Here is a 55,371-nt window from a genome sequence, read left to right as displayed (position 1 = left end):
GGTGCCGCTGCGTGTCCAGGCCGCGGTGACGAACTCGAATTTGCCGTACTCCTCATAGACCCGGGGCAACTGCTCCGCCAGGCTCGGGCTGCGCGCCATGCCGTAGGTGCCATGGTGGTTGGCCACCGCCAGCGCGACCTGCTTGAGGTTGTCCTCAAAAACTTCTCCCATCTCGTGCGTCAACGTCCAGTAGGCACTGCCTATCAGCAAGCTCGCGCCTACCACCAGCGCACCCATGGCCCAGACCAGGACGCGGCGCTGGATGGATTGAACCGGTCGGGTCATCATGGCGCCACCACCTTGTACCCGACACCGCGCACATTGCGGATGGTGTCGGCGCCGAGTTTGCGGCGCAGTTTGTGCAGGTAGACCTCGACCGCGTTGCTGCCGATTTCCTCGGCCCAGCCGTAGATGGAGTCTTCCAGCTGGGCCCGCGACAACACGGCGCCGGGGCGCTGCATCAGGGTCTCCAGCAGCGCGAATTCGCGGGCGGACAGGTTCACGTTTTCACCTTTCAGGCTGACTTGTTTGCGGACAGGGTCGAGTATCAGCTCGCCGCATTGCAGCAGCGGGGAGCCGCCGCCGGCATGGCGGCGCAGCAGCGCACGTATGCGCGCGATCAGTTCGTCCAGGTCGAAGGGCTTGAGCACGTAGTCGTCGGCGCCCGCATTGAGCCCGGCGATGCGGTCGGACACGGCGTCGCGCGCCGTCACGACCAACACCGGCACGGCGTTGCCGCGCGTGCGCAGGCCCTTGAGCACCGCCATGCCGTCCTGGCCCGGCAGGCCGAGGTCCAGCACGGCCAGGTCGTAAACCCCGTTGGCCAGCGCGCGCTCGGCCGCGTGGCCCTCCATGACCCAGTCCACACTGAACCCGGCGTCGGCCAGGCCCTGGCGCATGGCCCGGCCAATCATGGTGTCGTCTTCCACCAGCAGCAGCCTCATGGCGTCGCCCCCTGTTTCTGCATGACAAAGGCCAGCAACTGGGTGACCAGGTCGGGTTGCTGCTGCAGGCGCTGCCGGGCCGCGCGGGCGCAGCCGGTCCACAGCGGCAGCTCGGGTTCCGGCAATTGGCCCTGCAGGCCGTTCCACACTTCATGAAAACGCCGCAGCGAGGGCGGCGCCTGCAGCATGTCGAGAAAGGCTTGCAGCTTGGCCTGGTGGGCCTGGTCGGCCTGGGGATAAATCTGCCAGACAAAGGCCTGGCCGGCCCAGAGCGCGCGCACCACCGAATCTTCGCCGCGTACAAAGTTCAGGTCACAGGCCCAGAGCAGGTGATCGAAGTCGTCCTGGCGCAGCCAGGGCAGGTATGAAATTGATAGCGGCTCGCGCCCGTCCTTGTTGGGCTGTGGCCACTTTTTATCTTGAACGGCGGCCTGCACGGCGGCTGTGGCGCGGCCCGCGGTCACGAGCAGGTGCACCGGCGTGGCGGTCGTGCCCGCCTGCACCAGGTGGTCCAGCAGCTGCGCCAGGGCAGGGGGCTCATAACAAAACAGCGACACCAGCACCTCGCCGTTCCACGCCATGCCGCGCCCGGCCAGCCAGGCTTTGCGGTCAAAGGCCGCCTGGCGCGCCGCCAGCGCGGACTCGCGCAGCAGCCCACCGGTGGCGGCGCTGAAACCGGGGTAGAAAAACCATTTGGTCCAGCCGGCGGCCGGGCCGCGCTGCACCGGTGAGGGCAGGGCATGGCAGCGCTCCACCCAGGGCTCGGCGGACAGGTATTCGAGGTTGATCCATACAGGTTTCAGGCCTGTAGCCCTTTCCCTGTCTGCGCAGGCAGCTATGAATTCAGGAGCTATTTCGCAGCCGAAGGCCTCCACCAGCACCTCGCAGGGGGCGGCTTCCAGGCGCAGGATGTTCATGCCCAGCGGTTCCAGCCAGGGCAGGACGGTGACGCCGTCGCAGCCTTCGGGTGCCATCCAGTGCAGGGCGGATGCATCGTCCACCCACAGCCGCACGCGCTGCCCGCGCGCCGCAAGTTGCGCGCAGAGCCGCCAGCAGACGCCGATGTCACCGTGGTTGTCGATGACTTTGCAAAAAATGTCCCATTGCGGGCGATGATCCATATCGGGATTGTCCACAATACGGGGGCTGCCAGCCAGAAATGCCGATACTTCTTCCGCATGACGGCCCACGCCGGCCAAACACGCGCACCCACCACCATGACCCCATCGCACGAATTTGATCCCCAGCTGCTCAGTGAAGTGGCGGCGCTGCCGGCCATGCCCGGCGTCTACCGCTACTTCGATGCGGAGGGTGCGGTGCTGTATGTCGGCAAGGCGCGCGACCTGAAGAAACGGGTCTCCACCTACTTCCAGAAAAACCACGGCGGCACGCGTATCGGCCACATGGTGACCAAGATCGTCCGCATGGAAACCACCGTGGTGCGCTCCGAAGCCGAGGCGCTGCTGCTTGAAAACAACCTGATCAAGACGCTGAACCCGAAGTACAACATCCTGTTCCGCGACGACAAGAGTTACCCCTACCTCAAGCTCGCGTCGCACGACTTTCCGCGCGTGGCCTACTACCGCGGCGCGGTGGAGAAGAAACACCGCTACTTCGGGCCTTACCCCAGCGCCTGGGCGGTCAAGGAAACCATTTTGCTGCTGCAGAAGGTATTCAAGCTGCGCACCTGCGAAGACACGGTGTTCAACAACCGAACCCGGCCCTGCCTGCTGTACCAGATCAAGCGCTGCTCCGCACCCTGCGTGGGCCACGTATCGCCCGAGCAGTACGCGCTGGACGTGGCCAACGCCGAGCGTTTCCTGCAGGGCCAGGCCGGGGACATCCTGACCGAGCTGGAAAAGCAGATGCGGAGCCGCGCCGAAAAGCTGGAGTTCGAGCAGGCGGCCGAACTGCGCAACCAGATCTCGGCTCTGTCCAAGGTGCTGCACCAGCAGTCCATGGAAATCGGTGGCGACAAGGACGTGGACATCCTGGCGGTCAAGGTGCTGGGCGGCAAGGCCTGTGTGAACCTGGCCATGGTGCGCGGCGGCCGTCACCTCGGCGACCGGCCGTATTTCCCCACCCATGTCGAACACGCGGCCGACCTGGCCGGGCTCGAGGAGGACGATGTGGACGGCGGCGCGGCAGGCGGTGAGGGCGCTCAGGGCGTCTTGCCCGGCAAGGTCAAAAAACTCGAAGCCCTGGTGCTGGAAGCCTTCATCGCCCAGCACTATGTGGACGTGCCGGTGCCGCCGGTGCTGGTTTGCAGCGAACCGGTGGACAAGGAACTGATCGCCGCGCTGATCATGCAGACCGGCAACAAGGTCACGGCCATCCACCAGCCGCGCGAGCAGCGCCGCATCTGGCTCGAGATGGCGCAGACCAATGCCGACCTGCAACTGGCCCGGCTGCTGGCCGAGCAGGGCTCGCAGCAGGCGCGCACGCGCGCGCTGGCCGAGGCGCTGGACCTGCCGCTCGACAAGCTCGATGTGCTGCGCATCGAGTGTTTCGACATTTCGCACACGGCCGGTGAATCGACCCAGGCATCGTGTGTGGTGTTCCATGGCCACAAGATGCAAAGTGCCGAATACCGCCGCTACAACATCGAGGGCATCACGCCGGGCGACGACTACGCCGCCATGCGCCAGGTGCTGATGCGCCGCTACAGCAAGCTCGCCGAAGCGGCGCGCAACAACACGGCCCGGCTGCCGGACCTGGTGCTGATCGACGGCGGCAAGGGCCAGGTGTCGATGGCGCGCGAGGTGTTTGAGGAGCTTGGCCTGGACCTCGGGCTGATCGCCGGCGTCGAGAAAGGCGAGGGGCGCAAGGTTGGGCTCGAGGAGCTGGTTTTTGCCGACGGCCGCGAGAAGGTCTATCTGGGTCGCGACTCGGCGGCACTGATGCTGATTGCCCAGATCCGCGACGAGGCCCATCGTTTTGCCATCACCGGCATGCGCGCCAGACGCGCCAAGGTGCGCGTGGGTGCCAGCCGCCTCGAAGACATCGCCGGCATTGGCCCCAAAAAGCGCGCCAACCTGCTGCAGCGTTTCGGCGGCATACGCGGCGTGAGTTCGGCCAGCGCCGAGGACATTGCCACGGTGGAGGGCATTTCCCGCGAGCTCGCCGAAGAAATCTACCGCGCGCTGCACTGAACCCGGATCGTGGCCTGAGACGTATTTGCGCCACGAAGCGGTGTGAAAGTGGGGCAAAGCGGCGGTATTTGCCGGGTGCTGATGGCCCGCCCGTTCGGTCCGGCGCCGCGCATGTCAAAATCAGGCCATGTTTCTGACCATACCCACCGTGATGACCTGGACGCGCATCGTGGCGATTCCGCTGATCGTGGGCATTTTCTATCTCGACATGACGCCGGCCAGCCAGAACCTGATTGCCACCGTCATGTTCGTGGTGTTTGCGGCCACCGACTGGCTCGACGGTTTTCTGGCACGCAAACTCAACCAGACCTCGTCCTTTGGCGCCTTTCTCGATCCGGTGGCCGACAAATTCCTCGTGTGTGCCGCATTGCTGGTGCTGGTGCATCTGCGGCGTGCCGATGTGTTTGTGGCGCTCATCATCATCGGGCGCGAGATCGCCATTTCCGCCCTGCGCGAATGGATGGCACTGATAGGCGCGACCAAAAGCGTGGCGGTGCACATGCTCGGCAAGATCAAGACCACGGTGCAGATGATCGCGATTCCCTTCCTGCTGTTTGACGGCATCCTGTTCGGCGTCATCAACACCAACGTCTGGGGCACCTGGCTGATCTGGCTGTCCGCCATCCTGACGGTCTGGTCCATGGCCTACTACCTGAAAAAAGCCATTCCCGAAATCCGCGCGCGCGCCAAATGAGTTCGCCCGGCTCGAACAGCGCCTTGATCCGGGCCATGCCGGCCGTGTTTGTGCTGATCTGGAGCACCGGCTTCATCGTCGCCAAATACGGCCTGCCTTATGCGCCGCCCCTGACCTTTCTGGCCATCCGTTACGTGTTGTCGCTGGCCTGCTTCCTGGTCTGGATCGCCATCGCCCGTGTGGCCTGGCCCGGCAGCCGCTCGCAGTGGCTGCATCTCGGTGTCACCGGCATCCTGATTCATGCAGGTTACCTCGGCGGTGTCTGGTCGGCCGTCAAGGGCGGCATGGGTTCGGGCCTGTCGGCACTGATCGTCGGCCTGCAGCCGGTGTTGACGGCGGTGTGGGTCTCGCGCATGGGCGATGCCAGCCAGAGCGGCAACCGTGTCAGCGCCCGCCAGTGGCTGGGCCTGGTGCTCGGGCTGGCCGGTCTGCTGCTGGTGGTCTCGCGCAAGTTTGGCGCGGGCAACGAGGCCACCACCTACACCCTGGCTTGCGCTGTTTTTGCGCTGCTCAGCATCACCATCGGCACGCTGTACCAGAAGCGTTTTGTCCAGGCGGCCGATGTGCGCAGCGCCAACGCCATCCAGCTCGGCGCGGCGCTGCTGGTGACACTGCCTTTCGCCTGGTTCGAGGCAGAGCCTGTGCGCTTGACCTCGGAGTTCATGGGGGCGCTGGCCTGGTCGGTGCTTGCGCTCACGCTGGGCGGCAGCTCGCTGCTCTACATGCTGATCCAGCGCGGCGCGGCCACGGCCGTGACCAGCCTGCTGTACCTGGTGCCGCCCACCACCGCGCTGATGGCCTGGTTGCTGTTCGGCGAGTCCATCACCGTGGTCACGGTGCTGGGGACGGCGCTGACGGCGCTCGGGGTCTGGCTGGTGGTGCGCAACGGGACCCGGGCCGCCTGAGAGGCTGAGAGTTTTCAGGCGGGCAGGCGCCAGGGCTCGTGCCGGAATTTTTCCGCCAGGAAGTCAATCAGCAAACGCACCCGCTTCGGTGTCTGCGGGCGGAAGGGCGCCAGCCACTGAATGTCGGCGTCCAGCATCGCGAACTGCGGCAACAGCCGTACCAGCTTGCCCGAGTCGAGCTGGGCCTGCACGTCCCACAGGCTGCGGAGCATCACGCCGCGCCCCTGCAAACACCAGTCGCGCACCAGCTCGCCCGAGTTGGAGGACAAGGTACCCTGCACGCGAACCCGCTGATCGGCGGGGGCCTGCGCTGCAGCACCGGATTTTTTGCGTGAGCCGCGCACGGCCTGCAGGTGCCAGATGTCGAACTGACGATCGTTCTCGCGCGCGATCAGGCAGTTGTGCTGCGCCAGTTCCGCCGGCGTGGCGGGTTTGCCGTGCTGGCGGACATAGGCCGGGGCGGCCACGACCACGCGCTGGTTGCTGGCCAGCTTGCGTGCCGTCCACTCGCTCGCGCGTTGCGGCCGGGGTGACCAGAGCCAGACGGCACCGTCAAAACCTTGGGCGGCCAGGTCGGGCAGTTGTTCATAAAGCTGCAGCTGGATCTGGATGGCCGGGTGCCTGGCCTGGAATTCGGCCAGCACCGGCCCCAGCCAGATGCGGCCGAAGCCGAAGGTCGCCGCCAGGCGGATCAGCCCCGAGGCTTCCGACTTGCGTTCCTGCAGGGACTGCTCCAGCGCATCGAACTGGTCCAGCATCAGGCGCGCACGTTCGCAGAGCAACTCGCCTTCGAGGGTGGGGGCCACCCGGCGAGTGGTGCGCTGAAACAGCAGCAGGCCGAGCTCGGCCTCCAGTTGGGCCAGGCGTTTGGTCACGGCGGAGGGCGCCATCTGCAGCGCCTCGGCTGTGGCCACGAGGCTGCCGTGCTGTTGAATCGCCACCACCAGGGCCAGGTCGGCACGTTCCATAATTTCCATTTTGAGAATAATCAATTCTTGGATTATTTCTTGATTCAAGGTGGTCTGGCAATCACAATCGCTGCATGTTTGAAGCATTCGAGACCTTCGAAACCAGCCGCGGGGCGGTCGCCCTGCATGGCCGCAAGGGCGGGCTGGGCGCGCCGCTGTTGCTGCTGCATGGCCACCCGCAAACCCACGTGATGTGGCACGCGGTGGCCCCCGCGCTGGCCAGGCACTTCACCGTGGTCATGATGGACCTGCGCGGTTATGGCGATTCCGGCCGGCCCGCAGCGGATCCCGGGCACCTGGCTTATTCGAAGCGCGAAATGGCGCGGGACGCGCTGGCGGTGATGCAGCACCACGGGTTCGACACTTTCCAGGTGCTGGCCCACGACCGCGGTGCGCGCGTGGCGCACCGGCTGGCCGCCGACCACCCCGCGGCCGTGCAGCGCCTGATGCTGCTCGACATCGCGCCCACGCTGGCCATGTACGAGAACACCTCGGATGCGTTTGCGCGCGCCTACTGGCACTGGTTCTTCCTGATCCAGCCGCCGCCCCTGCCCGAAGCCCTGATTGAATCCGGCCCGGTGCGTTACCTGCGCAGCGTGATGGGCAAGCGCCATGCCGGCCTGGCCGCTTTTGCGCCGGCCGCGCTGGCCGAGTACGAGCGCTGCATCCAGATTCCCGGCACGGCCGAGAGCATTTGCGCGGACTACCGCGCGTCTGCCACGGTGGATCTGGCCCATGACCGTGCCGATGTGGCCGCGGCAAAGCGGCTGACGCAGCCGCTGCATGTCCTCTGGGGCGAGCATGGCGCGGTGGGCCAGTGTTTCGACGTGATGCGCCTCTGGCGCGATCGCGCCGCTGACGTCTCGGGCCTGAGCCTGCCCTGTGGGCATTACATTGCGGAAGAGGCGCCGGCATTGCTGCTGGCGCAAGCCCAGAATTTTTTCAAACCCTGAACTCCAAGGAAAACAAACATGAGCAAGACCACCGGAAAGAAAAGAATTGCAGTCATCGCCGGCGACGGCATTGGCAAGGAAGTGATGCCTGAAGGCATTCGCGTGATGGAGGCGGCTGCGGTCAAGTTCGGCATAGCCCTGCAGTTTGATCATTTCGATTTTTCGAGCTGGGACTACTTCGAGAAACACGGCAAGATGCTGCCCGACGACTGGAAAGACCAGATCGGCGGACATGATGCGATTTATTTCGGCGCGGTGGGCTGGCCCGACAAGATTGCCGACCACGTGTCCCTGTGGGGATCGCTGCTGCTGTTTCGCCGCGAGTTCGATCAGTACATCAACCTGCGGCCCGCGCGCCTGATGCCCGGCATCATCGCTCCCGTCGTGCGGCGCGATGGCTCGGCCCGCGCGCCCGGTGAAATTGATTTTTACATCGTGCGTGAAAACACCGAAGGCGAGTACTCGAGCATTGGCGGCAAGGCTTTTCCCGGAACGGACCGCGAGTTTGTGCTGCAGGAGTCGGTGTTCACGCGCATCGGCGTGGACCGCGTGCTCAAGTTCGCCTTCGAACTGGCGCAATCGCGTCCGAAGAAACACCTGACCAGCGCGACCAAGTCCAACGGCATCTCCATTTCCATGCCTTACTGGGATGAACGTGTCGTCGAAATGGCCAAGGGGTATCCGGGCATCAAGCTCGACAAGTTCCACATCGACATCCTGACGGCGCATTTTGTCCAGCGTCCTGATTTCTTTGATGTGGTGGTTGCCAGCAATCTGTTCGGCGACATCCTGAGCGATCTCGGCCCTGCGTGCACCGGCACCATCGGCATCGCCCCCAGCGCCAACCTCAATCCCGAGCGGAAGTTTCCTTCGCTGTTCGAACCGGTGCATGGCTCGGCGCCGGACATTGCGGGCCGTGCCATCGCAAACCCGATCGGGCAGATCTGGTGCGGTGCCATGATGCTGGAGTTCCTGGGGCACAAGGATGCGCATGATGCGGTGCTTGCCGCGATTGAAAAAGTCCTGGCTCCCCACAGTGGTGCGCCGCGCACGCCCGACCTGGGAGGCACGGCCAGCACGGCCGATGTGGGCAAGGCCATTGCGGCGGCGCTGGCTTGAAGCGCGCGGTGCAGTCTGCGGCAGACTGCCCCTCAAATGCAGGGTGTGCTTACGAATAGGGCATGAAAGCGTGAAAAATAAGGCTAGAATCCGCCACCGCACGTTGTAAAAATCTGATGTTGTATTGACACGATGGGAGTCCATGGCTCTAATTGGAATCAGCAGACGATCTGCACATGCCGCCTCCCGCTGCCATCTTTGTGACAGGTGTCCAGGGGAGATATCCAAGAGACAACCAGATTAACTTTCAACAACGAGGGGCTCCTTGTGAACAAGACTGAACTGATCGAGCACATTGCCAAGAACGCTGACATTTCCAAAGCTGCCGCCACGCGCGCGCTGGAGTCAACCATTGGCGCTGTCAAATCAACCCTGAAAAAAGGAGGCTCCGTGTCTCTGGTGGGTTTTGGCACTTTCGCAGTGGGCAAACGTGCTGCCCGCACCGGCCGCAACCCGCGTACCGGGGATGCGATTAAAATCAAGGCAGCCAAGGTGCCCAAGTTCCGTCCTGGCAAAGCGCTCAAGGACGCTCTGAACTGATGGGCATGAAGTAAAAGTTGAGGTGGGGTGCTTAGCTCAGTTGGTAGAGCAGCGCCCTTACACGGCGTAGGTCGGCGGTTCGAGCCCGTCAGCACCCACCACCGACTGGACAAAAAGGCGAACAGATGTTCGCCTTTTTTATTGATGGCTTGACGCAAGTTTTAAATGGCCGATTGACAGCCGCACAGGAAATTCGAGATGTTTGATTTCATTCGCAAGCACACCAAGGTCACGATGGCATTGCTGTTTTTGCTGATTGTTCCGTCCTTCATATTGGTCGGCATGAACAACAACGGTCCCACCGCTGGCGCTGGCGGCGTTGTTGCCGTCGTCGATGGCAAGGACATCACGCAGCCCGAATGGGATGCGGCGCACCAGAACGAAGTGAGCCGCCTCAGCGCATCGATGCCGACGCTCGATGTCAAGCTGCTGGACTCGCCCGAAGCGCGTTACGGCACGCTGGAACGCCTGGTGCGCGATCGCGTGCTGGCGGCCGCGGCGGCGAAGAGCGGCCTGGTGGTTGCGGACCAGAAATTGCAGAGGCTGTATGCCGAGGACAAGGCCATCGCCGCCTTCAGGCTGCCGGACGGGAAGTTTGACCGCGCGGGCTTCATCGCACAAACGGGCATGGCGCCGGAGCAGTACGAAGCGGGCCTGCGCGCCGACCTGGCCTCGCGGCAGGTCATGCTGGGTGTCTCCGGCACGGGCTTTGCCTCGAAGGCCGTGGCGGACGTTTCACTCAACGCTTTTTTCGAGAAGCGCGAGGCGCAGGTGGCACGTTTCAACACGGCCGACTATGCGGCCAAGGTGAACCCCAGCGATGTAGACCTGGAGCAGTTCTACAAGGACAACCAGGCTTTGTTTCAGGCGCCCGAAGAAGCCAACATCGAATACGTGGTGCTGGATCTCGACGCCGTGAAAAAAGGCATCACGGTCAATGAAGTCGACCTGAAGACTTATTTCGAACAGAACGCGCCGCAACTCGCTGGCACTGAAGAGCGCCGCGCCAGTCACATCCTGGTCGAGGCGCCAGCCTCCGCACCCGCGGCTGACCGCGAAAAAGCCAAGGCGAAAGCAGAGCAGCTGCTCGCGGCCGCCAGGAAAGCGCCGGACACGTTCGCCGAGCTGGCCCGCAAAAACTCGCAGGACACCGGTTCTGCCGCAGCCGGCGGCGACCTGGACTTCTTCGCGCGCAATGCCATGGTCAAGCCTTTCGCCGATGCCGCGTTTGCAATGAAGAAGGGCGACATCAGCGAGGTGGTGGAAACCGAGTTCGGCTACCACATCATCAAACTGACCGACGTCAAGGTCCCCAAACAGAAGACCTACGAAGAGATGAAACCCGCGCTGGAAGCGGAACTCAGGCAGCAGCAGGCGCAGAAGAAATTTGCCGAGACGGCAGAAACCTTCAGCAACGCGGTGTACGAGCAGTCTGACACCCTGCGCCCGATCGCCGAGCGCCTCAAGCTCGAGGTCAAGACCGCGGCCAAGCTGACGCGTACCCCGGTGGCGGGCGCGACCGGCGTGCTGGCCAACCCGAAGTTCCTGGCGGCCCTGTTCTCGCCCGATTCGGTGGAAAAAAAGCGCAACACCGAAGCCCTGGAAGCCGGCCCCAGCCAGCTGGTGTCTGGCCGCATCACCCAGTACACCCCGGCCCGGACGCTGCCGATTGCAGAGGTCAAGGACCGCGTGCGCGCCCGCCTGCAGCAGCAGCGCGGCGCCGAGATGGCCCGCAAGGACGGTGCCGAAAAACTTGCGGCCTGGAAAGCCAGCCCTGCAGCCGCCACTTTCCCTGCAGCGGTGGTGATCTCGCGCGACCAGACGCAGCAGTTGCCTGCGGCAGTTGTCAGCGCCGCACTCAGCGCAGACGCAGGTGCTGCGCCCGCCTTGGTGGGCGTGGACCTGGGCGCGCAGGGCTACGCCATTGTCCGGGTGACCAAGGTACTGCCGCGCCCGGCTCAGGCCGCCGACATCGCCAAGCAGGACCAGGCCCAGTACACCCAGTGGTGGACTTCCGCGGAAAGCCTGGCGTACTACAACATCCTGAAAGAGCGTTTCAAGGCCGACATCAAGGTGGCCAGGCCGGCCGAACAGAAAGCGGGCGCATAAAGCAGAGCGTGCGGCGCATAAGGCGCGCAGTTCCCGCTATAATGTGAGGCTTCGGTGGCTGTAGCTCAGTTGGTAGAGTCCAGGATTGTGATTCCTGTTGTCGTGGGTTCGAGCCCCATCAGCCACCCCAGTATTTCAAGAAAAAAGCCCCTTTGCAGGGGCTTTTTTCTTTGGGCGAAACGCAAGCGTGGTTCAGGCGCTCAAGGGGGCCAGACCAGACAGGCGCCAGTATTCCCTGACTTCCTCGAGCCTGGCTTCAAAGTCGCGAAAATCGAGCGGCTTGCTGACGTAGCTGTTGAGTCCGCCTTTCAGGGCCAGAATCGCTTCGGACTGCTCGCTCGCCGAGGTCAGCATGACCACCGGGACAAAAAAAGTACGGGGATCTTCACGCATGCTCTGCAGCACCTGCAGGCCGTTCAGTTTGGGCAGGCCGAGGTCCAGCAGGACGAGTTCGGGCTGTTCGTCGGGGTTGCGGTCGCTGTAGGGGCCCTGGCAGAACAGGTAGTCCAGGGCTTCCTGACCGTCGCGGGCCACCACGATGTGGTGGGATGCCCCGTTTTCCTCGAGGATGGTCAGGGTCAGTTCAAGGTGATCGGGATTGTCTTCCACCACCAGCAAGGTTGGCATGCCCATTCGCTCCCCCGATTGCTAAGGAACTGTCAATATACCCCCAAAGTACGCGATGTCCGGGGAGGTATTTCCTCGATTGCTGTGCAAAAGTTCCACGTTTGGGCCCCCCGGGGTCTCCGTGGGGACCGAGTGGGTCTCTGCTCAGTTCACCATCACCAGTTTGCCCTTGACGCCGCGCGAGCCCATGTGGGCGTACGCCGCCTTGAGTTCGGCCATGGGCATGGTGCGGTCGATGACCGGCTTGATCTTGCCTTGCGCATACCACTGCGCCAGTTCGGCCATGGCGGCCGCACTGGCCTTCGGCTCGTTTTTGGCAAAGCCGCCCCAGAACACGCCGACGATGGACGCCCCCTTGAGCAGGGTCAGGTTCAGTGGCAATGAGGGGATGGGGCCGGACGCAAAACCCACCACCAGGTAGCGGCCGCGCCAGGCAATGGAGCGAAAGGCCGGCTCTGCAAAATCACCGCCCACGGGGTCGTAAATCACGTCGGGGCCCTTGCCGTCGGTCAGCGTCTTGATGGCCTCGCGCAGGTTCTCCGTGCTGTAGTTGATGGTGGCATCGGCGCCTATGGATTTGCACAGCGCGCATTTTTCGTCGGTGGAGGCAGCCGCAATCACTTTGGCGCCCATGGCCTTGGCGATCTGGATGGCCGAGGTGCCGACGCCGCCGGCCGCGCCCAGCACCAGCACGGTTTCACCGGCCTTGAGCTGTGCGCGGTCCACCAGCGCGTGGTGCGAGGTGGCGTAAATCATGATGAAGGCTGCGGCATCAACATACGGAAAGCCGTCCGGCAGCGGCATGCACAGGGCTGCCGGCGCGATGGTATGGGTGCCGAAACCGCCGGTGCCGGAGAGACAGGCCACGTTCTGGCCGACCTTCAGGTGTTTGACACCTTCACCCACGGCCTCGACCACACCGGCGTATTCGGAGCCGGGCACAAAGGGCAGCGGCGGCTTGATCTGGTACTTGTTCTGCACGATCAGCAGGTCCGGGAAGTTCAGGCTGGCCGCCTTGATGGCGATACGCACCTCGCCGGCTTTGGGCTCGGGGGTGGGCAGTTCTTTCCAGGTCAGGGCGTCAACGCCGGTGGGGTCTTCACAAAGCCAGGCATGCATGGGGAGTCTCCGTTGGGGATCAAGTGGACCCATCATAGGCAGGTTGCGGGACCAAATAGACGCGGCATGGTCCCGGTTTGTCACCCTTGAGACCTTAAAATCGGCTCATGAAAATCCTGATCTGTAACGACGACGGCTACCAGGCCTCCGGCATCATCGCCCTGTACGAGGCCCTGAAGGACATTGCCGACGTGGAGGTCGTTGCACCCGAGCAGAACAACAGCGCCAAATCGAACGCGCTGACCCTGCATTCGCCGATGTACGTGCAGACGGCAGCCAACGGGTTTCGCTACATCAACGGCACGCCGGCCGACTGTGTGCATATTGCGCTGACCGGGCTGCTCGGTTACCGGCCCGACCTGGTGGTCTCGGGCATCAACAACGGTGCCAACATGGGCGACGACACGATTTATTCGGGCACTGTCGGGGCCGCCATGGAAGGTTATCTTTTTGGCATTCCCTCGATTGCGTTTTCACAGACCGAAAAGGGCTGGGCCCATATCGACGTGGCCGGGCGGCGCGCGCGCGATCTGGTGCAGCAGCTGATGCCTTCGCTCGAGAAGATCAGCGAAGGCGCGCAGCCGACGCTGGCGCCCTGGCTGCTCAATGTGAACATTCCCAACCTGCCGGACGCGCAGCTCCAGGGCTACAAGGTCTGCCGCCTGGGCCGGCGCCACGCGGCCGAGCGCGTGATCACCCAGACCAGTCCGCGCGGCGAAACCATGTACTGGATAGGCGGTGCCGGCGCGGCCAAGGAAGAGGGCGAGGGCACGGACTTTTTTGCCACCCGGCACGGCTTTGTTTCGATCACGCCGCTGCAGGTCGACCTGACGGACCATGAGCGGCTGCCCTACTGGGCGCAGACGGCCGCCCAGCTGAGCCAGGCCGTCCGCAGCGGTGCGGTGGCTGAACCCGCCCAGGCGGCGGCATGAAGTCCCCGCTGAAGCCTTCCTTCAAGCCGACCGCTGCGGCGGCCAATGCGGCCGGCGTTACGCCGGCCCGGCGGCCGGGCTTTCCGGTGCGTCTCGAGCCCGATGCCGGCACGCCATCTGCTACCAAAAAGATAGCTGGCCGCGCCCATCCGGAAAGGGATTCAGGCATTTTTGACTCCAAAAAACCGGCCAAGACCGTGCTGACGAGCGGTGTCGGTCTGGACTCCAGGGCGGTGCGTACGCGCATGGTCAGCAAGTTGGCGGCACAGGGCATCTCGGACGCCCAGGTGCTCGCCGCCATGGGCCATGTCGAGCGCCACCGCTTTGTCGACACGGCGCTGGTCAACCAGGCTTATGAAGACACCAGCCTGCCGATCGGGCTGGGCCAGACGATTTCCAAGCCCAATGTGGTGGCCCGCATGCTCGAGCTGCTGCGCCAGGGCGCTGGCGGCACCGACGGCAAGCTGGGCCGCGTGCTGGAAATCGGCACCGGCTGCGGCTACCAGGCGGCATTGCTGGGACAGCTCGCCGCCGAGGTCTACAGCATCGAGCGCCTGCGCGGGCTGCACGACAAGGCGCGCGAGAATTTGCGGGCCTTTCGCCTGGCCAATGTGCACCTGCTGTTTGGTGACGGCATGGCCGGTTATGCCAAGGGCGCGCCTTACGCGGCCATCATTGCGGCGGCTGGCGGCGAGGCGATTCCCCCGGCCTGGGTCGAACAGCTCGCGGTCGGCGGGCGCCTGGTGGCGCCCATGCATGTGGCCGGCGGTGCCCAGGCGCTGGTGGTGCTTGACAGGACGGCGAACGGTGTTACACAGACTGTTCTGGAGGCCGTGCACTTTGTACCTTTAAAATCGGGAACCAGCTGAGCAGGCATGAACCCAGGTACGTTCATGGTGTCTCCCCGCGTCATGAACGCAGAATTGACAAGCAGCTTTGCAAAAAGGGTGAATCAAGCAATGAATGAACAAGCCGGATCGGCCATGACAGCGTCTTTTTCCACCGCTCCTGAAAGCCACCCCGGCGGACAGCGTGCTGGCCGTCTGCTGACGACCTGTTTTCTGGCCGCCGCAGTCCTGCTGCTGTCCGCCTGCGGAACGCGCAGCCTGAGCCGCGCGCCGGTCGAGGACCGCGGCGCCGGCATGGGGCGTGCGCCGGTGGGCGCGGTTGATCCCGCGGGCGTCAAGCAGCTGCCTGGTTTTGAGAATGCCGGCAAGCCTGGCTACTACACGGTCAAGCCGGGCGACACCCTGATCCGCATCGGGCTGGACACCGGCCAGAACTGGCGCGACATCGGGCGCTGGAGCAATCTTGAAAATCCCAACCTGATCGAAGTCGGCCAGGTGTTGCGGGTGACGCCGCCGGTCGAGAGTTCGGTGGCCGTGTCCCGGCCCGTGACGTCCGGCTCTGTCACGCCAACTGCCCCGACATCTGCCAGCAGCGCTCCGGCGACCGCGAGCGCCAGCGCCGCCAAACCGGCGGCATCGGCACCTGCCTCCGCGTCGGGCGGCGAGGACGATGTGGCCTGGATCTGGCCGGCGCAGGGTCCTGTGCTGGCCGGCTTTGACGAGGCCAAGAACAAGGGCATGGACATCGCGGGCAAAACCGGCGACCCGGTGATGGCGTCTGCCGACGGCCGCGTGGTCTACGCCGGCGCCGGCCTGCGGGGTTACGGCAACCTGATCATCCTCAAGCACAACAACACCTTCCTGACCGCCTACGCGCACAACCAGACCCTGCTGGTCAAGGAAGACCAGTCGGTGCGCAAGGGCCAGAAGATTGCCGAAATGGGCGCCAGCGACACCGACCGCGTGAAACTGCATTTTGAAATCCGCAAGCAGGGCAAGCCGGTGGATCCGGCCAAGTTTCTGCCCGCCAAATAAGCGGACCACCGCCGCGAACCAAGAAGCCCTGCATGCAGGGCTTTTTTCATGACCCGGTGGCAGCCCGTTGATGCATCAAATTGGCCGCCAGCCCTTGTTCGGCGGGCGCAAGCTGCTATCAGCTTGGTAGCGAATCCTGGCCGGTGGGGATCTCGTCATAACCGCGGCCGGTGAACTGCAACAGGTCAATGCCGTGGCCAAACGGGTCGGCCAGCCCGGCGATGCGGCCCCAGACGCGGTCTGTCACCGGCTGCTCGAGTACGACGCCGTGCTGCAGCAGCCGGCTCACGGCGGCGTCGATGTCGTCCACCACAAAGTCCAGGTGCACCGGTGTCCAGTGGCGCTGGTAGCTGCGCGTGGCGGCGCTGCCGGGCAACGGGCGGCTGCCTTCGGTTTGCAGCAGCAGGTCGATCGGGCTGCCCGCGCCCAGCAACTCGACAAAGCCGCTCTGGAAGCGCCGGCCGCAGTGCAGGCCGAGTCCTTCGGTGTAGAACGCGACGGCGCGTTCCATGTCGTTCACGTCGATGCAGATGCGTATCTCCATGAGGTCCTCCTTGTCCGTCTGTTGGCTCAGCCGAAAATGGTAACTTGGTACTGGAACCCGAAAATATCGAAACATGAAAGCGCGCCTTCGCACCCATGGCGGCGTTGCAATCCTTGCGAAGGCGTACAGCCTTCGCTGCGGCTTGCGCCTTGCCCTGGGCACGAAGTCATCACTTTCATTATGTTTCGCTACTTCCGGGCTGCAGTACAGGCCTGAGACAATGGGGGATGTCCAGAAGAAAACACCAGCAGCCGCAGCACCAGCCGGCCCCCGCGCCAACCGACTACCCGCCCGATGTGCTCACCGTCGAGTCGCTCGACATCGAAGCCCAGGGCATTGCGCACCGGGACGACGGCAAGGTGGTGTTCATCGAAGGCGCCTTGCCCTTCGAGACCGTCAGCGCGAGCGTTTACCGCAAGAAACCGAGCTTCGAGAAAGCCACGCTGATGGCGGTGCTGCACGAGTCTTCGCAGCGCGTGCGTCCGCAGTGCCCGCACTTCGGCCTGCACACCGGCGCCTGCGGCGGCTGCAAGATGCAGCACCTGCAGGTGGGCGCGCAGGTGGCCGTCAAGCAGCGTGTGCTGGAAGACAACCTCTGGCACATCGGCAAGCTCAAGGCCGACATGGTGCTCAGGCCGATTGAAGGCCCGGCCTGGAATTACCGCTACCGGGCCCGCCTGTCGGTGCGTTTTGTGCGCAAGAAGGGAGAGGTGCTGGTGGGCTTTCATGAGCGCAAGAGTGGTTATGTCGCCGACATGCGCGAGTGCCACGTGTTGCCCCGGCATGTCAGCGACCTGCTGCTGCCGCTGCGCGCGCTGATCGCCGGCATGGACGCCAAGGAAACCCTGCCGCAGATCGAGCTGGCCTGTGGCGACACGGTGACGGCCATGGTGCTGCGCCACATGGAGCCGCTGTCCGGCGGCGACCTGGACAGGCTGCGCGCTTTTGCGCTGGCCCATCCCGGCCTGCAGTGGTGGTTGCAGCCCGGCGGGCTGGAGACGGTCAGGCTGCTCGACGAGGTGAGCGATCCTTCGCAGCAGCTGGCCTACGGCCTGCCCGACTACGGCATCACCATGCCCTTCAAGCCGACCGACTTCACCCAGGTCAACCCGCAGATCAACCAGGTGCTGGTGTCGCGCGCGCTGCGCCTGCTGGGCGTGCAGGCGCACGAGCGCGTGATCGACTGGTTTTGCGGGCTCGGCAATTTCACCTTGCCGCTGGCCACCCAGGCGCGCGAGGTGCTGGGCATCGAGGGCAGCGAGGTGCTGGTCGCCCGCTCGCGCGAAAACTATGCATCAAACAAGGCCTCAGCCCAGAAGGGGCGGGCGCTGGCAGCTACCAAATTTGTAGCGCGCAACCTGTTCGAGATCAGCCCCGGCATGCTGGTCAAGGACGGCGCCGCCGACAAGTGGCTGGTCGATCCACCTCGCGAAGGTGCGTTCGAGCTGTTCAAGGCGCTGGCCGCGCTGCACCAGCAGATCGTCACGGGCGTGCCTTGTGATGACGCCGGCGGGCAACAAAACCTGCAGATCGGCGACTGGATGCCACCGCAGCGCATCGTGTATGTCAGCTGCAATCCGGCGACGCTGGCGCGTGATGCGGGCGTGCTGGTGAATGACGCGGGTTACCGCTGCACGGCGGCCGGTGTGGTCAACATGTTTCCGCACACCGCGCATGTGGAATCGATGGCCGTGTTCGAGCGGCTCCCGGCAAGCGCCGGTTAGCAGGGGGCGTAAAAAGGCTGTCCGCCATGACAGCGGACAGCCCGTCCCAAGCCGTTGACCGGCGACTCAGTGCTTGGCAACCGTCTTGCCTGTGGTGTGTGCCTTGTAGATCCCCGCGTCTGCCGCACCCGTGACTTCCAGCATGCCGACCAGGCCCTTGCCGGCCCGCGACAGCGCGTGGTCCACCAGCAGGTAGCTGCCGGGGTAGTCCACCTTGAACTCGACGATGGTGGCGCCGCCGGGTGCCACCAGTGTGGTCTGCACATCACGTTTGGGCGAGCTGATCGAGCCTTCGCTATAGACCTTGTCGAAGATTTCGCCGATCACGTGGAAGGACGAGATCTTGTTCGGGCCGCCCACGCCGAAGAAGATGCGCACGGTCTCGCCGACATGGGCGGTGAGTTTGTGCTCCCTGGTCAGCGAGCCCACCGCGCCGTTGAAGACGTAGTAGTCAGGCAACTCGGCCGCCATCTTGTCCAGGTCGAACTCCTGGTGCGTCTTGGCGCCGTGCGGGCGGGTGGTGTACATGTCGCCCTGCATCACGTAGTACTCGCGGTCCACCTTGGCCAGGCCGCCTTCAGGCTCGACCAGGATCATGCCGTACATGCCGGCCGAGATGTGCTGCGGCACCAGCGGTGTGGCGCAGTGGTACACATACAGCCCGGCGTTCAGCGCCTTGAAGGTGATGGTTTTCTCCTGGCCGGGGCCGACCTGGGTGTGTTCGCCGCCACCGTGACCGCCGGTCACTGCGTGCAGGTCGATGGAATGGATCATCTTGCTGTCGCGTGCATTGACCAGGGTCAGCTCGATGGTGTCGCCGATGCGGGCGCGCAGCATGGGGCCGGGCACCTTGCGGTCGAAGGTCCAGTAAGTGAAGCTGGTGCCGTCGTCGAGTTTGCCGGTCAGCTCGACGGTTTCCATGCGGTACTTCAGGTGCTGGGGCGCGCGGGCGCCGATCGGGGCAGGCACGGCAGCCGGGTCCATGGCCACACTCACGGCGGCCGCGTCGGCGGGCCGCATGGCGGGCGCGGTGTACAGCTCGGCACCGGGAACGCCGGTTGTCTTCGCCGCTGCTTTGGGCGCTGCGCTCGCAATGCTGGTCCCGGCCACTTCAAACACGCCTTCCATGCCGATCTGGCGATGGCCTGCAATGGTGCAGTAGTAGGTGAACTTGCCCGCCTGCGTGACGGTGAAACGCACGGTCGTGGGGCCGCTGGCGGCGTCGAATTTCTGCGACTGCACTTTCAGCTCGGGGATGGCGATGTCGTGCTGTGCACCTTCGCCGCTTTTCAGGCGGATCTCCACCGTGTCGCCCACATTGGCGTGCAGCACCGGGTTGGCCTGGCCGCGGTCGTCGATGAACACCATCTTGCCGTTGACGATGCCGGTTTCGAGCGTGTACTTCTTGACGGCGCCCTTGGCCTCCTCAGTGGCCGGGGCGCGCGATGCGCCGCTCTGCGTGGCTGCGGGCGGCGCCGCAGCCGCGCCCAGACTGGCAAGCGCCATGGCGGCAGCGAGGGCCAGCAGTGAAAAATTCCTTGAATGAGGGGTACGCATACAAACAACCTTCTTTCTTCTTTGAAGGCATCCGGATCTCTGTTGTCCGGGTGCCTGCAGACAGTGTAATTAGAAGATGTATTTGTTGTGCACCTTTATAAGGGTTAACGCGAACTCTGTTGATCCAGCGCAAGTTCGTCTGGCCGCGAGTTTTCAGTCAAATATGAATCTAATCCTTTAAATATAAGGGAAGTTTGCTATTGAATAGATAGCTTTTTGCCGGGAGGCCGCAGGCGTGCACGGAGCTGCCCCGGCGCGACAGCCCATGAAAAAAGGGCCCGAAGGCCCTTTTTTTGAATGCGAGCAAGCTCAGTCGCGCTCGCCACCCGCGATGCCCAGCAGGGCCAGCAGGGCCTGGAACACGTTGAACAGGTCCAGGTACAGGGCCAAGGTAGCGCTGATGTAGTTGGTCTCACCGCCATCGAGGATCTGCTTGAGGTCATACAGCATGTAGGCGCTGAAGATGCCGATCACGGCGACCGAGATCGCCATCATGCCGGCGGTGGAGCCGACAAACACGTTGATGATGGCGCCCACCATCACGACCAGGGCGCCGACAAACAGCCATTTGCCTATGCCGGAGATGTCGCGCTTGATGACGCTGGCCAGGGTGGCCATGACAAAAAACACGCCGGCGGTGCCACCCATGGCGGTCATGATCAGTTCGCTGCCATTCCTGAAGCCGAGGATCATGCCTATCATGCGCGAGAGCATCAGGCCCATGAAGAAGGTGAAAGCCAGCAGCACCGGCACACCGGCGGCAGAGTTCTTGGTCTTTTCGATGGCGAACATGAAGCCGAAGGCGCCGCCGAGGAAAACGATCAGGCCCAGCCCGCCGCTCAGGGAGGCGGTGATGCCCGTGGCCACGCCCACCCAGGCGCCCAGCACCGTGGGCAGCAGGCTCAGTGCCAGCAGCCAGTACGTGTTGCGCAGCACCCGGTTGCGCTGCTCGGCAGAGCCAACGTAGCCGTGGTCCAGGGTTTGAACATTGTCATTCATGCGGTCTTCTCCATAGTGGCCTGCATATGCGGGCGATTTCATTTTAGGGGACTGTGGCGGTTTTCAAGGATTAACCCTGCGCACTGCCTACTTTTTGTCAGGGTTCTCCAAGGTTTCAGGTACGCAATAGGACCCGCTGCAGCCCGCAAAGTTGCGTATGCTTGATGTTTTTCCGAAACAAAACCTGGAACACCATGAAATCAAAAACAGTGCTGGAATTCTCTGATGTGCAGGCCATCGCCGCTGCCGCCGCCGCGGAAGCGACAAAAAACAGCTGGGCGGTGACGATTGCCATCGTTGACGACGGCGGCCACCTGCTGCACCTGCAGCGCCTGGACGGCGCCGCCCCGATTTCCGCCCACATTGCACCGGCCAAGGCCCACACGGCGGCCATGGGCCGGCGCGAGAGCAAGATTTACGAAGACATGATCAACGGCGGGCGCTTCTCCTTCCTGAGCGCGCCCGACCTCAAGGGCCTGCTCGAAGGCGGCGTGCCCATCCTGAAGGATGGCCAGTGCCTGGGCGCGGTTGGCGTCAGCGGCGTGAAGTCCAGCGAAGATGCGCAGATCGCGCGTGCCGGCATGGCTGCCATCGGTCTGTAACGATTGTTTGCTATTTAATTGATAGCTGACTGCGCTGGCGGGAAAAGGGCCAGAGCCTGATTTCAATGGTAAAAGCCGACCCTCGGGTCGGCTTTTTGCATGGCGTGTGGAGAAAAAAAGCCTGGCTAATGCAACTGCCCGAAAGCGGCTGGCTGGCTGGCAAAAACGACCTGTGAGACCGTTGCCGGTCCCGGATCGTCCCACGATGAAACTTGTCGGCTATTTGGTCAGGATCAGCTTGCCCAGGCGTGTCGCCTGCAGGCGGTAAGTCGAGCCGTTGTGCACGATGTCCACGGCCTTCTGGCCGCGCAGCAGTTCGTGGCTGTCTACGGCCGCGGGGGAGGTGGCTCCCGCGTGGTCGTTGCGGCGAGACGGCAGGCTCAGGGTGGCGGAGGCAGGTTGTGCAGGGGACATGATGGTTGACCTTGGTGGACCTGATGGGTTGTCGTCATCGTAATGATAACTATTCTCAATTGAAAGTCAAGCGCCGGCCCGGATTTTTTCCTGAAAAATGCGCTGTTGGTGGCCCCGTTTGGCAGGGGCAGCGCAGAAAAAAACCTGGCGCATCACAGTGCCAGGTTGCCATGCGGGCGGCGCAGGCGCCGGCCGTCAGGGCTGGACCGGTTCGGTGATGAAGCCGATCTTGCGCAACCCGGCCTGCTGCGCGGCGGCCATGGCCTGGGCCACCCGTTCGTAGCGAACCGCCTTGTCGCCGCGGATGTGCAGCTCGGGCTGCGGCTCCTTCGCGGCCGCCGCCTGGAAGCTGGGCGCCAGCGCCGCATCCTCGACCCTGGCCTCGTTGAGGTAGTAAGCGCCGTCGGCGTCCACCGTCAGCCGCACCGTCTCGGGCTTGACGTTTTGCGCCTCGTTGGTGGCGCGCGGCAAATCGATGTTGACCGCGTGTTTCATCACCGGCACGGTGATGATGAAGATGATCAGGAGCACCAGCATCACGTCGACCAGCGGCGTCATGTTGATCTCGTTCATCACCTCGTCGGTGTCGTCCTGGGTTCCGAAGGCCATGCTGCGTGCTCCTTCTGTGTCAGGCTTTTTTCATGGGCACGACATTGGCGGGCCCGCCGCTGCTGACCCGTGCGCCGGTCACGAAGTAGGCGTGCAGGTCGTGGGCAAAACGGTTGAGCTTGTGCAGCACGCCCTTGTTGCCGCGCACCAGCGCGTTGTAGCCGAGCACCGCCGGAATGGCGACCGCCAGACCCAGCGCCGTCATGATCAGCGACTCGCCGATTGGGCCGGCCACCTTGTCGATGGTTGCCTGGCCAGCCGTGCCTATGGCCAGCAGCGCGTGGTAAATGCCCCAGACCGTGCCGAACAGGCCGATGAAGGGCGCGGTGGAGCCGACCGACGCCAGAATGGCCAGGCCCGACTGCAGGCGCGAGGTGAACTCGTCGATGGTGTTGCGCAGGCTGCGCGTGACCCAGTCGCTGACGTCCAGTGTGTCATGCAGGTGCGCTTTGGTGTTGCGGTGGTGGGCGGTGGCCTCGCGGCCTTCGATGGCCAACTGGCGGAAGGGGTTGGCCGGGTCGTTGCCCAGCCGGGCCAGGCCGGCGGCGAAGTCTTCGCTGTGCCAGAAGTCTTCCGCGCTGCGGGCAATTTTCTTGTACTTGAGCACGTCCAGGGTCTTGGTGAGGATGACGATCCAGGACACCAGCGACATGCCGATCAGCAGCAGGGCCACCGACTTGGTGACGAAGTCGCCCTGCGTCCAGACGTTCATCAGGCCAAATTGTGAATTCATGAGTTACTCCAGAACAAAATTAATCGGGGCTTTGAGCAGGAACTGGGTGTCTTCATTGACGCCCGCCCGTCGGAAAGGGGTGACCTGCGAGGCCATCACGGCATCGCGCGCGGCCCGGTCCAGGCGCTCGAAGCCGCTGGACTTGAAGACTTCGGCGCGTTTGGCGTGGCCGGAGGTGCTGTAGTAAACGGCAATGATGACCACGCCGGATTCGCCGCTGCGCTTGCTCAGCGCCGGGTAAACCGGGCGCGGTGGCCGGATGTATTCGGTTTCCCCCTGGGTGATTTCCACCAGCCGCGCCGGGGCCGGCGGCGCCGGAGGCGCGGGGGCGGGCGCCACCGGCGCCAGCACCGCGGGTGCCGGCGGCTGGGGTTCGACCACGCCGGTGGGCGCATTCGGCGCCGGCACGGGGTCCAGCACGGCCACGGGCATGGGCGGTGGCGGCAGCTTGGCCGTTTTCGGCGCGGGTTTGGGGGGCGGCGCGGGCGGCGGTGGCGCCACCTTGGGCGGCTCGATTTCGATGATGCGCGTCAGCAGCTCGGCCGGCACCACCTGTTCCACGGCCCGGCGCAGCAGGCCGTTCTGCAGCGTCCACAGCGCGGCCACGTGGAAGATGACCACGCTGGCGGCAATAACGATGTTGCGGCTGATCGGCAATCGCACGGGGCTTGTCGGAAGTGCAGGGGCGTTGGAGCCCGAAATGGCGGGAGCGTTCATCGGAAGTCTAGTGGATGCGAAGGGAGGAACGCGTGGGCGGGAACAAGGCGGGCAGAAAGCGGGCGCGCTAGCGGCGGAAAATCCACCAGAGTGGGCTGATCACCAGGATCAGGCTGCCGGCGAGGCTTGCAAAGAGGGTGAGAGAGGATTCCATGGGCTGCCTTCCGTTGGGTGGTCGGCGCGCTTGATGTGGGCCGTGGGGCAGGTGGCGCTGCATTGCGCCACCACGTCCCGGGCACACCCTTCACATTGACCGCACTGTGTGGCGACGCCGAGCTCGAACTGGATCTCGTCAAAGCCCAGGCCTGCGCGGGCGTGACGGGCGATTTCGCGGTCGGAGATTCGGCGGCAGACACAGACGATCATGGGATTGGCTTGCTGGTGGTTAAATCGATGTGTGAAGTATAAATGCGAATCGATCGCATTTGCAATAAATCCTTGATGCCCCTGAAAAAATCAGGGCATCGGATCGAAGAACAGCTCGGGCGAGGCCTGGTCCAGGGTGGCGTAGCCGCACAGCGCCATGGCAATCTCGAGCTCGTCGCGCAGCAGCCGCAGCACATGCGCCACGCCGAGCGCGCCGGCATTGGCCAGGCCGTAGACGCAGGGCCGCCCCACCAGCACGGCACGCGCACCCAGGGCGATGGCCTTGAGCACGTCCGTGCCGCGGCGTATGCCGCCATCGACCAGCAGCGGCAAATCACCCGCGACGGCCTGGGCGATGCGCGGCAGTACCGCCGCGGTAGCCGGCGTGGTGTCCAGCGTGCGCCCGCCGTGGTTGGAGACAATCAGCGCCGCCACCTGCAGCGCGGCCGCCTGGCGTGCGTCCTGTGGATGCAGCACACCCTTGAGCAGCACCGGCAACCGTGTGGTTTCCTGCAGCCATTGCACGTCCGCCCAGGTGGGCGCGTGCCCGGGCAGGCTGTCGAACAGGCTGGCGCCGGGGTGGGCGGGGGGCGGCGCGAGCTGCACCAGATTCACGGCGGAAATGCCGGCCGGCAAGCGGAAGCCCGCACGCCGCTCGCGGTCGCGCGCGCCGCTGGTAGGTGCATCCACCGTCAGGACCAGCGCTTCGTAACCGGCGCTTTCGGCGCGCTGGACCAGCTCCCGCGTGAAGCCCCGGTCGTGCTGGAGATAGAGCTGGAACCACAGCGGGCCGCGCTCGGGGTAGGCGCCGAAAGCCCGGGCCACGGTTTCCAGAGAGACGCTGGCCTGGGTGCTCAGCACCAGCCCGGCGCCCTGGGAGGCCGCCGCGTGCGCGGTGGCGATTTCCCCATCGGCATGCGCCATGCGCTGGTAAGCCACCGGCGCCACCAGCAGCGGGTGGGCCAGCGTGCGCCCCAGCAGCTCGACACATGTGTGCCCGCCGGCCAGCGGGCGCAGCACACGCGGCAGCAGGCGAAGGTTGTCCCAGGCGCTGCGGTTGGCGCGCAGCGTCCCTTCGTCCGCGGCGCCACCGCTGAAATAGGCCCAGGCCGGGTCGTCCAGCCGCGTGCGTGCAAAAGCTTCATGGTCGTCCAGCGACACCAGGCCGGCCGGCAGCGTCTCGACGGCGGGAACGGGCACGGGCATCGGTTGGGCCGGGTTCATGTGTCGGCCCACATGCGCAGCAGGTTGTGGTAGCTGCCGGTGAGCTGCACCAGGGCCGGCCCCTCGCCCTGGCGCCGCAACTGCAGCAGCGCCATGTCCATGTCGAACAGCAACTGGCGTTGCTCTGTGCTGCGCACCATGCTTTCAATCCAGAAAAAGCTGGCCAGCCGCGTGCCACGGGTCACGGGGCTGACCTGGTGGAGTGTGCTGCCGGGATAAAGCACCAGATCACCCGCGGCCAGCTTCACACGTTGTTCGCCCTGTACCTGCTGGATCAGCAGTTCTCCGCCGTCGTAGTCGCCCGGATCGGACAGGAAAACGGTGCAGGACATATCGCTGCGCACCCATTGCGATGTCGCTTTGGAGTGCAGCACGGCGCCATCGATATGGGGGCCGTAGAAATTGGCGTCGCCGCTGTAACGGTTGAACAGCGGGTTGAAGATTTTTTTCGGCAATGCCGCCGAGAAAAACAGAGGATCCCGGTTCACCGCGGCCAGGATCATGGTCTGGAGCTCTCGGGCATTCCCGCTGTCCTGGGACAGCTGCTCGTTCTGTTTTTTCGACACCGCCTGCCCCCCCGCGCTGCTGCGCCCGTCGATCCAGGGCGCGTCGCTGCCAAGCAGGCGGCGGGCGGTCTGGAGTTCATCTTGGGACAGGATGTTTTTCAGATGCAGATGCATGATCGTCACTCAGTGCGGGAGGGGGCGGTGGCAGGATGGCGCCTAGAACAGGGTTTTCAGGGTCAACTGGACAGCCCTCGGGGCGCCCGGCGCGTAGAAGCCGCGGTACAGCGAGTCTGCGTAGAGCTTGTTGCTCAGGTTGGTCACGTTGAGCTTGAGTGATGCCTTGTCGTTAAGGGTGTACTCGACCATGGCATCGACGGTCGTGAAGCTGTCGGCCAGCACATGGCGCGCGCCTTCCGGGTTTTGCTTGCCACGGTAGTTCAGGCCACCGCCAACGCGCAGCTTGGGCAGGATGCGGTAGGTGGTCCACAGGCTGGCGCTGTGCCGCGGCGTCAGCGCGGGGCGGTCGCCCTGCACCTGCGCACCGGTTCCGGCGGCGTTCCGTGCCACATTGCTCTGGTCAATCTTCGCTTCCGGAATCCAGGTGTGGTTGTAGAAGATCTCCCATTTCGGCGTGATGCTGCCGGCCAGGTTGAATTCCAGGCCGGTGGCATGACGCTTGCCGGACAGGATGTTTTGCTGGGCAGCGGTGTCCGGGTCGGTATTGCGCTCGTTGTACTTCTCGGTGCGGAACAGGGCGACGCCCAGGGAAGCACGTTTGTCAAAAAGCTCGAACTTGCCACCGAACTCCAGGTTCCGGCTTTTCTCCGGTCCGGTCTTTGCATCCTTGCTGTTCGGGTCCCCGGGGGTGAACTGGTAGGCGTCCGCCGAGGTGTTGTAAGACGTTCCCAGCGAAGCATAGTAGGAGGAGATGTCATCGGGCTGGAACAGCGCACCCACGCGCGGACTCCACAGCCCCTCGGATTGCTCATGGCTGACACCCGCATTGGTGCGGTAGGAAGCCTTGAAGTTGTCATGGCGCAAGCCGCCGACCAGCTTGAAGGTCGATGTCAGCGACATGGTGTCCTGCACGTACAGTCCCAGGTTGCGCGCCTTGAAGGTGTTGAAGGGTGGCGCTCCGCGGGTGTCCGCGCGCCAGTCGCCATCGTTGGGCGTGCCGACGGTGCTGGTCAGGTTGCTGGCGGCGCCGGCAAAATTATTGGCGCGTCTGGCATCCTCGTCGTAGATGTCCACCCCGGCGATCACGTCGTGTTTTTTACCCATCCACTCGAAGCTGTTGTTGTAGTCGCTCTGCAACTGCGTGGTTTCGCTGATGCCGATGCGCCCCTTGGGCGTGCGGGAAATGACGGTGTTCGGGTTCAGGTTGCTGAGGGTCGTGCCGGCGCCAAAGCGGATCACGCTGGCCCAGAGGTCGCGTTCATAACGGCCGTGGCGCAGCCGTGTCTTGAGCTGGCTGTTGTGGTCAAACCGATGGGTGTGGCTGAGGGTGGCGTAGGTGGCCGAGGTGTCCTGGTAGTCGCTGGCCAGGCCGTAGTAGTTTTTGGCCGGCAACGTTGGAACAATCATGCCGTCCTGCGTGAACCAGGGGTGGTTGTAGTTGGGGCGACCCTTGACTTCCAGATGGTAGAGACCGACGGAAAACTCGTCGCGCGTGCCTATGCCCCAGCGGTAAGTCGGGGCAATGCCTTTTTTGCTGACCTTGGCGCCATGGTTGTCAGCCTCGTGAACCATGGCATTGAAGCGCAGCGCGCTGTCCTCACCGGTCTTGAGGTTGAAGTCGCCGGTCAGCCGGTGCTCATTGCCTGTGCCCAAGGTGTAGGTGGCTTCGTGCTGGTCCATCAGGAAGGGCTCCTTGTTGACCTGGTTGACGATGCCGCCGGTGGAGCCCTTTCCGAACAGCATGGACGCAGAGCCTTTCAGCACTTCGACCCGGTCATTGTTGAAGGTGTCGCGTTCATACAGCGCGCCGTCACGGATGCCGTCGGTGTAGATGTCGCCCGCCTGACCCAGCGAAAAGCCGCGCAGCCGCACGTCTTCCTCACCGGTTTCACCGGCCTGAAAGGTCACCCCCGCGGTGGTACGCAGCAACTCACGGAAATCGTCGAGGTTGCGGTCATCAATCAGGCGCTCGGTCATCACCGTGACGGACTGCGGGATGTCGCGCAGGGCCTGTGTGCCCTTGCCGATGTTGGTCTGGGTCGCGCGCAGCGTGGTCTTGCCCTGCGCCTGTTCTTTCACGGTGATGGTGGAGAGCGTGTCGGCGGCGGGAGTGGTTTGTGACCAGCCGCTGACCGAAGCGGCCAGCAGCAATGCGCCCAGCGGCAGCAAGGCGTTCTCGGAGGCGGATTTCGGGGAGAAGGCGGCGGGTACGTGCGCGGCAACAGGGGTCAGGCTGCGACGGGATTTTTTGTTGCGCGCCAGGCGTGCGTGAGGGTTTGCCAAGATGGCCTCCAAGCGGGTGTCCGGCCTTGTAGCGGCAACGGACCGGGTTTCAGGAAATGGCTTGGCTGTGCTCGAAGACGTCCTGGCGGACACGAGTTGGCTGGCTGGTCAGGTCAGCTGCAAGTGTAAATTAAATGATAATGATTCGTAATAAGTTGTACGCTGAAAGCCGGTTATTTTCTGAAAGTCGCGGGCCCTGTGGCGTAAAAGCCATGGCCGGCCGGAGACGGCCGGAAATCAGCCGGGTGGCGGGCCGGGCTTGCGCGCCCAGCGGACGGGGTGGACCCGCGCGGCCTGCCCGGACGCCGGGGCGTCACTGCCGCAGCCGCTGCAGCCCGAGGCGCAGCCGGCCGCCGGTTGTTGCGCCAGCGCCTGCAGGATGCGCGAGGCCTGCAGGTGGGCAGAGCGGGCCATCAGCGCCCGTGCGGCACGCTGCTTCAGCCCGGCCGGCAGGAAAATCCAGAGGCAATAGGCGGCACACACCATGACCAGCGTGTAGACCGCCAGGGCTTCCAGCAGGTGATGCATCAGGCGGTCAGCGCCAGCACGGCGCGGTAGGTGACAAACGAGGCGGCATAGGCCAGCGCAAAGAGGTAGGCGGCCATCAGCAGCGGGTAGCGCCAGGAGTTGGTCTCGCGCTTGACCACGGCCAGGGTCGAGATGCATTGCGGCGCAAACACATACCAGGCCAGCAGCGAGTAGGCAGTGGCGGTGGACCAGCTCTGCGCAATCAGCGGGCTCAGGGCTGCAGCGGCGTCGTCACCGGCCGCCGACAGCGAATACACCGTGCCGAGGGCACCGACCGCGACTTCGCGTGCGGCCATGCCGGGCACCAGCGCAATCGAGATCTGCCAGTTGAAACCGATGGGGGCAAACACCACCTCGAGCGCCTTGCCTATCATGCCGGCGAAGCTGTACTGGATGGCCGGACCTAGCGCGCCGTCGGGCGGGCCGGGGAAGGTGGACAGAAACCACAACACCACCATCAGCGCAAAAATGATGGTGCCGACGCGGTGCATGAAAATCTCCACCCGCTGCCACAGGCCCAGCAGCAGGTTGCGCAGATTCGGCACGCGGTAGGGCGGCAGTTCCAGCATCAGCGGCTGGTAGCTGCTTTTGGCCCAGGTGCGCTTGAACACCCAGGCCACCGCCATGGCCGACACGATGCCCAGCACATACAGCGCAAACAGGGTCAGGCCCTGCAGGTTGAAGAAGCCGACTTCACGGTCCGGGATGAAGGCGCCTATCAGCAGCGCGTACAACGGCAGCCGGGCCGAGCAGGTCATCAGCGGCGCGATCATGATGGTGGCCAGTCGGTCGCGCCAGTGCGGAATGGTGCGCGTGGCCATGATGCCGGGAATCGCGCAGGCAAAACTCGACAGCAGCGGAATGAAGGCGCGGCCCGACAGGCCGACCTTGCCCATGACGTTGTCGAGCAAAAACGCGGCGCGCGGCAGGTAGCCCGAGTCTTCCAGCAGCAGGATGAAGAAAAACAAAATCACGATCTGCGGCAGGAAGACCAGCACACCACCCACGCCGGCGACGATGCCATCGACCAGCAGGCTTTGCAGCAGGCCGGGCGTCACATGGCCCTGCACAAACGAGCCGACGGCGGCGACGGCTTCCTTGATCAGGTCCATCGGCAAATTGGCCCAGGCAAACACCGCCTGAAAAATCAGGAACAGCACCGTGGACAGCAGCAGCAGGCCAGCCACCGGGTGCATCACGGCCGCGTCGATGCGGTGGTTGAAACGCTTGACCTGGCCGGCGTTGGGTACGGCGGCGGCCAGGATGGCCCGGACCTGCACCTGCAGGGCGGCCATGTCCGGTGCGCCGGATGCTCCTGTTTTGATAGCTGCTGGCGCAGAAGGGGATTGGGTTGGAGGCCTAAAAGCCTCAATATTTTGCGCCGTAAAGGCTTTCTGGGCGGCCTGCAGCAGGGCCTCACGCCCACTCTCGCCGGTCTTGCCGCGCCAGGCGGCGAACCAGGGGTTGTGCACCGCGATGGTTTCCACCACCGGCATGCCGAGGTCGGCCGACAGCCGGGCGATGTCGATCTGCAGGCCACGCGCACGCGCCACGTCCATCATGTTGAGCGCCAGCACCATGGGCCGGCCCAGCGCGCGCAACTGCAGCACCAGGCGCAGGTTCATGCGAAGGTTGGTGGCATCGACCACCGCGATGATGCCGTCGGGCCGGTTTTCACCGGCGCGCAGGCCCATCACCACGTCATGCGTGACAACTTCGTCGGTGGTCGCCGGGTTCAGGCTGTAGGCGCCCGGCAGGTCCATCACGGCCAGCTCGCGGCCGTCGGGCAGGCGCGCGCGGCCTTCCTTGCGTTCGACCGTCACGCCGGCGTAGTTGGCGACTTTCTGGCGCGCGCCGGTCAGCAGGTTGAAAAGGGCGGTCTTGCCGCAGTTGGGGTTGCCCACCAGGGCGATGCGCAGTGGTCCTGCTACGGCACTGGAAACTGCGGCGTTCATGCCTTCACCTGGATGCAGCTGGCCTCATGGCGGCGCAGCGCAAACACCGTGTCGCCGACCTGGACCGCGATCGGTTCGCGACCGCCCGGGCCGCGCCGCAACACGCTGATGGTTTCGCCGGGCATGAAGCCGAGTTCGCTCAGCCGTTGCAGCACCTGGGATTGCGCATCGCCGCCTTCGGCTTCCCGCAGGCTGATGATGGTGGTTATCCGGTTGGGGGGCAGATCGACCAGGGACAGGGTATTCCCCGCCATGGCGGGGGCGGAAAAGGTGGAGCTTACGGCGAGATTCATGAGCTGTTTCTGGATCAGTCTGGCAGTTGGCGAGCGGCAAGGTGAAGCTTGCTTGCAACGCCGTTCTTTATGAGAATCATTACCATTTGCATCTTATCGCAATCCAGCAGGGTCGAGGTGTTTTCGCAGGGTGGCGAGTGTGGTTGTCCTCAGGACAAATAGGCTTGTATCCCCCGTCGGCAACGCTCATGGGCGGAGCTTGAAGCACCGGAAAGGCCGGGCTCGCAGCCAGCGGGGCCGCCAGGTCAGGGTCAGGGCAATGCCCATGGCCGCAGCGCAGACCAGCACCACCCACAACAGGCTGCCGAAGCCGGCGCCTTCCGCGGCAAGGCAGACGGGCAGGCCCAGGCCGATGGCCGTGAAACCCGTTGCACGTTGCGCCCGCAGGCCAGGCGCCGGACGGGCGTGGTGCCCGAAAACACGCTCCACATGGCGCTCCTGGCTCAGGGCCAGCAAGGCAAATCCCCACAGGGCCAGCGTGAAGGCGGCGAGTGTCAGCAGCAGATCACGCACGGCTGATGCCTTTGGCGGTGCCCAGGGTGCCTTGCGTTGCAGTGGGAGCCGGCGGCGTGTGCTGCGAAGGCGCGGCCTGGTGCCCCAGGTGCCTGGCCGTGCCGGCCGCCAAGCCTGCGAGGGCCAGCAGCAGCAGGTCCATGCCTGCCACCGCCCACAAGCCACGGCCCAGTGTGTGGGCGAGATGGTGGCTGGTGGTAGCCCAGTTCAGCGCCACCGCCAGCAGGGCCAGCCCGGCCACCGCCCAGGCCTGTTCGCGCCAGGCGGCGCGGCCGCGCAGCGCGGCATGGCCCAGCGTGCCCAGCCAGGCCAGGTAAAAGGCCCAGACCTCGATCTCGCTGCGGTCCCAGCCTGCCAGCGCCGCACCGGCCGGCAACAGCCGGTTGGCAGCAAAAAACACCATCGTGGCGACGATGATGCCGGACACGCTGGTGACCGTGAGCGCCTCCACCACACGTACGCCGGCCAGGCCTTTTCTGGCGTGGCTGGCGCGCCGTCCTTCCAGCCAGAACAGGCTGCCGGTGGCCATCAGCACGCAGCCGGCCAGGCCCGCCAGGAAATACAGCCAGCGCAAGGTCCAGTGTTCGAACTGGATGAAATGCAGGCCGCTGATGAAACGTTCCACGGTCATCACCGGCGCGGCCTCGAAGCTGCTCAGCACGGTGCCCGTTGCAGTATCGAAGTAGAGCTGGTCGAGATTCATGGTCACCATGTCGGCATAACCGCGGCGCAGTTCCACATAGCTGTTGGCATCGCCCGGGTGCCAGACACGCACGAAGCTGGCCCGGCCGCCTTGCCACTCCTGCTCCGCCTTCGCCAGCATCACGTCAAGCGACGCCAGCGGCTGGCCCGGCGTATTCGCCTTGGCCCGGCGGTATTGGCCGAAGCCCTCGGCGGCAAAAGCCTGCCGCGGATTTTTAGCCTGCGCATAAGTGGCGTGGTAGGCACTCGGCCAGTAGATGGTGAACAGGATCACGATGCCCGACAGGGCGATGGCAAAGTAAAACGGCATGGCCAGCACGCCGGTGAGGTTGTGCAGGTCCAGGCTGGCGCGCTGCAGGCGCTTTTTGGGGCGGAACAAAAAGAAGTCCGCAAAAATCTTGCGGTGGATGATGACGCCGCTGATGATCAGCAGCAGCATGGACATTCCGGCCAGGCCGACCAGCCAGTAACCGACATCTTTCCAGCGGATGTGCAGGCGGTAGTGGAAAGGAAAGATGAAGCCGGTGCCTGCGAGCGTGTCGGTGTGTTCGAGCACCGCGCCGGTTTGTGGATGCAGGTAGCGCCGCTCGGTGACCTTGGTGGCTTCGTCGCGCCAGCGCAGCTCCAGCGCCGGCACGCGTTCGGTGGGCAGGCGTACAAACCATTGCGACGATCCCCGGGCCAGGCGCTGGGCCTGTTCGGTCACCGGTCCATCCAGCTTGAAAGGCTGTGCGGCAGCGGACGGCGCGAGCCGTGTGCCCGGCATCATCCAGCGGTCGATCTCGCGGTCGAACACGCTGAGCGTGCCCATCCAGAAAATCGCAAACAGCAGGCTGCCGATCACCACCCCGGCCCAGGTGTGTAGCCAGGCCATCGATTTGCGGAAAGTGGGTTCCATCGCGCGCATCTTTCTTCTTTAGCGAATCAGTTGAAACAGGACCAAGGCCAGGGCCGTGCCACCCGCCAGCACAGCCCAGAGCCACGCCAGGCTGCGCACGCTGAAGGCCCACAGCAGCACCAGCAGGTAGAGCACAAAGCCCAGCATCGCGGCGCTCACCACGGCTTCGCTGCGTGCCAGGCCGAGCAGCGGCAGTGCGGCGGCCAGCAGCGCCACCAGAGCCGCGGTGAAGGCATACCCGCCCGGCAGCGCCGCGATGAGGCGCAGCACGATGCGCACCCTGGGGCGGGCAGCCGCGCGGCGCAAAGGCGGAGGCACGAGAGCCGCGATCCATCCGGCCACAGACATCGGCTTCAATTTCTGGATGGGTTCAAAAAAGATAGCGGCATGCGCCCGACCCATCAGGGCTGGAGGCATATTTCCCTTGTTGTTTTGAAGAAAGGGGCGCACGCCGGAAGCCTCAGTTCATCTTGTTCGGTGTTGCCGCGGGTGAGGCAGGCAGGGCGGCCAGGCCTTCGGGCTGGGTGATGGTGAGCGAGGTCACATAGCTGGCGCGGTCGTATTTGTCGGTGCCGCGTTCGCCGGCGCTGGTGTCGGCATGTTTGACTTCGAGCACGTAGCTGCCTTTCCACGGCAGGCTGAGTTTGAGCCGGCCCTGGTCGTCACCGCGCAACGCCTTGCCCCAGCCCGAAGGTGTTGCCACCTCGACCTTGGCCTTGGGCAGCGGCTGGCCCTTGTAGAACACCTGCACTTCGACGCCGTCGGGGCCGTTGTTGCCGGTGGGCACCAGGTCCAGCGTGAGATGGGGGGCCTGCTTGTCGAAGGTGTTGACCAGGCGGGCCGCGGGCACGTAGAGGCTGCGCACCAGCTTGTCGCCATCCTTGCGTTCCGAAACCGGGTAGTGCGCATCTTCCGCCACCAGGGACTCGCCTTTGGCCGCGCTGCCCGACAGGACAAAACCCCTGGGCGTCTTGCTCAGGGTCAGCGGCTGGGCCGCGGCAACGCCGATGCGCTGCGCGACGGGCGCAATGAATTTGTCGAGGTAGCCGGGTGAGGTCTCGCGCAGGTTTTGACCAAACTCGCCGAAGTACAGCGTGGCGCCGTTGGCGTCCTGTTCCAGCCAGACATGGTGTGCCTGGGCCGTGGTTGCGGTGGTGGCGGCGAAGAGAGGGGCGATGAGGCCGAGGCGTGGGAAAGACATGGTGATGGCGTCCTGCAGGTTGAAGGGGGGAGGGTGTTTTTCCTGTTTTTTCATGAGGATGTTCAGAACTTGATGCGCATGCTGACCTGCAGCTCACGCGGCGCGCCAGGCAGGATCAGGTTGTCGTTGCTGCCGTGGCTGGAGACGATGTATTTCCTGTCGGTGATGTTTTTCAGGTTCACACCGAATTCGTAGCGGCCGGTCCGATAGATGCCGGCCAGGTCACCGGTCAGGTAAGCCGGCAGCACGACGAGGTTGGTCAGCGAAGCGAAACGCTCGCCCATGTAGTTGAGGCCACCGCCCAGGCTGAAGCCGTTGCCCAGGTCTTTCATGGCCCAGAAGGAGGCTGAATGGCGCGGCGTCAGCGCCGGCACCTTGCCCAGCGAGGGCACCGAAACCACCGGCAGCTGCAGCGAGCTGACGCGTGCCACGGACTCCACCATTTCGCCGTCCAGGTAGGCGTAACCCGCGCTCACGTCCCAGCGGCCCGGCAGGCGGCCGCTGGCCGTGAGTTCCAGCCCGTTGGTCCGCTGCGTGCCCACGTTGATCTGCAGGCTGGGGTTGGCCGGGTCGGTGTTCTTGATGTTGCTGCGCTCCAGGTTGAACAGGGCGGCCGTCACGCTGAGCGCGCCGTCCAGGAAACCGAGCTTGCTGCCGATCTCGACGTTGCGGGTGATCTCCGGTTCGTTGCCCACGTTGCTGCCGGCCAGGGCAAAGGTCTCGGCCGAGGGCTGGAACGAACGGCTGTACGAGAGGTAGTGTGACTGCGCGTCGGTGGGCTGCCACACCAGGCCGGCGCGCGGACTGAAGGCGCGGTCGGTACGGGCCAGCGGTGCGAGCTTGCGCTCGTAAGTGGTGGACTGCTTGAACTCGTCGTAGCGAATGCCTGCCAGCGCCTTCCAGTTTTTCGTCAACGTGACCTGGTCCTGAAGGTACACACCCAGCACGTCCTGCGTGGTGTTGTTCGGTATGGCGCTGTCGGCCGCGAGATTAGCCGCGGTGAATGCCGGCACCGACACCAGGCCCGGATTGAAGATGGACACGCGTGCCACCTGACCTGCAGAGATCGATTGGGAGCGGCGCTTCTGCTGGCCCATTTCCAGGCCGAAAAGCCATTCCTGCTTGAAGCCGCCCAGCGTGTTTTTGTAGGTGAAATCGGTCTGGTTGAACCAGCCCGACTCGTCACGGAAGACGGCGCTGCGGGTCAGCCCGACGGCCAGCGCCACCGGGTCCGTGGTGCCGCTGGGCAGGGTGTTGTAGCGGTCCAGCTCGTAGCTGTAGTAGCGCGTGGTGTTACGCACGCTGAATACGTCGTTGAAGCTGTGGTTCAGGGTGGCGGTGTAGGTGTCGACCAGGCTGGTGCTGGTGTCGTCGCGCCGGGCATTGCCCGAGCCGTAATAGGTGCTGGCGGGTACATCGACGGGGCGGCCGTTGAGCGCCGGGATGCCGAAGTCCGTCACGCGCTGGTCGCGCGCCTGGGTGTATTGCAGCAGCAGGGAAGTCTGCTTGCTGAGCTTGAGCGCCAGCGAAGGCGCAAAGCTGTAGCGGTCCACAAACTGCTGGTCGCGGTAGCTGCCGGAGTCTTCGCGCGCCGCGTTCAGGCGGAAGGCGGCGGCTTCGCCCAGCGGCAGGTTCACGTCGGCTTCCACGCGCCTGAGCTTGTTGCTGCCCAGGATCAGCGTCGTCTCGCCCGAGGTTTCGCCGAACTTGGGCTTTTTGGTGACGCGGTTGATCAGGCCGCCCGAAGAGCCCCGGCCGTACAGCACGGCGGAAGGGCCCTTGAGCACCTCGACCCGCTCGACGTTGGACAGGTCGCGAAAGTACAGGGCGTCGTCGCGCAGGCCGTCGGAGAACTGGTCGGCAATCGCCGTGAAGCCGCGGATCATCACCTGGTCGCGCTGGCCGTCGCCATGGCTGGCTGCCACGCCGGGCACATTGCGCAGCGCATCTTCCATCGAACGGGCGGCCTGGTCGCGCAGCAACTGGCCGGGCACCACGTTGACGGTCTGCGGTATGTCGCGCAGCGGCGCGCTGCTTTTGGTGGCGGTGCTGCTGCTGGACGGGGAGTAGCCCTGTTCGGTGTCGGCGCGGATGGTGATGTCCGGCAGGACCTGGGCGCCGACCAGCTGCGCGGCGCACAGCGCGAGCGGGGTGAGGCTGAATTTTGCTACAAGTCTGGTAGCTGATGGCGCCCGGCAGACGGGGGCTTCGAAGGTTTTTGATGCAAGGAAACGGGATGTAATGGACATGTGAAGCACGGCTCAGGCAGGTTGCTGGCTGGCTTCACATTCCGGGGATATGTCGGCTGGCGGTTTACAAATTTTAGCTTAATAATGAGAATTATTCGCGTTTAAGAGTCTGTTGGTCCTGCCTTTGACGGCAAAAAACGACAGGCTCCGGTGTGAGCGTCAGAAGTAGAACGTGGTGCTCAGCGCGAAGCTGCGCGGTTCGGCCGGCGACACCACGTTGGCGTTGATGGCGCCTGCGTAATACACCTTGTTGAACAGGTTCTTGATGCCCGCCGTCACGCGAAAGCGGTCGCCCTGGTAACTCAGCGAGGTGTCGGCCACAAAGTAGGAAGGCAGCGTGAACGGCAGCGCGCCCACCTGCTCGCTGACGTAACGCCCGCCCAGGCCCACGGTCACGCGCTTGAGGTCCTGCAGGCGGTAAGTGGCCCAGGTGGACAGCGTGTGTTTGGGCGTCAGGTTGATGGGTTTGCCGACGATGGCGGCATTGTTGTCGCGAGTGACTTCCGCATCGGTATAGGCGTAGGCGGCGGTCAGCTTCCAGCTGTTGCGCAGGTCGGCGCCCAGCTCCAGTTCCAGGCCGCGCGCCCGCTGCTCGCCGGTCTGCACGCTGAAGTCGGTGTTGACCGGGTCGGCTGTTGTCACGTTCTGGCGGCGCAGGTCATAGATGGCCAGCGCACCTGTGACTTGCCGGTTGGCGGCCTCGTACTTGAGGCCGGCTTCCCATTGCTGGCCGGTCTCCGGAACGAAAGCGCTGCCATCAAAGGCCAGGCCGGACACCGGAAGGAAAGATTCGCCATAACTGGCGTAGGTGGACCAGCCCGGCACAATTTCGTAAACCAGGCCGCCCGAGAAGGTGTTGGCCTTGTCCTTTTGCAGCGTGCGCCGGTTGGTCAGCCGGTTCTCGGTGTCGGTCGTTGAACGGTCATGGCGCAGGCCCAGCAGCGCCGTCCAGCCCTGGCCGAACTTGATCTGGTCCTGCACATACAGCCCGGCCGCAGTGAGCCTGGATGGCGCGTCGCTCGTGAGGTTGGCGGGGCAGGTGGCCTGCACGCCGTACACCGGGTTGTACAGGTTCATGGGCGCAATCGTGCATCTGCGGCTGGCCTGCGAACTGGTGCCGGTGCGGGCGTCCAGCCCGGTGACCAGGCGGTGCTTCAGGCCCAGGGCCTCGAAGCTGGTCAGCAGCGAGGTGTCGGTGGCCAGCAGGTCGTAGTCCATGTACTGGCGGGTGGCGGTGCGGTTCTGCAGGCGCCGGTTGGCCTGCAGCGTGCCGTTGGCCACAAAGTTGCCGGTGCCTTTTTCTTCTTCGTAGCGCACGTTCTGGCGCAGCACCACCTCGGGGTTGAACTCGTGCTCCAGCGAATAACCCACGGTGGTTTGCTCCATGTCGTAGGCCCCGAAGCCGGGGTCGCCGGTGTAACGTGTCAGGGGAATCGCCCCGTTGGGGTTGGGCAGCAGCGTGCCAAACGGGGTGATGCCCTGCTGGCGCATCCACTGGCTGTGGCTGTAGGTGGCAAAAAGCACCAGGTCGGTTTGCGGGCCGAGGTCCAGTGCCAGCGAGGGCGCCACCCAGCGGTCCTTGCGGTAGACGAGGTCGGTCGCATCGTCGGTGTCGGACACCTGGGCGTTGATGCGAAACGCCGCCTTGCCCGAATCGGACAGCGGGCGGTTCAGGTCGGCCGACAGTGTCTTGAGGCCGAAGCTTCCCAGCTCCAGCGAAGCCTCGGACAGCGCTTCCTTTTTGGGCCGCTTGCTGACGGCGTTGACGATGCCGCCGGGCTGCACCTGGCCGTACAGCACCGACGCCGCGCCCTTGAGCACCTCGAAGCGTTCATAGCCATAAGGTGTCAGGCGTGTCCACATGCCGGGGCTTTGCACCAGGCCATCGATCAGGATGGATTCGGTCGAGCGGAAGCCGCGGATGTTGATGTCATCGAAGCCGCGCCGGCCGAAGTTGACCGGGCTGACGCCGGCGACTGTCTGCAGGGCTTGCTGCAGGTTGGTCGCCTGGCGCGACTCCATCTGCTCGCGCGTGACCACACTGATGGATTGCGGCGTCTCCAGCAGGCGCATCGGCGCCTTGCCGGCGCTTTGTGCCTGGTTGGGCGCGAAACCTTCGTCTTTTTCGACGGTGGCGTTGATGCGCACCTCGCGCAGCTGCGGCAGCTCGCTGCCCGTACCCGAGGCGGTGGCCTGAGCCGGCGGCGTTTCGGCCCGGGCCAGTTGCGCCATACACAGCGCCAGCGGCGTGAGGACGAAGGTTGCTACAAATTTGCTAGCTGCTTGCGCTCGCTGCACATGGGCTGGAAGGGTTTTTGAGTGAGAAAAAGAGGAGGGGAGTGACATGGTGAAACACAGGCCGGTTGCTGGCTGGCTTCACATGAACATGTCGGCTGGCGGGGGCTATAGTTTAACCCGTAAATGAGAGTTGTTCTCATTTGAAAGAGGCGCTGGCCGCCATTCGAATCAGGCAGGGCCTTGTCGACCATGAAACAAGGCAGCGCTTGCGGCGCTGCGCAGGGTACAGCCTAGCTCAATTCGCCCATCTGGCTTTGCAGGTAGTTCTGGAGGCCGACCTTGGCCACCAGCTCGATCTGGGTTTCCAGGAAGTCGATGTGTTCTTCGGTGTCGTCCAGAATGCCCTGTAGCAGGTCGCGCGAGACGTAGTCACGCACGCTTTCGCAGTGGGCAATGCCGTCCTTGATCGTGGACTGCGCGCCGGTTTCGGCCTTCAGGTCGCAGTTGAGCGCTTCCGGCACGTCCTCGCCGATCATCAGCTTGCCGAGGTCCTGCAGGTTGGGCAGGCCGTCGAGCATGAAGATGCGGTCCATCAGTTTGTCGGCGTGTTTCATCTCGCCGATGGACTCCTCGTATTCCTTCTTCGCGAGCTTGTCCAGGCCCCAGTGCTTGTACATGCGGTAGTGCACGAAATACTGGTTGATGGCGGTCAGCTCGTTCTTGAGCTGGGCCTGCAGATGGGTGATGACTTGTGCGTCGCCTTTCATGCCGAATCCTTTTTTTGGTTTTGAGTATTCCGATTGTCGGCAGGCCGGTGTCATTGGGCAAGGAGAAATGCGTAACCCTTCGCGCGCGTCATGGGCACGAATGGAGTGATAGCCGTTCTTCTTTGCTGCGGGGAGCGCCAGGGGGCCGCTCCCCGCGCTGTCAGGCCGCCGGTGCCGAGGTGCGCATCAGGTGGTCGAAGGCGCCCAGGGCCGCCTTGGCACCGTCACCGGCCGCAATGATGATCTGCTTGAAGGGCACCGTCGTGGCGTCCCCCGCGGCAAACACGCCGGGCAGCGAGGTCTGGCCTTTGGCATCAACGATGATCTCGCCGTGTTTCGAGAGCTCGACCACGCCTTTGAGCCAGTCGGTGTTGGGCACCAGGCCGATCTGGATGAACACGCCTTCGAGCGCCACGGTTTTGAGCTCGCCGGTCGCGCGGTCCTTGTAGACCAGGCCGCCCACCTTCTGGTCGCCGGTGATCTCGGTGGTCTGCGCGTTGGTGAACACGTCGACGTTTTTCAGGCTCAAAAGCTTGCGCTGAAGCACGGCATCGGCGCGCAGGGCGGTGTCGAACTCGATCAGCGTCACATGGCCGACGATGCCGGCCAGGTCGATTGCCGCTTCCACGCCGGAGTTGCCGCCGCCGATCACCGCCACGCGTTTGCCCTTGAACAGCGGTCCGTCACAGTGCGGGCAGTAGGCCACGCCCTTGTTCTTGAACTCCTGTTCGCCGGGCACGTTGATGTTGCGCCAGCGCGCGCCGGTGGAGATGATGACTGTTTTGCTTTTGAGCGAAGCGCCGCTTTCGAGCTGAACCTCGATCAGGTCCTTGCCGGGTCCGCTATTGGGAATAAGCGCCTTGGCACGCTGCAGGTTCATGATGTCCACGTCGTAGTTGCGCACGTGTTCTTCGAGGGCGTGGGCGAACTTGGGGCCTTCGGTTTCCTTGATCGAGATGAAGTTCTCGATGCCCAGCGTGTCCAGCACCTGGCCGCCGAAACGCTCCGACGCCACGCCGGTGCGAATGCCCTTGCGCGCCGCGTACACGGCCGCCGCCGCGCCGGCCGGTCCGCCGCCGACGATCAGCACATCAAACGGATCCTTCTCACTGATTTTTTTGGCTTCGCGCTCGGTGCCGCTGGTGTCGATCTTGGCGAGGATTTCTTCCAGGCTCATGCGGCCGTTGCCGAACATGGTGCCGTTGAGGAAGACCGTGGGCACGCCCATGATCTCGCGCTCCTTGATCTCGTCCTGGAAGGTGCCGCCTTCGATCATGGTAGTCTTGATGCGCGGGTTCTGCACCGCCATCAGGTTCAGCGCCTGCACCACGTCCGGGCAGTTGTGGCAGGTCAGCGAGACATACACCTCGAAGTCGAGGTCGCGGTCCAGTGCGCGGATCTGTTCCAGCACTTCCTGCTCGACCTTGGGCGGGTAGCCGCCGATCTGCAACAGCGCCAGGATCAGTGAGGTGAATTCATGACCCATGGGCAGGCCGGCAAAACGCGGGCCGTGGTTTTCACCCGGGCGGTTGATCGAGAAAGAGGGCTTGCGATGAGGGTCGTCGCGGCTTTCGGTCAGCTTGACCAGTGGCGACGCCTCTGCGACGTCCTTCAGCAGCGACAGCACTTCGCCCGAAGCCTCGCTGTCGTCCAGTGAAGCGACGATTTCGATGGGCGCGGTGGCGCGTTCGAGGTAACTTTTCAGTTGGGCTTTGGTGGCGTCGTCGAGCATGGCGGACTCACTTTCAATTTCAATGGGGAACAAAAAAGCCCGGGGCACACACCGAGGTGTGTTTCGCCCGGGCTTGGACTGCGAGGGCTTAGATCTTGCCGACGAGGTCGATGGACGGGGCGATGGTCTTGGCGCCTTCGTTCCACTTGGCCGGGCAGACCTGGCCGGGGTGCGCTGCGGTGTACTGGGCGGCTTTCAGCTTGCGCAGGGTTTCCTTGACGTCGCGGGCGATTTCGTTGGAATGCACTTCAGCGGTCTTGATGATGCCATCGGGGTTGATCACGAAGGTGCCGCGCAGTGCCAGGCCTTCTTCGGGGATGAACACGTCGAATGCCTTGGTCAGCGTGTGGGTCGGGTCGCCCACCAGCGGGAACTTGGCCTTGCCCACGGCGGGTGAGGTCTCGTGCCACACCTTGTGCGAGAAATGGGTGTCGGTGGTCACGATATAGACCTCGGCACCGGCCTTCTGGAATTCGGCGTAGTTGTCGGCGGCATCTTCGACTTCCGTGGGGCAGTTGAAAGTGAATGCGGCTGGCATGAAGATCAGGACCGACCATTTGCCCTTCAGCGATTCGTCGGAAACCTCGATGAACTTGCCATTGAGGAAGGCTTGGGTTTTGAAAGGCTGGACTTGGGTATTGATCAGGGACATCTGGATAGCTTCCTATAGGCGGGTTAAAAGTACTTGCGAAACGATAGTATAACTCTACAAATGGCTAGTGCTTGATAGTCATTAGCTATTTGTGGAATAGGCATCGCGCACCAGACCCGGCCATTCATCCTCTTGGCCCGCGGTGATCCGGCGGGCTGACCTGGGTGTGTTGGCCAAGGCGGCGAGCGGGCGGCTGCTGTTCGGCCTCTGGCTCATAAGATAAAAAGGCCTCTAGCCCTCATGGGAAGGGCGCAAGCAGCTATCGAAAGATGAGCATAAGACGCCGCCTCAGTACTCCAACCGCTCGGGCCGGATCTCCTGCAGGATGGTGGTGGCGATTTCCTCGATCGACTTGGTCGTGGTCGATAGCCAGCGGATGCCTTCACGCCGCATCATGGCTTCCGCCTCGTGGATTTCCTCGCGGCAGTTGGCCAGGCTCGCGTATTTCGAGTTGGGCCGGCGTTCGTTGCGGATCTGGGCCAGGCGCTCGGGGGCGATCGTCAGGCCGAAAATTTTCTTGCGGTGCGGCACCAGCGCCGGCGGTAGCTGGCGGCGCTCGAAATCTTCCGGGATCAGCGGGTAATTCGACGCTTTCAGGCCGTATTGCATGGCCAGGTACAGCGAGGTTGGTGTTTTGCCGCTGCGGCTCACGCCCACCAGGATCACGTCCGAACCGGCCAGGTCCTTGTTGCTCTGGCCGTCGTCGTGGGCCAGCGAGAAGTTGATGGCTTCAATCCGGTCGTCGTAGGCCTTGCTTTTGGAGGCGTCCGAAAAGCGGCCGACCCGGTGGTTCGACTTGATGCCCAACTCGGTTTCCAGCGGCGCCACAAAGGTGCCGAACATGTCCAGCATCATGCCGTGGCAGTGGGCCTTGATGACCGCCAGGATCTCCATGTTGACCAGCGTGGTGAACACAATCGGCCGGTTGCCCTCCAGCACGGCGGCGTGGTTGATCTGGCGCACCGCCTGGTGCGCCTTGTCCACGCTGTCGATAAAGGGCAGTCGGATGTGACGCGCCGTGAATTCAAACTGCGCCAGGATGGCGTTGCCAAAGGTTTCGGCGGTGATGCCAGTGCCGTCGGAGATGAAAAATACGGTGCGATTGGGCATGGAAGCGGGTCAGGGTTGTGAAAGGTGGGGGCGGGCGCTGCAGGCGGCGGACGCCTACAATTGAGGCAATTATCCCGATTGTCACGCCATGCCCCGCGCCCAGCCCCAAAAACAACAACCAGCAGCCTGCCTGCCGCGCATGGACGATGCCCCCGTTTTTAAACCTCCCGGAGTATTTTCATGTCCAAGCTATTTGAGGCGACCGCCCTGGTCGTACCGTTTGAAAACCTGAGGATGACAGACGTCGAGTCTGTCGGCGGTAAAAACGCCAGCCTCGGCGAAATGATCTCGCAGCTGCCGACCGGCCCCAAGGGGGTGCAGGTGCCCACCGGCTTTGCCACCACCGCCCACGCCTTCCGCGTGTTTCTGGCCCATGACGGGCTGGACAAGAAAATCAACGCCGTCCTCGACAAGCTGGACACCGACGATGTGCGGGCCCTGGCGGTCGCTGGTGCCCAGATCCGCACGCTGGTGGAAGCCCAGCCTTTCCCGCCTGAGCTCGAAAAAGCCGTGCGCAGCAGTTTTGCCGCCCTGAGCGCGGGCAACGCCCAGGCCAGTTTCGCGGTGCGCTCGTCGGCCACCGCCGAAGACCTGCCCGACGCCTCGTTTGCCGGCCAGCAGGAAACCTTTCTGAACGTGGTGGGCATCGAGGACGTGTTGCACAAGATGAAAGAGGTGTTTGCCTCGCTTTACAACGACCGCGCCATCAGCTACCGCGTGCACCAGGGTTTTGCCCATGCCGACGTGGCGCTGTCGGCCGGCGTGCAGCGTATGGTGCGCAGCGACATCGGCGCGGCCGGCGTGATGTTCACCATCGACACCGAAAGCGGCTTCGAAGACGTGGTGTTCATCACTTCCAGCTACGGCCTGGGTGAGACGGTGGTGCAGGGCGCCGTGAACCCGGACGAGTTCTACGTGCACAAGCCCATGCTCAAGGCGGGCAATCGCGCCGTGATCCGCCGCAACCTGGGCAGCAAGCTGCTGCAGATGGAGTTCACCACCGCCGAGGAAAAGAAGGCCGGCGGCAAACTGGTCAAGACCACCGACGTGCCGGCCGAACTGCGCAACCGCTACTCGCTGACCGACGCCGACGTCGAGCAGCTGGCGCGTTACGCGGTGATCATCGAGGACCATTACGGCCGCCCCATGGACATCGAGTGGGGCAAGGACGGCACTGACGGCCAGCTCTACATCCTGCAGGCGCGACCCGAGACGGTGAAAAGCCAGTCCAAGGGCAAGGCCGAGCAGCGCTACAAGCTCAAGGGCACCGGCACCGTGCTGGCCGAGGGCAGGGCGATCGGCCAGAAAATCGGCACCGGCCCGGTCCGCATCGTGCACAACATCAGCGAGATGGACCAGGTCCAGCCCGGCGACGTGCTGGTGACCGACATGACCGACCCGAACTGGGAGCCGGTCATGAAACGCGCCAGCGCCATCGTGACCAACCGCGGCGGGCGCACCTGCCACGCCGCCATCATTGCCCGCGAGCTGGGCATTCCCGCCGTGGTCGGTTGCGGCGACGCCACCGAACAGCTCAAGGACGGCATGCTGGTCACGGTGAGTTGCGCCGAAGGCGACACCGGCAACATTTACGACGGCCTGCTGGAGACCGAAGTGACCGAGGTGCAGCGCGGCGAGATGCCGCCGATCGACATCAAGATCATGATGAACGTGGGCAACCCGCAGTTGGCGTTTGACTTCTGCCAGGTGCCCAACCACGGCGTGGGCCTGGCCCGGCTGGAGTTTGTCATCAACAACAACATCGGTGTGCACCCGAAAGCCATCCTCGACTACCCGCAGGTCGATGCCGACCTGAAGAAGGCCGTGGAAAGCGTGGCGCGCGGCCATGCCTCGCCGCGTGCTTTTTATGTCGACAAGGTGGCTGAAGGCATTGCGACGATTGCCGCTGCCTTCTGGCCCAAGCCGGTGATTGTTCGCCTGTCGGACTTCAAGTCCAACGAATACCGCAAGCTGATCGGCGGTTCGCGCTACGAGCCCGAAGAGGAAAACCCGATGCTCGGTTTCCGCGGTGCGGCGCGTTACCTCAGTCCTGATTTTGCCGAGGCCTTTGCCATGGAGTGCGAAGCACTCAAGCGCGTGCGCAAGGACATGGGCCTGACCAATGTCGAGGTGATGGTGCCTTTTGTGCGTACGCTGGGCCAGGCCAAGGCGGTCACGGAACTGCTGGCCCAACACGGCCTCAAGCGTGGCGAGGATGGCCTGCGCATCATCATGATGTGCGAAGTGCCGAGCAATGCGGTGCTGGCCGACCAGTTCCTCGAGTACTTCGACGGCTTCTCGATTGGCTCGAACGACCTGACCCAGCTCACCCTGGGCCTGGACCGCGACTCGGGCCTGGACATCCTGGCCAAGGACTTCGACGAGCGTGATCCGGCCGTCAAGGCCCTGCTGAGCCAGGCGATTGCGGCCTGCAAGCGCCAGGGCAAATACGTCGGCATCTGCGGCCAGGGCCCCAGCGACCATCCGGACTTTGCACTTTGGCTCAAGGAGCAGGGCATTGGGTCGATCTCGCTCAATCCCGACACCGTCATCGACACCTGGAAGCAATTGGCCAACTAGCCAGCCGGGCTGACTTGCGCCGCAGATCCACGGCGCAAGTCAGGCACGGTTTCCCTTGTAGGTACTTGGTTCTAGCTGCGCCCGCAAGCGGCCAGAACCAAGGGAAAGTCCTAGGGAGGGTTTCAACGGGGTTCACCCCCCTGTGCGGCAATTTGTAAGAAGTCGGTAAGACCCGGGGCAACAATCAAGCCATTGTTGCCTGGGGTCTTATGCTTTTTGCCGTGTCCACTCTTAAATTGATAGCAGAGATCGCATTGCTCGCGCTGTTCGGGCAGTGGGTGCTTGGCTTGCTGGCAGGCGCTAAAAGGGACAGCAACCTGTTCTACCAGATCCTGCAAATCGTCGGCAAACCCTTTGTGGTGGCCGCCCGCTTCATCACCCCGAAACAAATCATTGACCGCCACGTTCCGCTCGTGGCGTTTTTGTTGCTGCTGTTTGTCTGGATCGCATCGACCCTGATGAAAATCCGGATTTGTCTTGAAATTGGTGTGGAGTTTTGCAAATGAACACGATCCTGGCCTACTGGTATCTCAAGTTGCAGGCGCTGGTCCTGCTGGTGTTTGGCAAGCAGCAGGCGGCCCTGGAGAAATTCGACCAGATGCTGGTGCTGCGACCGGGTGACCGTTATGCCCTGGCAAGCCGCGCCCACGTTCTCGCGCAGGAAGGCGACAAACACGGCGCCATCGCCGCGCTGCGTTCGCTGGCGGAGCGTTACCCCGACAATGCCGCGGCCTGGTTCAACCTGGCCTACATGCTGGAAGACATCGGTGGCCACGCCGACGCGGAGCCCGCCTTTCGCCGGGCGCTGGACATCGAACCCAAGATGGACCGGGCCTGGTACGGCCTGGCTCTGCTGCTGATTCGTGATCGCCGCTTCGATGAGGCGGTTCAGGCACTCAAGAAAAATACAGAACTGCAACCCATGAGCCCGTTCGGCTGGTATCAGCTTGCGCGGGTTCATGTCGACAGGCAAGACCCTGATGAGGCGGTGAAAGTCATTCGCCACCTCAAACGGTTTGAGCCTAAAGTGGCCGCCCAGCTGGAACGCGAGACGGGGCTGAGCATTGCTCAGTCTTCCTGAAGGCAGCCCCGCTGAGTGGTTATTTGACGGCCGGGGTCTGGGCCCAGGCTTATAAGAGACGCGATCCGGCTTGCAGGCCACGCTTGGGGACAAGTGGCGATCGTGATGTGCCCGAAAGGGTGTTGTTAGATGGAGGCAAGTGTTATGCAGTTGACTGACAACCATCGCCGTTATTGGCGCAAGAACCTGAATGTCACGGCAATCCTGCTCGTGATCTGGTTCGTCGTGACGTTCGTCGTGAGCTATTTCGCTCGCGAGTTGAGCTTCACTTTCTTTGGCTGGCCTTTTAGCTTCTGGATGGGAGCACAGGGGGCTTTGGTGATTTACGTGGCGATCATCGGCTATTACGCCTGGTACATGGGCAAGCTCGACATCGAACACGGTGTTGAAGAAAGCGAGGAATAATCATGGCTGGAATGTTTGGTTCTGACGCCGGCGGTAACACCGCGGCCTCCAATGCTGCCTTCAAGGCAGGCTTGAGCAAAGTCTACAAGTGGTACACCGGGGGCTTCCTGGCCTTCGTGGTCGTACTGGCCGTCCTTGAGCAGATGGGCTTGTCCCGCCAGTGGATCGGCTTGATCTTCCTGCTGGCCACCATCGGTCTGTATGCCGGCATCGGCATCATGAGCCGTACGACCGACGCTGCCGAATACTACGTGGCAGGGCGCCGAGTCCCGGCCATGTACAACGGCATGGCGACCGGCGCCGACTGGATGTCTGCGGCGTCCTTCATCGGTATGGCCGGAACACTCTACCTGACGGGTTACAGCGGCCTGGCCTTCATCATGGGCTGGACGGGCGGCTACTGCCTGGTGGCCCTGTTTCTTGCGCCCTACCTGCGCAAGTTCGGCCAGTTCACGATCCCCGACTTCCTGGGCGAGCGTTATGGCGGCAACCTGCCACGTTTTCTGGGTATCGTCGCTGCGATTCTGTGCTCCTTCACCTATGTGGTGGCGCAGATTTACGGCGTCGGCATCATCACCGCGCGCCTGACCGGTGTGGCCTTTGAACTCGGGATTTTCCTGGGTCTGGGCGGTATTCTGGTCTGCTCCTTCCTGGGCGGCATGCGTGCTGTGACCTGGACGCAGGTGGCCCAGTACATCATTTTGATCGTGGCTTACATGATCCCGGTGGTGTGGCTGTCGGTCAAACAGACCAGCGTCCCGATTCCGCAGGCAATTTACGGCTTCCAGCTGCAAAAAGTGACTGCCAAGGAAAAAGAGCTGACCAGCAACGCCAAGGAAATCGAAGTTCGCGATATCTTCAAGCAGCGTTCGGCAGCCCTGGCTGAAAAGCTCAAGAACCCGGCCGCTGCGCTGGCTGCCGACAAGGCCGCCGCGGAGAAAGCCGTGGCGGACCTGAAAGCTTCCAACGGCGCGCTGTCGGAAATTTCCGCGGCTGAAAAAGCGCTCGCTGCCTTGCCGAAAGATGAAGCTGCAGCCAAGAAGGCGTGGGCCGCTGCCAAGGCTGGAGCTGACACCAAGGCCTTGCCGCTCAATGGCATGCCACCGCACGCCCAGCAGTTTGCCGGTGACCCCAATGGCGATGCCAAGGCTCAGCATGCTTACGACGTTTCGCGTCGCAACTTCCTGGCACTGATTTTCTGCCTGATGGTGGGTACCGCCGCGCTGCCGCACATCCTGATGCGTTACTACACGGTGCCCAGCGTGAAGGAAGCGCGGCAATCCGTCACCTGGTCGCTGTTCTTCATTTTCCTGCTGTACTTCACCGCGCCGGCCCTGGCTGTGCTGGTGAAATACGAGGTATTCACGGTGCTGATTGGCACGCCGTTCAACGCGTTGCCGGACTGGATTTCCGCCTGGAACAAGGTTGATCCTTCGCTGCTGTCGGTGGTGGACATCAACAAGGACGGCATTTTGCAGCTCAACGAAATGTCCATCGGTGGTGACATCATCGTGCTGGCCGCGCCCGCGATTGGCGGCCTGCCTTACGTGGTGTCCGGCCTGGTGGCTGCCGGTGGTCTGGCTGCGGCGCTGTCCACTGCTGACGGCCTGCTGCTGACGATCGCCAACGCGCTGAGCCATGACCTGTACTACAAAATGATCGACCCGAACGCATCGACTGCACGCCGCGTGACCATCTCCAAGGTCCTGCTGCTGGTGGTTGCGCTGTGCGCCGCTTACGTGGCGTCCCAGAAACCGGCCGACATTCTGTTCCTGGTTTCCGCGGCGTTCTCGTTCGCTGCGGCTGCGTTCTTCCCGGCCCTGACGCTGGGGATCTTCTGGAAACGTGCCACTGGTATCGCTGCCTCTCTGGGCATGATCGCCGGCCTGGGAACCACGTTCTTCTACATGATCACCACCCAGCCCTGGATGCGCGGCCTGTTCGGCATCACCTCACCGGTTCAGCTCTGGTTTGAAATCCAGCCGATCTCGGCCGGTGTCTTCGGTGTGCCTATCGGCTTTGCCGTGATCATCCTGGTCAGCCTGGTCACCCCGGCGCCCAGCCGCAAGGTCCAGGAGTTGGTCGAGCATGTGCGCTACCCAACCCTGCGTGCCGATCCCGTGCGCTGAGTCCTGAACTGACCGGAACCTTCGGTCAGCTTCAACCAAAAAGCCCGGCAACTCGCGTTGCCGGGCTTTTTTCATGGGCGGGTGTTTCGACATGCCGTCCAGGACAAGCCCCCCCCCGGGGGCAAGGGGATCTAAGCACGGCGAGCGACAGTGGGGGCTCTTTCCCTTTCAAGCAGGGGCCGCGGGTCCGGCTTTGCCGGCCCGCAGGCGCAGCGGCCCCCTCGGGGGGCAGGGAGCTACACGCAGTGAGCGACCGTGGGGGCAATATTCCGGTGGTATATAATCATGGGCTTCGCCTTGCTGCACCCTTAACGACGCTGGGGCAGCTTCAACCAAACCACAAGGAGAGTTTATGCGTCATTACGAGATCGTCTTGCTGATCCACCCGGATCAAAGCGAGCAAGTCCCAGCCATGCTGGAACGTTACAAGGGCATGATTACCGCCGGCGGTGGAAAAGTGCATCGTGTTGAAGATTGGGGCCGCCGCCAGCTGGTGTACCTGATCCAAAAACTCGCCAAAGCCCACTACCTGTGCATCAACATCGAAGCCAGCCAGGCCGTGATGGAAGAAATTGAACACGCGTTCAAGTTCAATGACGCCGTGTTGCGCCACCTGACCGTGGTCAAGAAAAAGGCTGAAACCGGCCCGTCCCTCATGATGCGCAACGTCGAGAGGGAAGAGGCCCGCAAGGCCCAGCAGCAGGAGTATGCAGCGTCGTAAGACGCCACCATGCTGTTGAACGACTCACTGCTGCGCAAAACACCCTGCAGTGAACCGCGTTGAATTGACCGCTTGTATCGCCGAGGCCAGTCCTCTTCGCTACACCCCCGCTGGAATCCCCGCTGCCAATTTCGTCCTCGAACACGAGTCGGAAATGACAGAAGCAGGTTCCACCCGGCAGGTCAAATTGACAATGAAGGCAGTTGCTTTTGGTGCCCTGGCAGAACAAACCGGCCAGCTCCCCTTGGGCAAACCTTTCAGGTTCACCGGTTTTCTGGTCAATGCGCGTGGCAGCAAAAGTGTCGTGTTTCATATCCAAGCTTTTCAACCAGTTTCTGAACAAGTACTGAACCCCATTTAAGGAGTCCATCATGCCCGGACCAAAACGTTTCAACAAAGACAAGCGCCCCAAGCGCAATACCCAATCCCTGCTGTTCAAACGCAAGCGTTTTTGCCGTTTCACAGCTGCTGGTGTTGAAGAAATCGACTACAAGGACATCGATACCCTGCGCGATTTCGTTGCCGAAAACGGCAAGATCATCCCCGCTCGCCTGACCGGCACGCGCGCGATTTTCCAGCGCCAGATCAACACCGCCGTCAAGCGCGCTCGTTTCCTCGCGATGCTGCCTTACAGCGACCAGCACCGCAGCCTGTAAGGAACACGACCATGCAAATCATTCTGCTCGACAAAGTCGTCAACCTGGGCAATCTGGGTGAAGTCGTCAAGGTCAAAGACGGTTACGCACGCAATTTCCTGATCCCTTCCGGCCGCGCCCGTCGCGCCACCGCCATGGCGATCAAGGAATTCGAAGTCAAACGCGCCGAACTTGAAAAAGCCGCCGCTGCCAAGCTGGCCGAAATGCAAGCCCAGGGCGAAAAGCTGGGCGGTACCACCGTCAAGCTCACGCAAAAGGCGGGCGTGGACGGCCGCCTGTTCGGCTCCGTCACCAACCATGACATTTCGGCCGAGCTGACCAAGCAGGGCTTCCCCGTGCTCAAGTCGCAGATCCGCATGCCCAACGGTCCCCTGAAGACCGTCGGCGACCACCCGGTCACCGTGGCGCTGCACACCGATGTGGCTGTGGACATCACCGTGACGGTGTACGGCGAATCCGCTTAAACAGCTTCACTGCTCCGAAAAAAGCCGCTCGCTGAGCGGCTTTTTTCTTGGCGTTGTTTCTCGATGGGCTTGTTCACACCTACAGCCCTGATTTACACCGCATTTCCCACGCTTATTCACAACTTTATCCACCGCGTTTTCGCTGTGCCGGCGTAGTATTTAGCACCCTCTCAGGAATCCCATGTCCGCCGTACTTTCCACCGCTCCCGATCCCCGTTACAGCGCCGACCGGCAGATTGCCCAGCTGCGCATTCCGCCGCACTCCATCGAGGGCGAGTCGAGTGTTCTGGGCGGCCTGTTGCTGGACAACGGCGCCTGGGACCGGGTCGGCGACCTGCTGGTCGACGAGGACTTCTACCGCTACGAACACAAGCTGATCTACGCCGCCGTCGGCGCGCTGATCAACGCCACCAAACCGGCCGACGTGATCACGGTCTACGAGCACCTGCAGAACCAGGGCAAGGCGGAGGACGTGGGTGGCCTGAGCTACCTGAACTCGCTGGCCCAGTACGTGCCCAGCGCCGGCAACATCCGCCGTTATGCAGAGATCGTGCGCGAGCGCTCCATCCTGCGCAAGCTGGTGGCCGCCAGCGACGAAATCGCCACCCATGCCTTCAACCCGCAGGGCAAGGCCGTGGCCATGATCCTGGACGAGGCCGAGCAGAAGATTTTCAAGATCGGCGAGCAGGGCTCGCGCATGAAGCAGGGCTTCCAGAGCATGGACACCCTGGTGGTCAGCCTGCTGGACCGCGTGACCGAGATGTCGGAAAACCCGAACGACGTCACCGGCGTGCCCACAGGCTTTTACGACCTGGACAAAATGACCTCCGGCTTCCAGGCCGGTGACCTGGTGATCCTGGCCGCAAGACCCTCGATGGGCAAGACCGCACTGGCCATCAACATTGCCGAACACGTGGCGCTCAACGAAGGCCTGCCGGTGGCGGTGTTTTCGATGGAGATGGGTGCGTCCCAGCTGGCGGTGCGTATCGTCGGCTCCATAGGCCGCATCGACCAGACGCATCTGCGCACCGGCGCGCTGACCGACGAGGAGTGGCCGCGCCTGACCGAAGCCATCGAAAAGCTGCGCAACATCTCGCTGCACATCGACGAAACCCCGGGCCTGACGGTCAGCGAACTGCGTGCCAACGCCAGGCGCCTGGCCCGCCAGTGCGGCAAGCTCGGCCTGATCGTGGTCGACTATCTGCAGCTCATGAGTGTGTCCAGCGGCATGGCCGAGGAAAACCGCGCTACGGCCGTCGGCGAAATCTCGCGCGGCCTGAAGATGCTGGCCAAGGAGCTGCAATGCCCGGTGATTGCGCTGTCACAGCTGAGCCGCGGCGTCGAATCGCGCACCGACAAGCGCCCCATGATGAGCGATCTGCGCGAGTCCGGCGCGATCGAGCAGGACGCCGACATCATCATGTTCATCTACCGCGACGAGTACTACACCAAAGACGCCTGCAAGGAACCCGGTGTGGCCGAGGTCATCATCAGTAAACAGCGGAACGGCCCGACCGGGACCGTCAAGCTGGCGTTTATCAACCGCATCACCAAGTTTGAGAGTCTGGCGCATGGGGGCGGTGGGGATTTCTAAGGCAAGCAGCCTGTGCCACATTGACTGTCAAAAACCTGCGGGACATTTAACGTAAACAGTGAAAAGCTCGATGCAAGAAGCAAACTATCCAGCGCTTATCCTATCGATGGTTTCGCTATTGCTCAGTGTCCTTACGTTCTACTGGACGACGCTTCGCAAGCGTAAAGCTTTTTATCTTTTGCGAACATCAGGGTTCATGAATTTGCAACCGCAGTTCGTTATGGTTAACGGTGGGAAAAGTGACCTACTGGTCACTGAAATGATTTGCCGATTTGAGCATGCTGCACCCGGAATCGGATCAGTTCCGAAACAAAAAATCGCCTTTGAAAACGGAAGCGATTGGTTATTGAGTTCTGGCAAAGCCCGTCATGGTTTCGTTGAATTTACAGAGCCTTTTGATGGTGCATTTGCCAAGCAAGGACGGCGTGATCCCAAGAAGATGAATTTATTCTTTTTTGATGTGTATTTGGATATTAAATGGATTGATATGGATGGCTTGACTCACCAAAAATCGGTTCAACTCACTCAGTATGGACTTGACGAACGCGGGGTGATTACGATGGGTGGTCTGGAGGACTTTAGCTACAACATGAATGACAGCAAAGTTCGCGGTATCTGGGCTGCCCGCTCCTTTTGGCATAAAAAGCCGTAGCTTCAAATATTGGGTTCCCAGCCTCTGTTCCCAATCAATTGGCCTCCATTCGCTAAATGAGAAGCCTCTTCATCTCCAAGAGTTAGCTTAACGCGGCTTCGCCACCATCAAATAAAACACCCCCAGCATCGCCACAATCGCGGGGTAGCCCAGCCATTCCCACCAGCGCGCATAACGCCAGTAGGCGTCCGCGAAAACAAACAACGTCATCAAGACCACCAGTCAAGGTGTGCTCAGTGGCAGGTCCGCTAGATAGATAGATAGACACGCCATGGCAAAGCCCGTGACGGGTTGAATGACCACGGTGGGTTTAGTGAGCTTTTTGCCTGTAGCCCAATAAGCACGGGCGCAGCAAGCTATTGATTTCGTAGCGCCTTCGGGACAGGTGAGCCGGTTATTCCAGATCTTCCATGGCCAGCATGTGGTACTTCTGGGCATAGGAAAAAGGCTGCTTTCTCACCACGGTCATCACACGTTCTGTCTCCTTCTCGGAGGGGGCATGCACCATCAGGGCGTGCTGGCCTTCGCGGGCCAGGGTGACGTATTTCTGGACTGTGGCGCCTTCGGTGCCTATCGATGGCAGCGCGACATCGGAGTCGCCATCGACCTTGCCGATCTCGCGCAGGACGTCGTCGGGGGTCAGCAGCATGATGGCCTGCCCGTCGAAGCCCTGGTCCTCCAGCTCACGCGCGGCCTGCTCGGCCTGACCGGCTTCGGGGAACATGATGAAGGCGTAACCCGTGGGGTAGAACACGCCCTGGAGGGTCAACATCCTGGGGTGGACTGCAAATGTTTTCATGGTGAATCCTTGGGCTGTGAATCCACCATTTATGCACGCCAGCGGCACGCTGTCTGTAGGCCAGTTCGTACAAAGCGCGTGGCGCGGCGCCCCGGAAAGGCGCGGCGGTTCAGGGCAGTTCTTCGGTCCGGAGGGTGGGTTCCGACATGACGCGGGCGGTGCTGGACAGGCTGTCGAGCAGCCGGTTCGCAAAGAAGCTGCTTTGCGTGTCCGGTTCCAGCGCGGCGATCACGAGGTTGGCCAGCGGCTGGTTCATGGGCACGTAGTAGCTGCCCGAGGGCGCGTCGATCACGCCGCGCACCAGCGCCACGTCGACCTTGACGATCTGCGCGGCATCGGCGATGCTGCCGCGCACATCCTGCCGGACCCCGGCCGAGCTCGCCGTTTCGCGGTACAGGTCGCCCAGCATGGACGCCGGCTCGGCCACCCGCAGCACCTGCACACCATGCAGGCGCAACCGCTCCACCGCCGTTCGCGACCCCGCCGACAGCCAGTAGCCGCAGGGACGCACGCGCGTCTTGATCTTGCGCAGCGTGAGTGCCGAGTTCCATTGGACCTTGAGGGCCTTGTCGGCACCGGTGACCGGGTCCAGCATGACGAGTTCCTGCTGGGTGAGGGTGGGGCCGGCTTCGACCACGGCCTCTTCCTTGCAGGCCAGGGCGCTCATCTCTTTCTCGACATAAGGCTGCAGCTGGCCCAGTTCGCTGGCCCGCTGGGCAGTGCTGGTGAGCACGCTGGAGATCGCGGTGACATGGGTGTGCACGCGGCGCTGGATGTGCAGCCGGCCTATGCCCACGCCACGGGTTTCGATCAGCAGGCTGACCGCGTTTTTCAGGCCGCTGACGTTGCGGCCGGTGTCGGGCTGCGTGCCGCCCATCGAGATGGTCTTGTCCGCCAGGTCTGTCGAGGTGGTGTAGTACCACTCGGTGCTGAGCCCTTGCCTCTTGAGGGCGGCCACCAGCGGTCGGCGGTACCACTCTTCGGAGGCTTTGGTCAAAAACTCGGGGATGTTGGCGGTCGTCGCGTACTGCAGCAGGGCGTCGTACTTCTGC

Annotated in this window: 56 protein-coding genes and 2 tRNA genes (2 of these 58 running past the window's edge); 25 read left to right on the top strand and 33 right to left on the bottom strand. The window is 63.3% G+C overall.

From position 1 onward, the window contains the following. The 3 genes in view from B7X65_RS02165 to earP are tightly spaced (each overlapping or abutting the next) and all read right to left on the bottom strand, a layout consistent with a single transcriptional unit that may run on beyond the window. A protein-coding gene (locus B7X65_RS02165; protein WP_293592338.1) for a HAMP domain-containing sensor histidine kinase crosses the window boundary here: on the bottom strand, window positions 1–288 show its 5' end (the start). Its footprint begins 1,077 nt before the window's first position; 288 of the gene's 1,365 nt are visible here — the first part of the coding sequence; it begins with the start codon at window positions 286–288; the stop codon falls past the left edge of the window. Next, window positions 285–944 (bottom strand): response regulator, encoded by a 660-nt coding sequence (locus tag B7X65_RS02160; protein ID WP_293592337.1) that lies wholly within the window; start codon window positions 942–944, stop codon window positions 285–287. The genes B7X65_RS02165 and B7X65_RS02160 overlap by 4 nt, the downstream gene beginning before the upstream one ends. Then, the gene (earP, locus tag B7X65_RS02155; protein ID WP_293592336.1) at window positions 941–2,065 is read right to left on the bottom strand and encodes an elongation factor P maturation arginine rhamnosyltransferase EarP; all 1,125 of its coding nucleotides are present in this window, start codon (window positions 2,063–2,065) and stop codon (window positions 941–943) included. The genes B7X65_RS02160 and earP overlap by 4 nt, the downstream gene beginning before the upstream one ends. 96 nt (window positions 2,066–2,161) lie before the next feature. Here earP and uvrC point away from each other — a divergent pair, with 96 nt between their 5' ends. The 3 genes from uvrC (at window position 2,162) to B7X65_RS02140 (ending at window position 5,695) form a co-directional block, all read left to right on the top strand. Next, on the top strand, window positions 2,162–4,096 hold the full coding sequence (uvrC, locus tag B7X65_RS02150) for an excinuclease ABC subunit UvrC (protein WP_293592335.1): 1,935 nt from the start codon (window positions 2,162–2,164) through the stop codon (window positions 4,094–4,096). A 127-nt stretch (window positions 4,097–4,223) separates the two neighbouring features. Then, window positions 4,224–4,790 (top strand): CDP-diacylglycerol--glycerol-3-phosphate 3-phosphatidyltransferase, encoded by a 567-nt coding sequence (gene pgsA, locus B7X65_RS02145; RefSeq protein ID WP_293592334.1) that lies wholly within the window; start codon window positions 4,224–4,226, stop codon window positions 4,788–4,790. Beyond that, window positions 4,787–5,695, top strand: a complete 909-nt coding sequence (locus tag B7X65_RS02140; RefSeq protein ID WP_293592333.1) for a DMT family transporter — start codon at window positions 4,787–4,789, stop codon at window positions 5,693–5,695. Before pgsA ends, B7X65_RS02140 begins: the two co-directional genes overlap by 4 nt. Window positions 5,696–5,709: 14 nt before the next feature. Here B7X65_RS02140 and B7X65_RS02135 read toward each other — a convergent pair whose 3' ends face one another. Next, window positions 5,710–6,663, bottom strand: a complete 954-nt coding sequence (locus B7X65_RS02135) for a LysR family transcriptional regulator (protein ID WP_293592332.1) — start codon at window positions 6,661–6,663, stop codon at window positions 5,710–5,712. 74 nt (window positions 6,664–6,737) lie between these two features. Here B7X65_RS02135 and B7X65_RS02130 point away from each other — a divergent pair, with 74 nt between their 5' ends. The 6 genes from B7X65_RS02130 (at window position 6,738) to B7X65_RS02105 (ending at window position 11,514) form a co-directional block, all read left to right on the top strand. After that, complete coding sequence (locus tag B7X65_RS02130) at window positions 6,738–7,616, top strand: alpha/beta hydrolase (protein ID WP_293592331.1); 879 nt, start codon at window positions 6,738–6,740, stop codon at window positions 7,614–7,616. A gap of 18 nt (window positions 7,617–7,634) precedes the next feature. Continuing rightward, window positions 7,635–8,735, top strand: a complete 1,101-nt coding sequence (locus tag B7X65_RS02125; protein ID WP_293592330.1) for a tartrate dehydrogenase — start codon at window positions 7,635–7,637, stop codon at window positions 8,733–8,735. A 267-nt stretch (window positions 8,736–9,002) separates the two neighbouring features. Then, window positions 9,003–9,275 (top strand): HU family DNA-binding protein, encoded by a 273-nt coding sequence (locus B7X65_RS02120; protein ID WP_026779519.1) that lies wholly within the window; start codon window positions 9,003–9,005, stop codon window positions 9,273–9,275. Window positions 9,276–9,300: 25 nt separating this feature from the next. Next, window positions 9,301–9,376: transfer RNA gene (locus B7X65_RS02115), tRNA-Val, on the top strand. Window positions 9,377–9,473: 97 nt separating this feature from the next. After that, window positions 9,474–11,384 (top strand): SurA N-terminal domain-containing protein, encoded by a 1,911-nt coding sequence (locus tag B7X65_RS02110; protein WP_293592329.1) that lies wholly within the window; start codon window positions 9,474–9,476, stop codon window positions 11,382–11,384. A 54-nt stretch (window positions 11,385–11,438) separates the two neighbouring features. Then, window positions 11,439–11,514 (top strand) — tRNA-His (locus B7X65_RS02105). Window positions 11,515–11,576: 62 nt separating this feature from the next. Here B7X65_RS02105 and B7X65_RS02100 read toward each other — a convergent pair. After that, window positions 11,577–12,011, bottom strand: a complete 435-nt coding sequence (locus tag B7X65_RS02100) for a response regulator (protein ID WP_293592328.1) — start codon at window positions 12,009–12,011, stop codon at window positions 11,577–11,579. Window positions 12,012–12,155: 144 nt separating this feature from the next. After that, the gene (locus tag B7X65_RS02095; protein WP_293592327.1) at window positions 12,156–13,130 is read right to left on the bottom strand and encodes an NADPH:quinone oxidoreductase family protein; all 975 of its coding nucleotides are present in this window, start codon (window positions 13,128–13,130) and stop codon (window positions 12,156–12,158) included. A 107-nt stretch (window positions 13,131–13,237) separates the two neighbouring features. Here B7X65_RS02095 and surE point away from each other — a divergent pair, with 107 nt between their 5' ends. The 3 genes from surE (at window position 13,238) to B7X65_RS02080 (ending at window position 15,945) form a co-directional block, all read left to right on the top strand. Then, window positions 13,238–14,062: a 5'/3'-nucleotidase SurE gene (gene surE / locus B7X65_RS02090; protein WP_293592326.1), complete on the top strand. Its 825-nt coding sequence runs from the start codon at window positions 13,238–13,240 to the stop codon at window positions 14,060–14,062. Next, window positions 14,059–14,931: a protein-L-isoaspartate(D-aspartate) O-methyltransferase gene (locus B7X65_RS02085; RefSeq protein ID WP_293592325.1), complete on the top strand. Its 873-nt coding sequence runs from the start codon at window positions 14,059–14,061 to the stop codon at window positions 14,929–14,931. Before surE ends, B7X65_RS02085 begins: the two co-directional genes overlap by 4 nt. 114 nt (window positions 14,932–15,045) lie before the next feature. Next, a complete protein-coding gene (locus B7X65_RS02080; RefSeq protein WP_293592324.1) occupies window positions 15,046–15,945 on the top strand; it encodes a peptidoglycan DD-metalloendopeptidase family protein in 900 nt (299 codons plus the stop codon). A 118-nt stretch (window positions 15,946–16,063) separates the two neighbouring features. On the opposite strand, the gene B7X65_RS02075 is transcribed toward B7X65_RS02080, so the two are convergent. After that, complete coding sequence (locus tag B7X65_RS02075) at window positions 16,064–16,489, bottom strand: VOC family protein (protein WP_293592323.1); 426 nt, start codon at window positions 16,487–16,489, stop codon at window positions 16,064–16,066. Window positions 16,490–16,716: 227 nt separating this feature from the next. Here B7X65_RS02075 and rlmD point away from each other — a divergent pair, with 227 nt between their 5' ends. Then, window positions 16,717–18,213 carry a 23S rRNA (uracil(1939)-C(5))-methyltransferase RlmD gene (rlmD, locus tag B7X65_RS02070; RefSeq protein WP_293592322.1) on the top strand — a complete coding sequence of 499 codons (1,497 nt, stop codon included), beginning with the start codon at window positions 16,717–16,719 and terminating at the stop codon, window positions 18,211–18,213. 66 nt (window positions 18,214–18,279) lie between these two features. Here the strand turns inward: rlmD and nirK are convergent, their stop codons facing one another. Continuing rightward, complete coding sequence (gene nirK, locus B7X65_RS02065) at window positions 18,280–19,770, bottom strand: copper-containing nitrite reductase (RefSeq protein WP_293592321.1); 1,491 nt, start codon at window positions 19,768–19,770, stop codon at window positions 18,280–18,282. 309 nt (window positions 19,771–20,079) lie between these two features. After that, window positions 20,080–20,769, bottom strand: coding sequence for a Bax inhibitor-1/YccA family protein (locus B7X65_RS02060; RefSeq protein WP_293592320.1), 690 nt, complete (start codon window positions 20,767–20,769; stop codon window positions 20,080–20,082). A 194-nt stretch (window positions 20,770–20,963) separates the two neighbouring features. Between B7X65_RS02060 and B7X65_RS02055 the strand changes: the two genes are divergently transcribed. Continuing rightward, window positions 20,964–21,371 carry a heme-binding protein gene (locus B7X65_RS02055; protein WP_293592319.1) on the top strand — a complete coding sequence of 136 codons (408 nt, stop codon included), beginning with the start codon at window positions 20,964–20,966 and terminating at the stop codon, window positions 21,369–21,371. Between the two features lie 219 nt (window positions 21,372–21,590). Here B7X65_RS02055 and B7X65_RS02050 read toward each other — a convergent pair whose 3' ends face one another. The 21 genes from B7X65_RS02050 to B7X65_RS01950 form a co-directional block, all read right to left on the bottom strand. After that, a complete protein-coding gene (locus B7X65_RS02050) occupies window positions 21,591–21,785 on the bottom strand; it encodes a hemin uptake protein HemP (protein WP_293592318.1) in 195 nt (64 codons plus the stop codon). Between the two features lie 195 nt (window positions 21,786–21,980). Continuing rightward, window positions 21,981–22,394, bottom strand: coding sequence for a biopolymer transporter ExbD (locus tag B7X65_RS02045; RefSeq protein WP_293592317.1), 414 nt, complete (start codon window positions 22,392–22,394; stop codon window positions 21,981–21,983). A gap of 19 nt (window positions 22,395–22,413) precedes the next feature. Next, a complete protein-coding gene (locus B7X65_RS02040; protein ID WP_293592316.1) occupies window positions 22,414–23,127 on the bottom strand; it encodes a MotA/TolQ/ExbB proton channel family protein in 714 nt (237 codons plus the stop codon). Between the two features lie 3 nt (window positions 23,128–23,130). Then, window positions 23,131–23,790, bottom strand: coding sequence for an energy transducer TonB (locus B7X65_RS02035; RefSeq protein WP_293592315.1), 660 nt, complete (start codon window positions 23,788–23,790; stop codon window positions 23,131–23,133). Window positions 23,791–23,952: 162 nt separating this feature from the next. Beyond that, on the bottom strand, window positions 23,953–24,210 hold the full coding sequence (locus B7X65_RS02030; protein WP_293592314.1) for a (2Fe-2S)-binding protein: 258 nt from the start codon (window positions 24,208–24,210) through the stop codon (window positions 23,953–23,955). 90 nt (window positions 24,211–24,300) lie between these two features. Further along, window positions 24,301–25,434, bottom strand: coding sequence for an alpha-hydroxy acid oxidase (locus B7X65_RS02025; protein WP_293592313.1), 1,134 nt, complete (start codon window positions 25,432–25,434; stop codon window positions 24,301–24,303). After that, complete coding sequence (locus B7X65_RS02020) at window positions 25,431–26,114, bottom strand: Fe2+-dependent dioxygenase (protein WP_293592312.1); 684 nt, start codon at window positions 26,112–26,114, stop codon at window positions 25,431–25,433. Before B7X65_RS02020 ends, B7X65_RS02025 begins: the two co-directional genes overlap by 4 nt. 42 nt (window positions 26,115–26,156) lie before the next feature. After that, window positions 26,157–28,286: a TonB-dependent siderophore receptor gene (locus tag B7X65_RS02015; RefSeq protein WP_293592450.1), complete on the bottom strand. Its 2,130-nt coding sequence runs from the start codon at window positions 28,284–28,286 to the stop codon at window positions 26,157–26,159. A gap of 351 nt (window positions 28,287–28,637) precedes the next feature. Beyond that, a complete protein-coding gene (locus B7X65_RS02010) occupies window positions 28,638–28,928 on the bottom strand; it encodes a DUF6587 family protein (RefSeq protein WP_293592311.1) in 291 nt (96 codons plus the stop codon). Next, entirely contained in the window at window positions 28,928–30,883 is a 1,956-nt protein-coding gene (feoB, locus tag B7X65_RS02005) for a ferrous iron transport protein B (protein WP_293592310.1), read from the bottom strand. The genes B7X65_RS02010 and feoB overlap by 1 nt, the downstream gene beginning before the upstream one ends. Next, window positions 30,880–31,176 (bottom strand): FeoA family protein, encoded by a 297-nt coding sequence (locus B7X65_RS02000; protein WP_293592309.1) that lies wholly within the window; start codon window positions 31,174–31,176, stop codon window positions 30,880–30,882. The genes feoB and B7X65_RS02000 overlap by 4 nt, the downstream gene beginning before the upstream one ends. A 186-nt stretch (window positions 31,177–31,362) precedes the next feature. Beyond that, a complete protein-coding gene (locus B7X65_RS01995) occupies window positions 31,363–31,689 on the bottom strand; it encodes a DUF3325 domain-containing protein (protein ID WP_293592308.1) in 327 nt (108 codons plus the stop codon). Next, window positions 31,682–33,289, bottom strand: a complete 1,608-nt coding sequence (locus tag B7X65_RS01990; protein WP_293592307.1) for a PepSY domain-containing protein — start codon at window positions 33,287–33,289, stop codon at window positions 31,682–31,684. The genes B7X65_RS01995 and B7X65_RS01990 overlap by 8 nt, the downstream gene beginning before the upstream one ends. Window positions 33,290–33,307: 18 nt before the next feature. After that, a complete protein-coding gene (locus tag B7X65_RS01985; protein WP_293592306.1) occupies window positions 33,308–33,637 on the bottom strand; it encodes an iron uptake protein in 330 nt (109 codons plus the stop codon). Window positions 33,638–33,749: 112 nt separating this feature from the next. Continuing rightward, window positions 33,750–34,544 carry a DUF4198 domain-containing protein gene (locus tag B7X65_RS01980; protein WP_298317545.1) on the bottom strand — a complete coding sequence of 265 codons (795 nt, stop codon included), beginning with the start codon at window positions 34,542–34,544 and terminating at the stop codon, window positions 33,750–33,752. Window positions 34,545–34,552: 8 nt separating this feature from the next. Continuing rightward, window positions 34,553–36,739 carry a TonB-dependent siderophore receptor gene (locus B7X65_RS01975; protein ID WP_293592305.1) on the bottom strand — a complete coding sequence of 729 codons (2,187 nt, stop codon included), beginning with the start codon at window positions 36,737–36,739 and terminating at the stop codon, window positions 34,553–34,555. Window positions 36,740–36,898: 159 nt separating this feature from the next. Then, a complete protein-coding gene (locus B7X65_RS01970) occupies window positions 36,899–38,971 on the bottom strand; it encodes a TonB-dependent siderophore receptor (protein WP_293592304.1) in 2,073 nt (690 codons plus the stop codon). A 296-nt stretch (window positions 38,972–39,267) separates the two neighbouring features. Then, window positions 39,268–39,744, bottom strand: coding sequence for a bacterioferritin (bfr, locus tag B7X65_RS01965; protein WP_293592303.1), 477 nt, complete (start codon window positions 39,742–39,744; stop codon window positions 39,268–39,270). Window positions 39,745–39,904: 160 nt separating this feature from the next. Continuing rightward, entirely contained in the window at window positions 39,905–41,476 is a 1,572-nt protein-coding gene (gene ahpF / locus B7X65_RS01960) for an alkyl hydroperoxide reductase subunit F (protein WP_293592302.1), read from the bottom strand. A gap of 88 nt (window positions 41,477–41,564) precedes the next feature. Continuing rightward, complete coding sequence (ahpC, locus tag B7X65_RS01955) at window positions 41,565–42,128, bottom strand: alkyl hydroperoxide reductase subunit C (protein ID WP_293592301.1); 564 nt, start codon at window positions 42,126–42,128, stop codon at window positions 41,565–41,567. Between the two features lie 288 nt (window positions 42,129–42,416). After that, complete coding sequence (locus B7X65_RS01950) at window positions 42,417–43,238, bottom strand: pyruvate, water dikinase regulatory protein (RefSeq protein ID WP_293592300.1); 822 nt, start codon at window positions 43,236–43,238, stop codon at window positions 42,417–42,419. Window positions 43,239–43,418: 180 nt separating this feature from the next. Between B7X65_RS01950 and ppsA the strand changes: the two genes are divergently transcribed. The 11 genes from ppsA (at window position 43,419) to B7X65_RS01895 (ending at window position 53,520) form a co-directional block, all read left to right on the top strand. Continuing rightward, complete coding sequence (ppsA, locus tag B7X65_RS01945; RefSeq protein WP_293592299.1) at window positions 43,419–45,818, top strand: phosphoenolpyruvate synthase; 2,400 nt, start codon at window positions 43,419–43,421, stop codon at window positions 45,816–45,818. Window positions 45,819–46,027: 209 nt separating this feature from the next. Beyond that, entirely contained in the window at window positions 46,028–46,324 is a 297-nt protein-coding gene (locus B7X65_RS01940) for a hypothetical protein (protein ID WP_293592298.1), read from the top strand. Beyond that, window positions 46,321–46,899 carry a tetratricopeptide repeat protein gene (locus B7X65_RS01935; RefSeq protein WP_293592297.1) on the top strand — a complete coding sequence of 193 codons (579 nt, stop codon included), beginning with the start codon at window positions 46,321–46,323 and terminating at the stop codon, window positions 46,897–46,899. Before B7X65_RS01940 ends, B7X65_RS01935 begins: the two co-directional genes overlap by 4 nt. Window positions 46,900–47,043: 144 nt before the next feature. Then, the gene (locus B7X65_RS01930) at window positions 47,044–47,304 is read left to right on the top strand and encodes a DUF4212 domain-containing protein (protein WP_293592296.1); all 261 of its coding nucleotides are present in this window, start codon (window positions 47,044–47,046) and stop codon (window positions 47,302–47,304) included. A 2-nt stretch (window positions 47,305–47,306) separates the two neighbouring features. Further along, entirely contained in the window at window positions 47,307–49,433 is a 2,127-nt protein-coding gene (locus tag B7X65_RS01925) for a sodium:solute symporter family protein (RefSeq protein ID WP_293592295.1), read from the top strand. A 352-nt stretch (window positions 49,434–49,785) separates the two neighbouring features. Next, entirely contained in the window at window positions 49,786–50,154 is a 369-nt protein-coding gene (gene rpsF / locus B7X65_RS01920; protein WP_293592294.1) for a 30S ribosomal protein S6, read from the top strand. Between the two features lie 49 nt (window positions 50,155–50,203). Continuing rightward, window positions 50,204–50,515 (top strand): primosomal replication protein N, encoded by a 312-nt coding sequence (priB, locus tag B7X65_RS01915; RefSeq protein WP_293592293.1) that lies wholly within the window; start codon window positions 50,204–50,206, stop codon window positions 50,513–50,515. A 10-nt stretch (window positions 50,516–50,525) separates the two neighbouring features. Continuing rightward, window positions 50,526–50,810 carry a 30S ribosomal protein S18 gene (gene rpsR, locus B7X65_RS01910; RefSeq protein ID WP_077592883.1) on the top strand — a complete coding sequence of 95 codons (285 nt, stop codon included), beginning with the start codon at window positions 50,526–50,528 and terminating at the stop codon, window positions 50,808–50,810. A gap of 11 nt (window positions 50,811–50,821) precedes the next feature. Continuing rightward, window positions 50,822–51,274, top strand: a complete 453-nt coding sequence (gene rplI, locus B7X65_RS01905) for a 50S ribosomal protein L9 (protein ID WP_293592292.1) — start codon at window positions 50,822–50,824, stop codon at window positions 51,272–51,274. Window positions 51,275–51,455: 181 nt separating this feature from the next. Beyond that, on the top strand, window positions 51,456–52,868 hold the full coding sequence (dnaB, locus tag B7X65_RS01900) for a replicative DNA helicase (RefSeq protein WP_293592291.1): 1,413 nt from the start codon (window positions 51,456–51,458) through the stop codon (window positions 52,866–52,868). A gap of 70 nt (window positions 52,869–52,938) precedes the next feature. Beyond that, window positions 52,939–53,520 carry a hypothetical protein gene (locus B7X65_RS01895; RefSeq protein WP_293592290.1) on the top strand — a complete coding sequence of 194 codons (582 nt, stop codon included), beginning with the start codon at window positions 52,939–52,941 and terminating at the stop codon, window positions 53,518–53,520. A gap of 87 nt (window positions 53,521–53,607) precedes the next feature. Here the strand turns inward: B7X65_RS01895 and B7X65_RS01890 are convergent, their stop codons facing one another. The 3 genes from B7X65_RS01890 to B7X65_RS01880 form a co-directional block, all read right to left on the bottom strand. Then, window positions 53,608–53,730 carry a DUF2269 family protein gene (locus tag B7X65_RS01890; RefSeq protein ID WP_293592289.1) on the bottom strand — a complete coding sequence of 41 codons (123 nt, stop codon included), beginning with the start codon at window positions 53,728–53,730 and terminating at the stop codon, window positions 53,608–53,610. Between the two features lie 184 nt (window positions 53,731–53,914). After that, window positions 53,915–54,319 carry an RNA-binding protein gene (locus B7X65_RS01885; protein ID WP_293592288.1) on the bottom strand — a complete coding sequence of 135 codons (405 nt, stop codon included), beginning with the start codon at window positions 54,317–54,319 and terminating at the stop codon, window positions 53,915–53,917. A gap of 109 nt (window positions 54,320–54,428) precedes the next feature. Further along, window positions 54,429–55,371, bottom strand: partial view of a M14 family metallopeptidase gene (locus tag B7X65_RS01880; protein WP_293592287.1) — the 3' portion only. Its footprint extends 902 nt past the window's final position; only the last 943 of its 1,845 coding nucleotides appear in the window; its start codon lies off the right edge, out of view — the gene reads right to left on this strand; the stop codon is at window positions 54,429–54,431.

The organism is Polaromonas sp. 39-63-25, assembly GCF_002278925.1.
Taxonomy (GTDB): Bacteria; Pseudomonadota; Gammaproteobacteria; order Burkholderiales; family Burkholderiaceae_C; genus Polaromonas.
This window is presented reverse-complemented; position numbering and strand designations above follow the sequence as displayed.

Coding starts and splice junctions, on each gene's coding strand:
- B7X65_RS02160 (WP_293592337.1), bottom strand. CDS start 944: ATGAGGCTGCTGCTGGTGGAAGACGACACCATGATTGGCCGGGCCATG.
- earP (WP_293592336.1), bottom strand. CDS start 2,065: ATGGATCATCGCCCGCAATGGGACATTTTTTGCAAAGTCATCGACAAC.
- uvrC (WP_293592335.1), top strand. CDS start 2,162: ATGACCCCATCGCACGAATTTGATCCCCAGCTGCTCAGTGAAGTGGCG.
- pgsA (WP_293592334.1), top strand. CDS start 4,224: ATGTTTCTGACCATACCCACCGTGATGACCTGGACGCGCATCGTGGCG.
- B7X65_RS02140 (WP_293592333.1), top strand. CDS start 4,787: ATGAGTTCGCCCGGCTCGAACAGCGCCTTGATCCGGGCCATGCCGGCC.
- B7X65_RS02135 (WP_293592332.1), bottom strand. CDS start 6,663: ATGGAACGTGCCGACCTGGCCCTGGTGGTGGCGATTCAACAGCACGGC.
- B7X65_RS02130 (WP_293592331.1), top strand. CDS start 6,738: ATGTTTGAAGCATTCGAGACCTTCGAAACCAGCCGCGGGGCGGTCGCC.
- B7X65_RS02125 (WP_293592330.1), top strand. CDS start 7,635: ATGAGCAAGACCACCGGAAAGAAAAGAATTGCAGTCATCGCCGGCGAC.
- B7X65_RS02110 (WP_293592329.1), top strand. CDS start 9,474: ATGTTTGATTTCATTCGCAAGCACACCAAGGTCACGATGGCATTGCTG.
- B7X65_RS02100 (WP_293592328.1), bottom strand. CDS start 12,011: ATGCCAACCTTGCTGGTGGTGGAAGACAATCCCGATCACCTTGAACTG.
- B7X65_RS02095 (WP_293592327.1), bottom strand. CDS start 13,130: ATGCATGCCTGGCTTTGTGAAGACCCCACCGGCGTTGACGCCCTGACC.
- surE (WP_293592326.1), top strand. CDS start 13,238: ATGAAAATCCTGATCTGTAACGACGACGGCTACCAGGCCTCCGGCATC.
- B7X65_RS02085 (WP_293592325.1), top strand. CDS start 14,059: ATGAAGTCCCCGCTGAAGCCTTCCTTCAAGCCGACCGCTGCGGCGGCC.
- B7X65_RS02080 (WP_293592324.1), top strand. CDS start 15,046: ATGACAGCGTCTTTTTCCACCGCTCCTGAAAGCCACCCCGGCGGACAG.
- B7X65_RS02075 (WP_293592323.1), bottom strand. CDS start 16,489: ATGGAGATACGCATCTGCATCGACGTGAACGACATGGAACGCGCCGTC.
- rlmD (WP_293592322.1), top strand. CDS start 16,717: ATGTCCAGAAGAAAACACCAGCAGCCGCAGCACCAGCCGGCCCCCGCG.
- nirK (WP_293592321.1), bottom strand. CDS start 19,770: ATGCGTACCCCTCATTCAAGGAATTTTTCACTGCTGGCCCTCGCTGCC.
- B7X65_RS02060 (WP_293592320.1), bottom strand. CDS start 20,769: ATGAATGACAATGTTCAAACCCTGGACCACGGCTACGTTGGCTCTGCC.
- B7X65_RS02055 (WP_293592319.1), top strand. CDS start 20,964: ATGAAATCAAAAACAGTGCTGGAATTCTCTGATGTGCAGGCCATCGCC.
- B7X65_RS02050 (WP_293592318.1), bottom strand. CDS start 21,785: ATGTCCCCTGCACAACCTGCCTCCGCCACCCTGAGCCTGCCGTCTCGC.
- B7X65_RS02045 (WP_293592317.1), bottom strand. CDS start 22,394: ATGGCCTTCGGAACCCAGGACGACACCGACGAGGTGATGAACGAGATC.
- B7X65_RS02040 (WP_293592316.1), bottom strand. CDS start 23,127: ATGAATTCACAATTTGGCCTGATGAACGTCTGGACGCAGGGCGACTTC.
- B7X65_RS02030 (WP_293592314.1), bottom strand. CDS start 24,210: ATGATCGTCTGTGTCTGCCGCCGAATCTCCGACCGCGAAATCGCCCGT.
- B7X65_RS02025 (WP_293592313.1), bottom strand. CDS start 25,434: ATGAACCCGGCCCAACCGATGCCCGTGCCCGTTCCCGCCGTCGAGACG.
- B7X65_RS02020 (WP_293592312.1), bottom strand. CDS start 26,114: ATGCATCTGCATCTGAAAAACATCCTGTCCCAAGATGAACTCCAGACC.
- B7X65_RS02010 (WP_293592311.1), bottom strand. CDS start 28,928: ATGCATCACCTGCTGGAAGCCCTGGCGGTCTACACGCTGGTCATGGTG.
- feoB (WP_293592310.1), bottom strand. CDS start 30,883: ATGAACGCCGCAGTTTCCAGTGCCGTAGCAGGACCACTGCGCATCGCC.
- B7X65_RS02000 (WP_293592309.1), bottom strand. CDS start 31,176: ATGAATCTCGCCGTAAGCTCCACCTTTTCCGCCCCCGCCATGGCGGGG.
- B7X65_RS01990 (WP_293592307.1), bottom strand. CDS start 33,289: ATGGAACCCACTTTCCGCAAATCGATGGCCTGGCTACACACCTGGGCC.
- B7X65_RS01985 (WP_293592306.1), bottom strand. CDS start 33,637: ATGTCTGTGGCCGGATGGATCGCGGCTCTCGTGCCTCCGCCTTTGCGC.
- B7X65_RS01980 (WP_298317545.1), bottom strand. CDS start 34,544: ATGAAAAAACAGGAAAAACACCCTCCCCCCTTCAACCTGCAGGACGCC.
- B7X65_RS01975 (WP_293592305.1), bottom strand. CDS start 36,739: ATGTCCATTACATCCCGTTTCCTTGCATCAAAAACCTTCGAAGCCCCC.
- B7X65_RS01970 (WP_293592304.1), bottom strand. CDS start 38,971: ATGGCGCAACTGGCCCGGGCCGAAACGCCGCCGGCTCAGGCCACCGCC.
- bfr (WP_293592303.1), bottom strand. CDS start 39,744: ATGAAAGGCGACGCACAAGTCATCACCCATCTGCAGGCCCAGCTCAAG.
- ahpF (WP_293592302.1), bottom strand. CDS start 41,476: ATGCTCGACGACGCCACCAAAGCCCAACTGAAAAGTTACCTCGAACGC.
- ahpC (WP_293592301.1), bottom strand. CDS start 42,128: ATGTCCCTGATCAATACCCAAGTCCAGCCTTTCAAAACCCAAGCCTTC.
- B7X65_RS01950 (WP_293592300.1), bottom strand. CDS start 43,238: ATGCCCAATCGCACCGTATTTTTCATCTCCGACGGCACTGGCATCACC.
- ppsA (WP_293592299.1), top strand. CDS start 43,419: ATGTCCAAGCTATTTGAGGCGACCGCCCTGGTCGTACCGTTTGAAAAC.
- B7X65_RS01940 (WP_293592298.1), top strand. CDS start 46,028: ATGCTTTTTGCCGTGTCCACTCTTAAATTGATAGCAGAGATCGCATTG.
- B7X65_RS01935 (WP_293592297.1), top strand. CDS start 46,321: ATGAACACGATCCTGGCCTACTGGTATCTCAAGTTGCAGGCGCTGGTC.
- B7X65_RS01930 (WP_293592296.1), top strand. CDS start 47,044: ATGCAGTTGACTGACAACCATCGCCGTTATTGGCGCAAGAACCTGAAT.
- B7X65_RS01925 (WP_293592295.1), top strand. CDS start 47,307: ATGGCTGGAATGTTTGGTTCTGACGCCGGCGGTAACACCGCGGCCTCC.
- rpsF (WP_293592294.1), top strand. CDS start 49,786: ATGCGTCATTACGAGATCGTCTTGCTGATCCACCCGGATCAAAGCGAG.
- rpsR (WP_077592883.1), top strand. CDS start 50,526: ATGCCCGGACCAAAACGTTTCAACAAAGACAAGCGCCCCAAGCGCAAT.
- rplI (WP_293592292.1), top strand. CDS start 50,822: ATGCAAATCATTCTGCTCGACAAAGTCGTCAACCTGGGCAATCTGGGT.
- dnaB (WP_293592291.1), top strand. CDS start 51,456: ATGTCCGCCGTACTTTCCACCGCTCCCGATCCCCGTTACAGCGCCGAC.
- B7X65_RS01895 (WP_293592290.1), top strand. CDS start 52,939: ATGCAAGAAGCAAACTATCCAGCGCTTATCCTATCGATGGTTTCGCTA.
- B7X65_RS01890 (WP_293592289.1), bottom strand. CDS start 53,730: ATGACGTTGTTTGTTTTCGCGGACGCCTACTGGCGTTATGCGCGCTGG.
- B7X65_RS01885 (WP_293592288.1), bottom strand. CDS start 54,319: ATGAAAACATTTGCAGTCCACCCCAGGATGTTGACCCTCCAGGGCGTG.